The 46,801-nt window shown below is 59.6% G+C and carries 45 protein-coding genes; 14 read left to right on the forward strand and 31 right to left on the reverse strand.

What is annotated here, in order from left to right; translation table 11 throughout:
- Positions 1-101: 101 nt before the first annotated feature.
- The 19 genes from glmU to rpmH all read right to left on the reverse strand — a co-directional run bounded on the left by glmU (position 102) and on the right by rpmH (position 17,571).
- A complete protein-coding gene (gene glmU / locus QMX91_RS06805; RefSeq protein ID WP_098966415.1) occupies positions 102-1,469 on the reverse strand; it encodes a bifunctional UDP-N-acetylglucosamine diphosphorylase/glucosamine-1-phosphate N-acetyltransferase GlmU in 1,368 nt (455 codons plus the stop codon).
- A gap of 117 nt (positions 1,470-1,586) precedes the next feature.
- Positions 1,587-2,012, reverse strand: coding sequence for a F0F1 ATP synthase subunit epsilon (locus tag QMX91_RS06810; protein WP_007954164.1), 426 nt, complete (start codon positions 2,010-2,012; stop codon positions 1,587-1,589).
- Between the two features lie 45 nt (positions 2,013-2,057).
- Positions 2,058-3,437 (reverse strand): F0F1 ATP synthase subunit beta, encoded by a 1,380-nt coding sequence (gene atpD / locus QMX91_RS06815; protein WP_027610292.1) that lies wholly within the window; start codon positions 3,435-3,437, stop codon positions 2,058-2,060.
- Between the two features lie 27 nt (positions 3,438-3,464).
- Positions 3,465-4,325 (reverse strand): F0F1 ATP synthase subunit gamma, encoded by an 861-nt coding sequence (atpG, locus tag QMX91_RS06820; RefSeq protein ID WP_010565870.1) that lies wholly within the window; start codon positions 4,323-4,325, stop codon positions 3,465-3,467.
- A gap of 50 nt (positions 4,326-4,375) precedes the next feature.
- Complete coding sequence (atpA, locus tag QMX91_RS06825) at positions 4,376-5,920, reverse strand: F0F1 ATP synthase subunit alpha (RefSeq protein ID WP_047596971.1); 1,545 nt, start codon at positions 5,918-5,920, stop codon at positions 4,376-4,378.
- Between the two features lie 21 nt (positions 5,921-5,941).
- Positions 5,942-6,478, reverse strand: a complete 537-nt coding sequence (locus QMX91_RS06830) for a F0F1 ATP synthase subunit delta (RefSeq protein WP_007911956.1) — start codon at positions 6,476-6,478, stop codon at positions 5,942-5,944.
- A 12-nt stretch (positions 6,479-6,490) separates the two neighbouring features.
- Complete coding sequence (locus QMX91_RS06835; protein ID WP_011336718.1) at positions 6,491-6,961, reverse strand: F0F1 ATP synthase subunit B; 471 nt, start codon at positions 6,959-6,961, stop codon at positions 6,491-6,493.
- 59 nt (positions 6,962-7,020) lie between these two features.
- Positions 7,021-7,278 carry a F0F1 ATP synthase subunit C gene (atpE, locus tag QMX91_RS06840; protein ID WP_003097235.1) on the reverse strand — a complete coding sequence of 86 codons (258 nt, stop codon included), beginning with the start codon at positions 7,276-7,278 and terminating at the stop codon, positions 7,021-7,023.
- Positions 7,279-7,411: 133 nt separating this feature from the next.
- Positions 7,412-8,281 carry a F0F1 ATP synthase subunit A gene (gene atpB, locus QMX91_RS06845; protein WP_007960779.1) on the reverse strand — a complete coding sequence of 290 codons (870 nt, stop codon included), beginning with the start codon at positions 8,279-8,281 and terminating at the stop codon, positions 7,412-7,414.
- Between the two features lie 16 nt (positions 8,282-8,297).
- Complete coding sequence (locus QMX91_RS06850) at positions 8,298-8,705, reverse strand: F0F1 ATP synthase subunit I (protein ID WP_003229783.1); 408 nt, start codon at positions 8,703-8,705, stop codon at positions 8,298-8,300.
- Between the two features lie 148 nt (positions 8,706-8,853).
- On the reverse strand, positions 8,854-9,726 hold the full coding sequence (locus QMX91_RS06855; RefSeq protein WP_007960777.1) for a ParB/RepB/Spo0J family partition protein: 873 nt from the start codon (positions 9,724-9,726) through the stop codon (positions 8,854-8,856).
- Positions 9,727-9,735: 9 nt separating this feature from the next.
- Positions 9,736-10,533, reverse strand: a complete 798-nt coding sequence (locus tag QMX91_RS06860; RefSeq protein ID WP_003229787.1) for a ParA family protein — start codon at positions 10,531-10,533, stop codon at positions 9,736-9,738.
- 18 nt (positions 10,534-10,551) lie between these two features.
- A complete protein-coding gene (gene rsmG, locus QMX91_RS06865) occupies positions 10,552-11,196 on the reverse strand; it encodes a 16S rRNA (guanine(527)-N(7))-methyltransferase RsmG (protein WP_003229789.1) in 645 nt (214 codons plus the stop codon).
- Positions 11,193-13,091, reverse strand: coding sequence for a tRNA uridine-5-carboxymethylaminomethyl(34) synthesis enzyme MnmG (gene mnmG / locus QMX91_RS06870; protein ID WP_210556217.1), 1,899 nt, complete (start codon positions 13,089-13,091; stop codon positions 11,193-11,195). Before mnmG ends, rsmG begins: the two co-directional genes overlap by 4 nt.
- A 552-nt stretch (positions 13,092-13,643) precedes the next feature.
- Positions 13,644-15,014, reverse strand: coding sequence for a tRNA uridine-5-carboxymethylaminomethyl(34) synthesis GTPase MnmE (gene mnmE, locus QMX91_RS06875; protein ID WP_134785065.1), 1,371 nt, complete (start codon positions 15,012-15,014; stop codon positions 13,644-13,646).
- Between the two features lie 81 nt (positions 15,015-15,095).
- Positions 15,096-16,778 carry a membrane protein insertase YidC gene (gene yidC / locus QMX91_RS06880; RefSeq protein WP_134785066.1) on the reverse strand — a complete coding sequence of 561 codons (1,683 nt, stop codon included), beginning with the start codon at positions 16,776-16,778 and terminating at the stop codon, positions 15,096-15,098.
- Positions 16,779-16,780: 2 nt separating this feature from the next.
- Positions 16,781-17,026, reverse strand: coding sequence for a membrane protein insertion efficiency factor YidD (yidD, locus tag QMX91_RS06885; RefSeq protein WP_080761984.1), 246 nt, complete (start codon positions 17,024-17,026; stop codon positions 16,781-16,783).
- On the reverse strand, positions 17,019-17,420 hold the full coding sequence (gene rnpA / locus QMX91_RS06890; protein ID WP_011336726.1) for a ribonuclease P protein component: 402 nt from the start codon (positions 17,418-17,420) through the stop codon (positions 17,019-17,021). Before rnpA ends, yidD begins: the two co-directional genes overlap by 8 nt.
- Before the next feature lie 16 nt (positions 17,421-17,436).
- Positions 17,437-17,571 carry a 50S ribosomal protein L34 gene (gene rpmH, locus QMX91_RS06895; RefSeq protein ID WP_003213577.1) on the reverse strand — a complete coding sequence of 45 codons (135 nt, stop codon included), beginning with the start codon at positions 17,569-17,571 and terminating at the stop codon, positions 17,437-17,439.
- 566 nt (positions 17,572-18,137) lie between these two features.
- Here rpmH and dnaA point away from each other — a divergent pair.
- The 4 genes from dnaA to gyrB are packed head-to-tail and all read left to right on the forward strand — an operon-like array spanning position 18,138 to position 24,345.
- Positions 18,138-19,661 carry a chromosomal replication initiator protein DnaA gene (gene dnaA / locus QMX91_RS06900; protein WP_282412447.1) on the forward strand — a complete coding sequence of 508 codons (1,524 nt, stop codon included), beginning with the start codon at positions 18,138-18,140 and terminating at the stop codon, positions 19,659-19,661.
- Positions 19,662-19,700: 39 nt separating this feature from the next.
- Positions 19,701-20,804, forward strand: coding sequence for a DNA polymerase III subunit beta (dnaN, locus tag QMX91_RS06905; RefSeq protein WP_003220202.1), 1,104 nt, complete (start codon positions 19,701-19,703; stop codon positions 20,802-20,804).
- A gap of 14 nt (positions 20,805-20,818) precedes the next feature.
- On the forward strand, positions 20,819-21,922 hold the full coding sequence (gene recF / locus QMX91_RS06910; RefSeq protein WP_003220208.1) for a DNA replication/repair protein RecF: 1,104 nt from the start codon (positions 20,819-20,821) through the stop codon (positions 21,920-21,922).
- Positions 21,923-21,927: 5 nt separating this feature from the next.
- Entirely contained in the window at positions 21,928-24,345 is a 2,418-nt protein-coding gene (gene gyrB, locus QMX91_RS06915) for a DNA topoisomerase (ATP-hydrolyzing) subunit B (protein WP_007960764.1), read from the forward strand.
- Positions 24,346-24,479: 134 nt separating this feature from the next.
- Here the strand turns inward: gyrB and QMX91_RS06920 are convergent, their stop codons facing one another.
- The gene (locus QMX91_RS06920; RefSeq protein ID WP_134785067.1) at positions 24,480-25,199 is read right to left on the reverse strand and encodes a response regulator transcription factor; all 720 of its coding nucleotides are present in this window, start codon (positions 25,197-25,199) and stop codon (positions 24,480-24,482) included.
- 168 nt (positions 25,200-25,367) lie between these two features.
- Between QMX91_RS06920 and QMX91_RS06925 the strand changes: the two genes are divergently transcribed.
- On the forward strand, positions 25,368-26,900 hold the full coding sequence (locus tag QMX91_RS06925; RefSeq protein ID WP_098966423.1) for a HAMP domain-containing sensor histidine kinase: 1,533 nt from the start codon (positions 25,368-25,370) through the stop codon (positions 26,898-26,900).
- A 168-nt stretch (positions 26,901-27,068) separates the two neighbouring features.
- On the opposite strand, the gene QMX91_RS06930 is transcribed toward QMX91_RS06925, so the two are convergent.
- The 4 genes from QMX91_RS06930 to glyQ form a co-directional block, all read right to left on the reverse strand.
- Complete coding sequence (locus QMX91_RS06930) at positions 27,069-27,848, reverse strand: lysophospholipid acyltransferase family protein (RefSeq protein ID WP_098966425.1); 780 nt, start codon at positions 27,846-27,848, stop codon at positions 27,069-27,071.
- Between the two features lie 82 nt (positions 27,849-27,930).
- A complete protein-coding gene (gmhB, locus tag QMX91_RS06935; RefSeq protein ID WP_177325594.1) occupies positions 27,931-28,470 on the reverse strand; it encodes a D-glycero-beta-D-manno-heptose 1,7-bisphosphate 7-phosphatase in 540 nt (179 codons plus the stop codon).
- A 4-nt stretch (positions 28,471-28,474) separates the two neighbouring features.
- Complete coding sequence (glyS, locus tag QMX91_RS06940; RefSeq protein ID WP_282412448.1) at positions 28,475-30,529, reverse strand: glycine--tRNA ligase subunit beta; 2,055 nt, start codon at positions 30,527-30,529, stop codon at positions 28,475-28,477.
- Entirely contained in the window at positions 30,526-31,479 is a 954-nt protein-coding gene (gene glyQ, locus QMX91_RS06945) for a glycine--tRNA ligase subunit alpha (RefSeq protein WP_003187265.1), read from the reverse strand. Before glyQ ends, glyS begins: the two co-directional genes overlap by 4 nt.
- A gap of 81 nt (positions 31,480-31,560) precedes the next feature.
- Here glyQ and QMX91_RS06950 point away from each other — a divergent pair, with 81 nt between their 5' ends.
- The 3 genes from QMX91_RS06950 to QMX91_RS06960 all read left to right on the forward strand — a co-directional run bounded on the left by QMX91_RS06950 (position 31,561) and on the right by QMX91_RS06960 (position 33,391).
- Positions 31,561-32,118: a DNA-3-methyladenine glycosylase I gene (locus QMX91_RS06950; RefSeq protein ID WP_098966431.1), complete on the forward strand. Its 558-nt coding sequence runs from the start codon at positions 31,561-31,563 to the stop codon at positions 32,116-32,118.
- Between the two features lie 40 nt (positions 32,119-32,158).
- Positions 32,159-33,046 (forward strand): lysophospholipid acyltransferase, encoded by an 888-nt coding sequence (locus QMX91_RS06955; protein WP_003220227.1) that lies wholly within the window; start codon positions 32,159-32,161, stop codon positions 33,044-33,046.
- A 105-nt stretch (positions 33,047-33,151) separates the two neighbouring features.
- Positions 33,152-33,391 (forward strand): PilZ domain-containing protein, encoded by a 240-nt coding sequence (locus QMX91_RS06960; protein ID WP_134785070.1) that lies wholly within the window; start codon positions 33,152-33,154, stop codon positions 33,389-33,391.
- A 1-nt stretch (position 33,392) separates the two neighbouring features.
- On the opposite strand, the gene QMX91_RS06965 is transcribed toward QMX91_RS06960, so the two are convergent.
- The 5 genes from QMX91_RS06965 to def form a co-directional block, all read right to left on the reverse strand.
- Positions 33,393-33,707, reverse strand: coding sequence for a tetratricopeptide repeat protein (locus tag QMX91_RS06965; protein ID WP_027610275.1), 315 nt, complete (start codon positions 33,705-33,707; stop codon positions 33,393-33,395).
- Positions 33,708-33,858: 151 nt separating this feature from the next.
- Positions 33,859-35,235 (reverse strand): Trk system potassium transporter TrkA, encoded by a 1,377-nt coding sequence (trkA, locus tag QMX91_RS06970; RefSeq protein WP_003220233.1) that lies wholly within the window; start codon positions 35,233-35,235, stop codon positions 33,859-33,861.
- 22 nt (positions 35,236-35,257) lie between these two features.
- Positions 35,258-36,568, reverse strand: coding sequence for a 16S rRNA (cytosine(967)-C(5))-methyltransferase RsmB (rsmB, locus tag QMX91_RS06975; RefSeq protein ID WP_282412449.1), 1,311 nt, complete (start codon positions 36,566-36,568; stop codon positions 35,258-35,260).
- Positions 36,565-37,524, reverse strand: a complete 960-nt coding sequence (fmt, locus tag QMX91_RS06980) for a methionyl-tRNA formyltransferase (protein ID WP_282412450.1) — start codon at positions 37,522-37,524, stop codon at positions 36,565-36,567. The genes rsmB and fmt overlap by 4 nt, the downstream gene beginning before the upstream one ends.
- A 57-nt stretch (positions 37,525-37,581) precedes the next feature.
- On the reverse strand, positions 37,582-38,088 hold the full coding sequence (def, locus tag QMX91_RS06985) for a peptide deformylase (protein ID WP_027610272.1): 507 nt from the start codon (positions 38,086-38,088) through the stop codon (positions 37,582-37,584).
- A 159-nt stretch (positions 38,089-38,247) separates the two neighbouring features.
- On the opposite strand from def, the gene QMX91_RS06990 reads away from it, so the two are divergent.
- The 4 genes from QMX91_RS06990 (at position 38,248) to QMX91_RS07005 (ending at position 41,978) form a co-directional block, all read left to right on the forward strand.
- Positions 38,248-39,273, forward strand: a complete 1,026-nt coding sequence (locus tag QMX91_RS06990) for a LysM domain-containing protein (protein WP_135294654.1) — start codon at positions 38,248-38,250, stop codon at positions 39,271-39,273.
- 82 nt (positions 39,274-39,355) lie between these two features.
- The gene (dprA, locus tag QMX91_RS06995; protein WP_134785073.1) at positions 39,356-40,453 is read left to right on the forward strand and encodes a DNA-processing protein DprA; all 1,098 of its coding nucleotides are present in this window, start codon (positions 39,356-39,358) and stop codon (positions 40,451-40,453) included.
- Between the two features lie 55 nt (positions 40,454-40,508).
- Positions 40,509-41,066 carry an L-threonylcarbamoyladenylate synthase gene (locus tag QMX91_RS07000; protein WP_003220243.1) on the forward strand — a complete coding sequence of 186 codons (558 nt, stop codon included), beginning with the start codon at positions 40,509-40,511 and terminating at the stop codon, positions 41,064-41,066.
- A gap of 240 nt (positions 41,067-41,306) precedes the next feature.
- Entirely contained in the window at positions 41,307-41,978 is a 672-nt protein-coding gene (locus tag QMX91_RS07005; protein ID WP_210556206.1) for a hypothetical protein, read from the forward strand.
- A gap of 65 nt (positions 41,979-42,043) precedes the next feature.
- Here QMX91_RS07005 and QMX91_RS07010 read toward each other — a convergent pair whose 3' ends face one another.
- Positions 42,044-43,021 carry a quinone oxidoreductase gene (locus QMX91_RS07010; RefSeq protein ID WP_027610268.1) on the reverse strand — a complete coding sequence of 326 codons (978 nt, stop codon included), beginning with the start codon at positions 43,019-43,021 and terminating at the stop codon, positions 42,044-42,046.
- 163 nt (positions 43,022-43,184) lie between these two features.
- Between QMX91_RS07010 and hemF the strand changes: the two genes are divergently transcribed.
- Complete coding sequence (gene hemF, locus QMX91_RS07015) at positions 43,185-44,099, forward strand: oxygen-dependent coproporphyrinogen oxidase (RefSeq protein WP_139055028.1); 915 nt, start codon at positions 43,185-43,187, stop codon at positions 44,097-44,099.
- Between the two features lie 9 nt (positions 44,100-44,108).
- Positions 44,109-44,930 carry a shikimate dehydrogenase gene (gene aroE / locus QMX91_RS07020; RefSeq protein WP_098966439.1) on the forward strand — a complete coding sequence of 274 codons (822 nt, stop codon included), beginning with the start codon at positions 44,109-44,111 and terminating at the stop codon, positions 44,928-44,930.
- Between the two features lie 90 nt (positions 44,931-45,020).
- On the opposite strand, the gene QMX91_RS07025 is transcribed toward aroE, so the two are convergent.
- Positions 45,021-46,589 carry a SulP family inorganic anion transporter gene (locus QMX91_RS07025; RefSeq protein ID WP_135294655.1) on the reverse strand — a complete coding sequence of 523 codons (1,569 nt, stop codon included), beginning with the start codon at positions 46,587-46,589 and terminating at the stop codon, positions 45,021-45,023.
- Between the last annotated feature and the right edge of the window lie 212 nt (positions 46,590-46,801).

The raw sequence follows: 46,801 nt of genomic DNA on the forward strand, positions 1-46,801 counted from the left end.
TGCGGAGGGTCAGTCACTGAAATGTGAAACTGAAACACCGCATTCGCGAGCAAGCCCGCTCCCACATTTGGATTCAAGCAATAAGTGCAGCTGTGGATAACTCAGCTTTTCTTGATCTTCTCAGGGCGCTTCCAGCCATCGATATTCTTTTGCCGCGCCCGACCAACGGCCAACTGGGCGTTATCCACATTCTGGGTGATGGTCGAACCAGCCGCGGTGGTTGCCCCGGAAGAGATATCCACAGGTGCCACCAACGAGTTATTGGAGCCGATGAACACATCTTCGCCCAACACGGTTTTCCACTTGTTGGCGCCATCGTAGTTGCAGGTAATGGTGCCCGCGCCAATGTTGGTGCGGGCGCCGATTTCCGCGTCGCCCAGATAGGTCAGATGCCCGGCCTTGGCGCCCTCACCCATGCGCGCGTTTTTCAGTTCGACAAAGTTACCCACATGCGCGCGTGCTTCGAGCACCGTGCCCGGACGCAGACGGGCGAACGGACCGGCATCGCTGCCTTCACCCAGCACCGCACCTTCGATGTGGCTGTTGGCTTTGATCACCACGCCTTTGCGCAGGGTGCTGTCCTTGATCACGCAGTTTGGGCCGATCACCACGTCGTCCTCGATGACAACATTACCTTCGAGAATCACGTTGATGTCGATCAGCACATCGCGACCGACGGTGACTTCGCCACGCACATCGAAACGCGCCGGGTCACGCAGGGTCACGCCTTGCGCCATCAGCCGGCGGCCGGCGCGCAGCTGGTAATGCCGCTCCAGTTCCGCCAGTTGCTTACGATCATTGGCGCCCTGCACTTCCATCGGGTCGTGCGGTTGTTCAGTGGCCACCACCAAACCATCGCTGACCGCCATTTCGATCACGTCGGTCAAGTAGTACTCGCCCTGGGCATTGTTGTTCGACAGGCGGCTCATCCAGTCGGCCAGGCGATTGGCCGGGACGGCGAGAATGCCGGTATTGCCTTCGGTGATTGCGCGCTGGGCTTCGCTGGCATCTTTGTGCTCAACGATGGCTGCGACCTTGCCGTCAGCATCACGCACGATGCGGCCGTAACCGGTCGGATCTTCCAGCTCGACGGTCAACAGGCCCATCTGCCCCGGTACGACGTGTTTAAGCAGGCGCTGCAGGGTTTCGACCTCGATCAATGGCACGTCACCGTAGAGGATCAACACGGTGTCGGCGCTGATGAACGGCACAGCCTGAGCCGTTGCATGACCAGTGCCCAATTGCTTGTCCTGCAGCACGAAATTCAAATCGTCAGCCGCCAGACGCTCACGCACCACATCGGCACCGTGGCCGATCACCACATGAATGCGCTGTGGATCGAGCTGCCGTGCGCTGTGGATAACATGCCCAAGCATGGAATTGCCGGCTACCGGGTGCAGCACTTTCGGCAACGCCGAACGCATACGGGTGCCTTGACCGGCCGCGAGGATAACGATTTCGAGAGACATGACTGGCTACCAATCCTGGGTGGTCAGCAACTGCGACCGGGTTGTAAAAATCGGAAAAGAAAAAAGGGTAGCCGAGGCTACCCTTTTTTATCAATCGCACAACAAGTGGCTGACGGATTAACCGCCAAACTTCTTGCGGATCTGCTGGACGGTGCGCAGCTGAGCTGCAGCCTCGGCCAGACGTGCGGACGCAGCTCCGTAGTCGAAATCTGCGCTCTTCTCGTGCAGAGCAGCTTCGGCAGCCTTGAGAGCTGCCTGGGCTTGAGCTTCATCCAGGTCGGCGGCACGTTGCACGGTATCGGCAAGCACCTTGACCATGTTCGGCTGAACCTCGAGGAAACCACCGGAGATGTAGAACACCTCGGCTTCCCCGCCTTGCTTGATCAGGCGGATCGGACCTGGCTTCAGATTAGTGATCAGCGGCGCGTGACCCAGAGCGATACCAAGATCACCCAGTGCACCGTGCGCAATCACCATCTCGACCAGGCCGGAAAAGATTTCCCCTTCCGCGCTGACGATATCGCAATGGACTGTCATAGCCATCTGATTGCCTCAACCTAAATTAGCGCCCGTTGCCGGGCGCCGGGATTACAGTTTCTTGGCTTTCTCGATCGCTTCTTCGATGCCGCCAACCATGTAGAACGCTTGTTCTGGCAGGTGGTCGTAGTCACCGTTGAGGATGCCTTTGAAGCCAGCAATGGTGTCTTTCAGGGAAACGTATTTACCCGAAGCACCGGTGAAGACTTCAGCCACGAAGAACGGCTGCGACAAGAAGCGCTGGATCTTACGAGCACGGTTAACCAACTGTTTGTCGGCTTCCGACAGCTCGTCCATACCCAGGATCGCGATGATGTCTTTCAGCTCTTTGTAACGTTGCAGAACGTACTGAACGCCGCGAGCGGTGTCGTAGTGGTCCTGACCGATTACGTTCGGATCCAGCTGGCGCGAAGTCGAATCCAGTGGATCTACCGCTGGGTAGATACCCAGGGAAGCGATGTCACGGGACAGAACGACGGTGGCGTCCAAGTGGGCGAAGGTGGTCGCTGGCGACGGGTCGGTCAAGTCATCCGCAGGTACGTATACCGCCTGGATCGAGGTGATCGAACCTTCTTTGGTCGAAGTGATACGTTCTTGCAGAACGCCCATCTCTTCAGCCAGGGTCGGCTGGTAACCTACTGCCGAAGGCATACGGCCCAGCAGTGCGGATACTTCAGTACCGGCCAGGGTGTAACGGTAGATGTTGTCGACGAACAGCAGAACGTCGTTACCTTCGTCACGGAACTTCTCGGCCATGGTCAGGCCGGTCAGGGCTACGCGCAGACGGTTTCCCGGCGGCTCGTTCATCTGACCGTAAACCAGTGCCACTTTGTCCAGAACGTTGGAGTCCTTCATCTCGTGGTAGAAGTCGTTACCCTCACGAGTACGCTCACCCACACCGGCGAACACGGAATAACCGCTGTGCTCGATGGCGATGTTACGGATCAGTTCCATCATGTTTACGGTTTTGCCTACACCGGCACCACCGAACAGACCGACTTTACCGCCTTTGGCGAACGGGCAAACCAGGTCGATAACCTTGATGCCGGTTTCCAGCAGGTCGTTGCCGCCTGCTTGCTCAGCGAACGAAGGTGCTGCGCGGTGAATGCCCCAGCGCTCTTCGGTGTCGATTGGACCGGCTTCGTCGATCGGGTTACCCAGAACGTCCATGATCCGGCCCAGAGTCGCTTTACCGACCGGTACGGAGATGGCTGCGCCGGAATCGGTAACTTCCAGACCGCGCTTCAAGCCCTCGGTGGAACCCATCGCAATGGTACGAACCACGCCGTCGCCCAGCTGTTGCTGAACTTCCAGAGTGGTTTCGGCCGCGCTGACTACTTTCAGCGCGTTGTAGATGCTCGGTACGCTGTCGCGTGGAAATTCCACGTCGATAACGGCGCCGATGATTTGAACGATACGTCCGCTACTCATAGCTGGATCCTCTGAATATTTGAACCGTTAAACCGCGGCAGCGCCGCCGACGATTTCCGAGATCTCTTGGGTGATCGCAGCCTGACGCGCCTTGTTGTAGATCAGCTGCAAATCGCTGATCAAATCACCGGCGTTGTCGGTAGCGTTCTTCATCGCGATCATCCGCGCAGCTTGTTCAGCTGCGTTGTTCTCGACCACCGCCTGGTACACCTGCGACTCCACGTAGCGCACCATCAAGCCGTCAAGCAGCTCTTTGGCGTCTGGTTCGTAGAGGTAGTCCCAGTGGTGCTTGAGTTCTTGATCCGGGGTTGCCACCAGTGGAATCAACTGCTCCACGGTAGGCTGTTGTGTCATGGTGTTGATGAACTTGTTGGATACCACGGACAGGCGATCGATACGGCCCTCCAGGTAGGCATCCAGCATCACCTTGACGCTGCCGATCAAATCATTGATCGACGGCTCTTCACCCAGGTGGCTGATAGCTGCAACGACGTTACCGCCGAAGTTGCGGAAAAAGGCCGCACCCTTGCTACCGACTACACACAGATCAATCTCGACGCCGTTTTCGCGGTTTACCGCCATGTCCTTGACCAGGGCCTTGAACAGGTTGGTGTTCAAGCCGCCGCACAAACCACGGTCACTGCTCACGACGACATAACCGACGCGCTTTACTTCACGGTCGATCATGAACGGGTGGCGGTATTCCGGGTTGGCGTTGGCCAGATGCCCAATTACCTGGCGGATACGCTCCGCATAAGGACGGCTGGCTGCCATGCGCATTTGTGCCTTGCGCATTTTGCTCACCGCCACTTTTTCCATGGCGCTGGTAATTTTTTGCGTGCTTTTGATGCTCGCAATCTTACTGCGAATCTCTTTTGCGCCTGCCATGTAACACCTATCAGGTTAGCAAGCGGGAGCCTTGCGGCTCCCGCTGCGGCTTACCAGGTTTGGGTGGCCTTGAACTTCTCGATACCGGCTTTCATGCCAGCGTCGATTTCGTCATTGAAGTCACCTTTAACGTTGATCTTAGCCATCAAATCGGCGTGATCGCGGTTGAAGAAAGCAATCAGCGCTTGTTCGAAGCTGCCGATCTTGGCGATTTCAATGTCAGTCAGGAACCCACGCTCAGCGGCATACAGCGACAGCGCCATGTCAGCGATCGACATTGGTGCGTATTGCTTCTGCTTCATCAGCTCGGTAACGCGCTGACCATGCTCAAGTTGCTTACGGGTCGCTTCGTCCAGGTCAGAAGCGAACTGGGCGAATGCCGCCAGTTCACGGTACTGAGCCAGAGCGGTACGGATACCACCGGACAGCTTCTTGATGATCTTGGTCTGAGCGGCACCACCCACACGGGATACCGAAACACCGGCGTTCACTGCAGGGCGGATGCCCGAGTTGAACATGGCCGATTCCAGGAAGATCTGACCGTCGGTGATGGAAATCACGTTGGTCGGAACGAACGCGGAAACGTCGCCAGCCTGGGTTTCGATGATTGGCAGTGCGGTCAGGGAACCGGTTTTGCCGGTCACTGCGCCGTTGGTGAACTTCTCTACGTATTCTTCCGAAACGCGGGATGCGCGCTCCAGCAGACGGGAGTGGAGATAGAACACGTCGCCTGGGTAAGCTTCACGGCCTGGTGGACGGCGCAGCAGCAGGGAAATCTGGCGGTAAGCCACTGCTTGCTTGGACAGATCGTCATAAACGATCAGCGCGTCTTCACCGCGGTCGCGGAAGAATTCACCCATGGTGCAACCGGAGTACGGTGCCAGGAATTGCAGCGCAGGAGATTCCGAAGCACTGGCAGCCACGATGATCGTGTTGGCCAGGGCGCCGTTTTCTTCCAGCTTGCGAACCACGTTGGCGATGGTCGATTGCTTCTGACCGATCGCTACGTAGACGCAGAAAATGCCGCTGTCTTTCTGGTTGATGATCGCGTCGATCGCCAGAGCGGTTTTACCGATCTGACGGTCACCGATGATCAGCTCACGCTGGCCACGGCCGACAGGGATCATGGCATCGACAGCCTTGTAGCCAGTCTGTACAGGCTGGTCTACCGACTTACGCCAGATCACGCCCGGTGCAACTTTCTCGACCGCGTCGGTCAAGGTGTTGCCCAGTGGACCTTTGCCGTCAACAGGGTTACCCAGTGCATCGACTACGCGACCCAGCAGTTCCTTACCCACCGGAACTTCGAGGATGCGGCCGGTGCACTTGGCGCTCATGCCTTCAGCCAGACTGGTGTATGCGCCCAGTACAACGGCACCTACGGAGTCTTGCTCCAGGTTGAGGGCCATACCGTAGACGCCGCCCGGAAACTCGATCATCTCGCCGTACATGACGTCGGCCAGACCGTGAATCCGCACGATGCCGTCAGATACGCTGACGACAGTGCCTTCGTTACGGGCTTGGGAGGTCACATCGAGCTTGTCGATGCGGCCCTTGATAATTTCACTTATTTCGGAAGGATTGAGTTGCTGCATTGCTCTGCTGCCCCTTCAAACTCAAGATTTCAATGCTTCGGCAAGTTTCGCGATTTTGCCGCGAATCGAGCCATCGATAACCAGGTCGCCGGCGCGGATAACGACACCCCCTATAAGGGCAGCATCCTCCGCAACTTGCAGGCGCACTTCCCGGTTGAGTCGTGCACTGAGAACCTTGGCGAGTTTGTCTTGCTGTTCTTGGTTCAATGCGAAAGCACTGGTCACTTCAACGTCTACCGACTTCTCTTGTTCGGCCTTGTACAGGTCGAACAGAGCGGCGATCTCCGGCAGAAGCGGGAGACGGTCGTTTTCGGCAACGACATTGATGAAGTTCTGTGCCTTGGCATCAAACTTGTCGCCGCACACGTCAATGAACGTGGCGGCCTTTTCTGCGCTCGTCAGTCGCGGGGCCTTGAGCACGCGCTGCATGGTGTCATCTTGTGACACCGCTGCAGCCAGGCCGAGCATGGCTGACCAATTGGCCAGTTGCTGGTGGGCCTGAGCGTGCTCGAAGGCCGCCTTAGCGTAAGGTCGGGCCAACGTGGTCAGTTCTGCCATGATCGCCCTCGCTTAGATTTCAGCAGCCAGTTGGTTAACCAGCTCTGCGTGCGCGTTTTGATCGATTGTGGCACCCAGGATCTTCTCGGCGCCGCCGACAGCCAGCAAGCCCACTTGGGCGCGCAGCTTGTCTTTGACACTGTTCAGTTCCTGTTCGATCTCGGCTTGAGCCTGAACCTTCACACGGTCAGCGTCGATACGGGCTTTTTCAACAGCCTCTTCAACGATCTGGTTACCGCGTTTCTTGGCTTGCTCGATGATTTCAGCTGCCTGAGCTTTCGCTTCGCGCAGTTGCTGACCCGCTTTCTCTTGGGCCAACTCCAGGTCGCGAGCTGCACGGCTGGCAGCGTCCAGACCATCAGCGATCTTCTTTTGACGTTCGTGCAGAGCAGCGATGACCGGAGGCCATACGAACTTCATGCAGAACAGTACAAAAATCAGGAACGCAACGGACTGGCCAATCAGGGTCGCATTAATGTTCACGCCAACACCTCGCAGTTACGTTGTCCATCACACCAAATTACTCGGAAGAATCCGGGTAATTAGCCAGCGATCTGACCAACGAACGGGTTCGCAAAGGTGAAGAACAGAGCGATACCAACACCGATCATGGTTACGGCGTCGAGCAGACCGGCAACGATGAACATTTTAACTTGCAGCATTGGAACCATTTCTGGCTGACGCGCTGCGCCTTCCAGGAACTTGCCGCCCAGCAGGCCGAAACCAATTGCGGTACCCAGTGCGCCCAGGCCGATCAACAGTGCAACAGCGATAGCGGTTAGACCAACTACAGTTTCCATCTTTCCTCCCGACTTTTACGTCGTATGGTTTAGGTTTTTTAGATTAAAGCGGTAAAACAAATCGTTTCAGAGGCCCGGTTAAGAGCCCCCTCCCGTTTGACCGGGAGGGACATCAGATCAGCCGAGGCTGCTCTTAATGGTTTTCTTCGTGCGCCATCGACAGGTAGACGATGGTCAGCATCATGAAGATGAACGCCTGCAGGGTGATGATCAGGATGTGGAACACAGCCCACGCCCACTGCAGAACAACGCCCAGGCCACTCAGCCAGAGCAGGCCGCTGCCGAACATCACAGCGATCAGAATGAACACCAGCTCGCCGGCATACATGTTGCCGAACAGACGCAGGGCCAGAGAGATCGGCTTGGCGATCAGGGTCACGAATTCCAGCAGGAAGTTCACCGGGATCAGCAGGGCCTGAACGAAGATGTTCTTGCTGCCGAACGGGTGCAGGGTCAGTTCGCCGATGAAGCCGCCGATGCCCTTGACCTTGATGCTATAGAAAATGATCAGTGCGAAAACCGAGAACGCCATGCCCAGGGTCGCGTTCGGGTCGGTGGTCGACACGGCACGGAACGGGATGTGGTGGTCGCCGGTGATCAGGATGGCCAGCTGAGGAATCCAGTCGACCGGTACCAGGTCGACGGCGTTCATCAGGAACACCCAGACGAAGATGGTCAGTGCCAGCGGTGCGATCACCGGGCTACGGCCATGGAAGCTGTCTTTCACGCTGCCATCGACGAATTCGACCAATACTTCAACGAAGTTCTGCAAAGCACCTGGCTGACCCGATGTTGCTTTCTTTGCCGCCATGCGGAAAAGGAAAACGAAGATCAGACCCAGCGCGACCGACCAGCCGAGGGTATCGACGTGGAAAGCCCAGAAGCCCATTTCCTTGGCTTCTGCTGCGGTATGGGCAAAGCCCCAGCCGCCGTTAGGTAGCTGACCGAAGGTCAGGTTCTGCAAGTGGTGCTGGATATAGCCCGAAGCGGTTGTTTCTGCCATGGTTGCCTCAAACGCCCTAAGGTCTCGAAAGTCTTGTTCTCATCAGCAGGGGAGCGAACCAGCTGACCGACTGAGTCAGCACGAAAGCGCCGAATACTGCGATCGGCGCCAATGGCTTCACACCTGCAAACACCAGTGCAAACAGCACTGCCGTCAAAATCAGTTTGCCTGCCTCGCCGGCATAAAATGACCGGACGATGGACTGGGCTGCTCGGGCGCCGGAAAACCGAAATGCCTTGTGAGCGAAATAAACATTGGGCAGCAAGGCTATCAGGCCTCCGCAAAGTCCCGAGTATCCGGCAACGACTCCGTGCCATTGCCAGAGCGCCAAAGCGGCAATGAGCAAAATGACAAATTGAGCCATCAACACCGGAAAAACCGCCAGGCGATGGAACGGCAGGCGGTTTGGCTTGCGGGTTTCCATCACGTTTGCTCTCCAATGGTCGGCTGCCAGAATTCAATAACTTGGCATAATTTGTGCCGACAAAATGCGCGCAGAGTATAGGGGCGGTTCTGCCCCTATTCAACTGTCAGGTAGTGATTTCCGACTGCGCGCTACATGAGGAAATGTTTCAGCGGATGTGTGCGAGCACACCTTGAAGCTCATCGAGGGAGTTGTAACCGATCACCAGCTGACCTTTTCCCTTCTTGCCGTGGCGAATCTGCACCGCAGAGCCTAGGCGCTCGGCCAGACGCTGTTCGAGCCGGGCGATATCCGGGTCGGGTTTGGCCGCTTCCACAGGCTCCGGTTTGCCACTCAACCACTGACGAACCAGTGCCTCGGTTTGGCGCACAGTCAGGCCGCGTGCGACAACATGTCGCGCCCCTTCCACCTGCTGATTGTCCGGCAGACCGAGCAAAGCACGGGCATGACCCATTTCCAGGTCACCGTGGGACAGCATGGTCTTGATGACTTCCGGCAGTGCAATAAGTCGCAACAGGTTAGCCACAGTCACGCGGGACTTACCCACAGCCTCGGCCACCTGCTGTTGAGTGAGCTGGAATTCCTGCTGCAGACGCTGCAAGGCGACGGCTTCCTCAATCGGGTTCAGGTCTTCACGCTGGATGTTCTCGATCAGCGCAATGGCGATCGCGGTCTCATCCGGCACATCACGAACCATCGCCGGGATGGTTTCCTGGCCGGCCTGCTGGCTGGCGCGCCAGCGGCGTTCGCCGGCGATGATTTCGAAACGGCCACCGCCAATCGGGCGCACCACGATCGGCTGCATCACGCCTTGCGCCTTGATCGACTGCGCCAGCTCTTCCAGCGCCTGCGGGTCCATGTCGCGGCGTGGCTGGTATTTGCCACGCTGCAGCAGATCCAGCGGCAGGTGTTGCAGCTCACGGGTATCGGCCTGCGCCGCCTGTTCTTCCAGCGCGCTGACGGTCGGACCACTCAGCAGTGCATCCAGTCCACGTCCGAGACCTCGTTTCTTGACGGCCATGGGGATTCCTTAAGTTGGCTGGGCAGCGGCGATGCGTGAATTTTTGCGCTGACGGCGAACCATCTCGCCCGCCAGGGCCAAATAGGCCAGCGCGCCGCGCGATTGCTTGTCGTAGGCCAGTGCCGGCATACCGTAGCTCGGTGCTTCGGCCAGGCGGATGTTGCGCGGGATCACTGTGTCGTATAGCTGCTCGCCAAAGTGTTCCTTGAGCTGCGCCGAAACATCGTTCATCAGGCTCAGCCGCGGGTCGTACATGGTGCGCAGCAGACCTTCGACCTTGAGGTTGGGGTTCAGCAGTTCGGCGATGCGCTTGATGTTATCCACAAGGTCGCTCAAGCCTTCGAGCGCAAAGTATTCGCACTGCATGGGGATAATCACCCCGTCAGCGGCGACCAGTGCGTTCAATGTGAGCATCGACAGCGACGGCGGGCAGTCGATCAAAATGTAATCGTAGTTTTCACGGATCGGCGCCAGCGCGCTGCGCAGACGGCTTTCCTTCATCTGCATTTCCAGCAGAACCACTTCGGCCGCGGTCAGGTCGCGGTTGGCCGGCAGCAGTTGATAACCGCCGTGCTCGGAGTAGTGCATGGCCTGGGCCAGATCGCATTCGCCGATCAGCAGGTCGTAGACCGAGTTTTCCAGGCCATGTTTATCCACACCGCTACCCATGGTGGCGTTGCCCTGTGGATCGAGATCGATCAACAGCACCCGGCGCTTGGTCGCGACCAGGGATGCTGCGAGGTTGATGCAGGTGGTGGTCTTGCCCACACCACCCTTCTGGTTCGCTATCGCGAATACCTTAGCCATTCTTGCTTGTGTTCCCAATCATGCCGTGCGGCGCAGTATCAGCAGATGGCGTTGGCCTTGGCAACCGGGTACGGCCAGGGCGTGTTCGCTATCGAGTTTGAAGTCTGCCGGCAATGCTACCAGCTCATCGGCCGGATGAACGCCCTTCATTGCCAGCCAGCGCGTGTCGGCATCGCCGAGGTGGCGAGTCCAGTTGGTGAAGTTCTCCATACTGCTGAAAGCCCGGGAAATGATCCCGTTGAATGGCTGGGCAGGCTGGAAGGCTTCGACGCGACTGTGGATAACTTGCAGGTTATCCAGTTTGAGTTCGAGTTTGACCTGAGTCAGGAAGCGGGTTTTCTTGCCGTTGCTGTCCAGACAGGTGACTTGCGAGTCCGGATACAGGATCGCCAGCGGAATGCCGGGCATGCCGCCGCCACTGCCAACATCGAGCCAACGGCCGTTTTCGATGAACGACATCACGCTCAAGCTATCGAGCAGATGCCGCGAAACCATTTCATCAGGATCGCGCACTGCAGTCAGGTTGTAGGCCTGGTTCCATTTGATCAACAGGGCCAGGTAACCCAGCAGCAATTCGTGCTGGGCTGCGCTGAGATTGACACCGAGCTCGCGGGCTCCTGTGGATAACTCTTCGGCGTGTTGCGAAGTGACCTTAGAACTCAAGCGCTTTGCTCCAACTGACGGCCCGCGCCGCGTTTTTTCAAATGAATCATCAACAGCGAAATCGCTGCCGGGGTCACGCCCGGGATCCGCGAAGCCTGGCCGAGCGTCTCCGGACGCGTCGCACCGAGCTTGCTCTGAATCTCCTTGGAGAGACCGGAAATGTTGGTGTAATCGATATCCACAGGCAATTTCGTGTCTTCACTGGCGCGCAGACGGGCGATTTCGTCCTGTTGACGGTCGATGTAACCGGCGTATTTGGTCTTGATTTCAACCTGTTCGGCGACCTGTGGATCTTCGGCGCCCTGCCCGGTCACTTCGACCAGACCAGCGTAGTCGATTTCCGGACGGCTCAAGAGGTTGAGCAAGTTGTATTCGTGAGTCAGCGGCGTGCCGAATTTTTCCGCAATCGCATCGCCCTGCTGGGTGCCCGGGCGAACCCAGGTGCTCTTCAGGCGCTGCTCTTCGAGTTCGATGCTTTCGCGTTTCTTGCAGAAGGCCGCCCAACGCGCGTCATCGACCAGACCCAGTTCGCGACCTTTTTCGGTCAGGCGCAGGTCGGCGTTGTCCTCGCGCAGAATCAGGCGGTACTCGGCACGGGAAGTGAACATGCGGTACGGCTCTTGGGTACCGAGGGTGATCAGGTCGTCGACCAGCACGCCGATGTACGCCTCATCGCGACGCGGACACCAGGCTTCTTTGCCCTTCGCGCGCAGCGCAGCGTTGGCCCCGGCGAGCAAACCTTGCGCACCGGCTTCTTCGTAACCAGTGGTGCCGTTGATCTGGCCAGCAAAGAACAGGCCGCCGATAACTTTGGTTTCCAGGCTGTATTTCAGGTCACGCGGGTCGAAGTAGTCGTACTCGATCGCATAACCCGGACGCACGATGTGCGCGTTTTCCATGCCGCGGATCGATTGCACGATCTGCAATTGCACGTCGAACGGCAAGCTTGTGGATATCCCGTTCGGGTACAGCTCATGGGTGGTCAGGCCTTCCGGCTCGATGAACACCTGATGGCTTTCCTTGTCGGCAAAGCGATGAATCTTGTCTTCGATCGACGGGCAGTAGCGCGGACCGATGCCCTCGATTTCGCCGGCAGCGGAATACATCGGCGAACGATCGAGGTTCGCCGCGATGATTTCGTGGGTGCGCGCGTTGGTATGGGTAATCCAGCAACTGACCTGGCGCGGATGCTGTTCTTTTTTGCCCATGAACGACATGACGGGGATCGGCGTATCGCCCGGTTGCTCGGTCATGACCGAGAAATCCACAGATTTGCCATCGATGCGCGGTGGCGTACCGGTTTTCAGGCGACCGACACGCAGCGGCAGTTCACGCAGACGATGTGCCAGGGCGATCGATGGCGGGTCACCGGCACGACCGCCGGAGAAATTCTGCAAACCGATGTGGATAAGTCCACCGAGGAACGTACCAGTGGTCAACACCACGGAATCGGCGAAGAACCGCAGACCCATTTGCGTGACAACACCGCGAACCTGGTCCTGCTCGACGATCAGGTCGTCAGCGGCCTGTTGAAATATCCACAGGTTCGGTTGGTTTTCCAGAATTTCGCGGACAGCGGCCTTGTACAAAATACGGTCGGCTTGCGCACGAGTCGCTCGTACGGCCGGACCTTTGCGGCTGTTCAATACGCGAAACTGGATGCCGCCCAGATCGGTAGCCATGGCCATCGCGCCGCCGAGGGCGTCGATTTCCTTGACCAGATGGCTTTTGCCAATGCCACCGATGGCCGGGTTGCAGCTCATGGCACCGAGGGTTTCCACGTTATGCGTCAGCAACAGGGTTTTTGCCCCCATACGTGCTGAGGCCAGTGCTGCCTCGGTACCGGCATGACCGCCGCCGATGACGATCACTTCAAAACGGGAAGGGAAATCCACCACGCACCTCGTGCCTGCTTAAGTAGGTATTCAGGAATAGTTTGAGATCAGGTTTCTGGACCTGGTCGACAAGTATAGGGACTTCGCCCTTCCTAAAGAACCCTTTGCACAAAATTTAACCAGCTGTGGAGAACTCGAGGTTAAAAGAATAAAAAAGAGAGAAATTTATAAAACCTTTGTTTTAATGCTTATTCTTACTGACCGACCTTTCTGTGGATAGATTGCTACAGGCCTTATTATTCAATGTGTACAGGGTTTCAAAACCCTGTTATCAGGTCCTCGGGAGGCCCTTGGATAACCGGTTTAAGCCTGTGGATGAATGGGGTGGTTATCCACAGAGGCAGTTATATCCAGTTTTCACGCCCTGTTATCAACTGACCTCATTGGCAGTTATTCACAGGGCTTAATCCACAGAAATCAGCTGAATGATTGGTTGGCGGGCAAGGGAAATCCACCCAGGGCGAGAGAGTCTGCCCGGCACTGGAGAAAGGAATTGAGAAATGAGGAGTGCAGACAGGCCGCGAACGGGCCTGTCTGTGAACAGCAGAAGGGTTATTTACCGATGCAGAAGCTGGAAAAGATCCGGCCAAGCAGGTCATCGGAACTGAATGCCCCGGTGATTTCTCCCAGAGAGTGCTGGGCCTGACGTAAATCCTCGGCAAGCAGTTCACCGGCACCGGCCAACGTCAGCTGTGCGCGACCATGTTCCAGCGCTGCACTGGCATGGCGCAGAGCCTCCAGATGACGGCGACGGGCACTGAAGCTGCTTTCCGAGGTTTGCTCATAGCCCATGCAGGCCTTGAGGTGTTCGCGCAGCAACTCCAGACCATCGCCGGCGGATTTGGCGCTGAGGCTGATGGTCACGTGGCCATCGTCGCTGACTTCCAGGGCAATCGCTTCACCCGTCAGGTCAGCCTTGTTGCGAATCAAGGTGACTTTGGCCGGATCCGGACGGGTTTCGAGAAATTCCGGCCAAAGGGCAAACGGGTCTGCAGCTTCCGGCGCGGTGGCATCGACTACCAGCAGCACCCGATCCGCTTCAGTGATCGCTTTCAACGCACGCTCGACGCCGATCTTTTCCACCTGATCATCGGTATCACGCAGACCTGCCGTATCGACAACATGCAGCGGCATGCCGTCGATGTGGATATGTTCGCGCAGGATATCGCGGGTGGTGCCGGCAATTTCAGTCACGATCGCGGCTTCGCGGCCGGCCAGGGCATTCAACAGACTGGACTTGCCGGCATTCGGCCGACCGGCGATCACCACGGTCATGCCGTCACGCAACAAAGCCCCCTGCCCGGCCTCGCGAAGCACTGTGGACAGTTCATCGCGCACCTTGTCGAGCATGCTCAGCACGTGGCCATCGGCGAGGAAGTCGATTTCCTCTTCCGGGAAGTCGATGGCGGCTTCGACGTAGATGCGCAGGCCGATCAGTTGTTCGGTGAGGTTATGCACACGCTGGGAAAACGCCCCCTGCAGGGAGCGCAAGGCATTGCGTGCAGCCTGTGCAGAACTGGCTTCGATCAGGTCGGCAATGGCCTCGGCCTGAGCCAGGTCCAGTTTGTCGTTGAGGAACGCGCGCTCGCTGAATTCACCCGGACGGGCCAAACGGCAACCCAGTTCCAGGCAACGCTTGAGCAACATGTCGAGAACGATCGGGCCACCGTGTCCCTGCAGTTCCAGCACGTCTTCGCCGGTGAACGAGTTGGGGCCCGGGAAATATAGCGCCAGACCTTCGTCCAGCACCTGCCGGTCATCACTGAAAAACGGCCCGTAATGCGCGTAACGCGGTTTCAGTTCACGGCCGCTGATGGCTTTGGCTGCAACGCTGGCCAACGGCCCGGAAATACGGACGATGCCGACACCGCCGCGACCTTGAGCGGTGGCGACAGCAGCGATGGTTTCACGAGGTACGCTCATAAACCGGAATCCAGACAAAAGTGGCAGATAGCAAAACGCCCCACTAGGGGGCGTTTTGAGTGGTGTTATCCACAGAGTAAGTTACGCCTCGGCTTTTTTCGTCGCCGCTTCGATCTTACGCGTGATGTACCACTGTTGGGCAATCGACAGGCAGTTGTTCACAACCCAGTACAGCACCAGACCAGCCGGGAACCACAGGAAGAAGAAGGTGAAGATGATTGGCATCATTTTCATGACCTTCGCCTGCATCGGATCCGGTGGAGTCGGGTTCAGACGCTGCTGGATGAACATGGTCGCGCCCATGATGATCGGCAGGATGAAGAACGGATCCTTGATCGACAGGTCAGTGATCCACAGCATGAATGGCGCTTGGCGCATTTCCACGCTTTCCAGCAGAACCCAGTACAGCGAAAGGAAAACCGGCATCTGCACGAGGATCGGCAAGCAGCCGCCCAGCGGATTGATCTTCTCTTTCTTGTACAGCTCCATCATGGCTTGCGACATTTTCTGCCGGTCATCGCCATGTTGCTCTTTCAGTGCAGCCAGTTTCGGTGCTACGGCACGCATGCGCGCCATGGATTTGTAGCTGGCAGCCGACAGCGGGAAGAAGATGCCCTTGATCAGCATGGTCAGGAAGATAATCGACCAGCCCCAGTTACCCACGATCGCGTGGATGTGTTGCAGCAACCAGAAGATCGGCTGAGCGATGAACCACAGAATGCCGTAGTCGACTGTCAGTTCCAGACCTGGGGATAACTGTTTCAGTACGGCCTGGCTTTTCGGCCCGGCGTAAAGAATGGCGCTGGTTTCAACTTTGGCACCCGGTGCAGCGGTCAGCGAAGGACCGGTGTAACCGATGATGTAGTTGCCTTTGCTGTCCTTACGCGTCTGAACAATGTTGTTTTCGCCCTTCGGCGCAACCCATGCAGTCACGAAGTAGTGTTGCAGCCAGGCTACCCAGCCACCGGTGACGGTTTCCTTGAGCTGACCTTTGTCCATGTCTTTCATGGACACTTTCTTGTACGGCTCGGAACTTGTCCACAGGGCGGCGCCCAGGTAAGTCGCGGTGCCGGTGGCAGTGGTCGACGAAGGGTCGGCACTGGCGTCGCGCTTCAGTTGGGCGAACATCGAACCCGACCAAGGCTGAGCGCTCTGGTTATCCACAAGGTAGGTCACGGTAACGTCATACAGGCCGCGTTTCAGGGTGAAACGCTTGATGTAGTTGACGCCGTCCTTGCTGAACTTCAGGTCGACGACCAATTGGTCCTGACCGTCAGTCAGTTGATAACTTTTCTTCTCCGAGGCGTAAACCGGACGACCGGCCGGGCTTGCGTCCGGACCGTTGGTGCCGATCAGGCCGCTTTGTGCCAGATAAGTACGTTCGCCGCCGTTGTCGAACAGCTGGAACGGTACATCAGGACGATCCTGACGACGTGGATACAGTGGCAAAGTCAGTTGAGCAACGTCACCGCCCTGGGGATCGATCGCCAGATCGAGCACGTCGGTTTTGACCTGGATCAGATCCTTGCTGGCAGCGACCGGGGTTTCCACAGGTGCGCTGGTGTCGCTTGCGGCACGCGGAATATCGTCACTGGCGGAAGCGTTATTGCCAGGAACGGTGTCCGGCAAACCGGATGCAGTCGTACTGGAAGCAACATTCTGAGTCGGCAGGGCAGCCTGGCCATAGTCCTGGTTCCATTTAAGAACCATAACGTAGGACACGATTGCCAGGGCGACGATCAGGATCGTGCGTTTGATATCCATGATTACTCGGCCATCGAAGAAGAACGGGAGGTAGGGATAGGTGGAACCGGGTCATAACCACCGGGATTCCACGGATGACAGCGACCTAAACGACGAAAGGCCAGCCAGCCACCGCGCAGAAGGCCATGATTTTCGATGGCTTCATACGCGTAGCAAGAACAACTGGGGTAGAAACGACAGTGACTGGCCATCAAAGGACTAATGGCGTAGCGATAAAACTGGATCGGAACGAGTGCCAGTTTACGCATCTGGACTGTCTACCCCTACAGTTTCGGTTTTGACTGCTGGAACTGGCTTGTTACGGGCCAGACGCTTCCAGAGTTTGCCGAAATGCTGAATCAATTCGGGGTTTTCTACGTCGCCCAAACCTTTGCGCGCGACGATAACGATATCCCAGCCGACCAGAGAATCCTGGTGCAGACGGAACGATTCGCGCATCAGACGTTTGAGGCGATTGCGCTCAACGGAGAGCTTTACGCTCTTTTTCCCGATAACCAGCCCGAGACGGGGGTGATCAAGATCGTTGTTGCGCGCAAGGAGCAGGAGATTTTTCCCCGGAACCTTGCCGGTAGGGGAGTCAAAGACTGCCTTGAAATGCCGGGGGGTAAGCAGACGCTTTTCCCGACTGAAGTCCTGACTCACCTCCAGTACCGGATTATCAAACTGCCAGACGCGCACGACCTTTGGCGCGACGACGCGACAGGACAGCGCGACCGTTCTTGGTAGCCATGCGAGCACGGAAACCGTGGGTACGAGCGCGTTTGATAGTGCTTGGTTGGAAAGTACGTTTCATGTCGTGTTACCTGGTTCGTCCACAACGGGCCGGAATGGCCCCCGTTTTAAGAGACCGGGGATTCTAGAGAAAGCAAGCCCTCAGGTCAATTTCCAACCAACGTTTCCTTATAAATAGATCTCTGGAGCTTGCGGAAGCGAAATCCTGTTTGCCAGACATAAAAATAAAGAAGGGAATTATTTAAAGCTTTTCTGTAAAGCTTGTAAAAGCTAGGGCAGCCATCTTCTGTGGATAACCACCTTCAGCCCTTGTAGAGCGTGATGTACAGAGAATGACAACTACAGTGGAAAACCGTGTTCAGCCTGTGCTGCGCTGTCGGATAACCTGTGTGTGGAATGGCCTGTTATCCACAGGCTGGTTATCCACCGAGTTCAACCCCCAGTTGTCCAGTGCCCTCAGAGGCGGTTATCCACAGAGCTTATGCACACACCGTTGGTCGCCTTTTTACCGGTTAACGCATTGATTAATCATGGTCACCACACAACCTGCATGTGGATAAGTGGACGGCTCGCCGCTACAATGGCCGCTTGTTTTTGCCTCACCGGCTTTCAACTTAGGGGATATCCGTGTCAGTGGAACTTTGGCAGCAGTGCGTGGAGCTTTTGCGCGAGGAGCTGCCTGCCCAACAATTCAACACCTGGATCCGTCCACTACAGGTCGAAGCCGAAGGCGACGAGTTGCGCGTCTACGCACCGAACCGTTTTGTGCTGGACTGGGTCAACGAAAAGTACCTCGGTCGCGTCCTTGAACTGCTGGATGAGCACGGCAACGGCATGGCGCCAGCGCTTTCCTTATTAATAGGCAGCAAACGCAGCTCGGCACCGCGTGCCGCGCCGAACGCGCCGTTGGCCGCTGCGCAGGTGTCCCAGGCTCAGGCCAATACCGTGCCGGCCAGTGCGCCAGCGCCCGCTCCAAGTGCAGCTCCGGCCAAGCGCTCGACGCAGAAAACCCAGGAAATCAGTGAAGAGCCGTCCCGCGACAGCTTTGACCCGATGGCCGGTGCGGCCTCGCAACAGGCCCCGGTTCGCGCCGAACAGCGCACCGTTCAGGTCGAAGGCGCGCTCAAGCACACCAGTTACCTGAACCGCACCTTCACCTTCGAGAATTTCGTCGAAGGCAAGTCCAACCAGCTCGCCCGCGCGGCAGCCTGGCAGGTGGCGGACAATCCCAAGCACGGTTACAACCCGCTGTTCCTTTATGGCGGCGTCGGCCTGGGTAAAACTCACTTGATGCACGCAGTGGGTAACCATTTATTAAAGAAGAACCCGAATGCCAAGGTGGTGTACCTGCATTCCGAGCGCTTCGTGGCCGACATGGTCAAGGCGCTGCAACTGAACGCGATCAACGAGTTCAAGCGTTTCTACCGTTCGGTGGACGCTCTGCTGATCGACGATATTCAGTTCTTCGCCCGTAAAGAGCGTTCCCAGGAAGAGTTTTTCCACACCTTCAACGCCCTGCTTGAAGGTGGCCAGCAGGTCATTCTTACCAGTGACCGCTACCCGAAAGAAATCGAAGGCCTTGAAGAGCGCCTCAAATCCCGCTTCGGTTGGGGCCTGACGGTTGCCGTCGAGCCGCCGGAGCTGGAAACCCGTGTGGCGATCTTGATGAAGAAGGCCGACCAGGCCAAAGTCGAGTTGCCTCACGATGCGGCGTTCTTTATCGCCCAGCGAATTCGTTCCAACGTCCGTGAGCTGGAAGGTGCGCTGAAACGCGTGATCGCCCACTCGCACTTCATGGGCCGCGACATCACCATCGAGTTGATCCGCGAATCCCTGAAAGACTTGTTGGCACTGCAGGACAAACTGGTCTCTGTGGATAACATTCAGCGCACTGTCGCCGAGTACTACAAGATCAAGATTTCCGACCTGCTGTCCAAGCGCCGTTCGCGCTCGGTGGCACGTCCGCGTCAGGTGGCCATGGCGCTGTCCAAGGAGCTGACCAACCACAGCCTGCCGGAAATCGGCGATGTGTTTGGTGGTCGCGACCACACGACGGTGTTGCACGCCTGCCGCAAGATCAACGAACTTAAGGAATCCGACGCGGACATCCGCGAGGACTACAAGAACCTGCTGCGTACACTGACCACTTGATGAACTCCAGCGCAGCTTATTAAGGCAAGGGACTAGACCATGCATTTCACCATTCAACGCGAAGCCCTGTTGAAACCCCTGCAACTGGTCGCAGGCGTCGTCGAGCGCCGACAGACCTTGCCGGTACTGTCCAACGTGCTGTTGGTCGTCGATGGCCAGCAACTGTCGCTGACCGGTACCGATCTGGAAGTCGAGCTGGTCGGTCGGGTGCAACTCGAAGAGCCGGCTGAAACCGGCTCCATCACCGTGCCTGCGCGCAAGCTGATGGACATCTGCAAGAGCCTGCCCAACGACGCGCTGATCGACATCAAGGTCGACGAGCAGAAGCTGGTCGTGAAGGCCGGCCGTAGCCGTTTCACCCTGTCGACCCTGCCCGCCAATGATTTCCCGACGGTTGAGGAAGGCCCGGGTTCGCTGACCTGCAGCCTGGAGCAGAGCAAACTGCGTCGCCTGATCGAACGCACCAGCTTCGCCATGGCCCAGCAGGACGTGCGCTACTACCTCAACGGCATGCTGCTGGAAGTCTCGGCCGGTGTGATCCGCGCCGTGGCAACCGACGGTCACCGTCTGGCCATGTGCTCGATGCAGGCCGATATCGGTCAGCCGGATCGTCACCAGGTGATCGTGCCACGCAAAGGCATTCTGGAACTGGCGCGTCTGCTCACCGAGCCGGATGGCAACGTCAGCATCGTTCTGGGTCAGCACCACATCCGCGCCACCACCGGCGAATTCACCTTCACCTCGAAGTTGGTCGACGGCAAGTTCCCGGACTATGAGCGCGTTCTGCCGAAGGGTGGCGACAAGCTGGTACTGGGCGATCGTCAGGCCCTGCGTGAAGCGTTCAGCCGTACCGCGATTCTGTCCAACGAGAAGTACCGCGGCATCCGTCTGCAACTGGCCAATGGTCAGTTGAAGATCCAGGCCAACAACCCGGAGCAGGAAGAAGCGGAAGAAGAAGTGGGCGTTGAATACAACGGCGGTTCGCTGGAAATCGGCTTCAACGTGAGCTACCTGCTCGACGTGCTGGGCGTGATGACCACCGAACAGGTTCGCCTGATCCTGTCCGACTCCAACAGCAGTGCGCTGGTGCAAGAGTCCGACAATGACGACTCGGCTTATGTTGTCATGCCGATGCGTCTGTAATCAGCTGATTCTGGATGTCCTTAAGTCGTGTTTCGGTCACCGCGGTGCGTAATCTGCACCCGGTGACCTTCTCCCCCTCCCCCCGCATCAACATTCTTTACGGCGCCAACGGCAGCGGCAAAACCAGTGTTCTGGAAGCCATTCATCTGCTGGGGCTTGCCCGTTCGTTTCGTAGCACGCGGCTGTTGCCGGTCATCCAGTACGAGCAACTCGCCTGCACCGTGTTCGGTCAGGTCGAATTGGCCGAGGGTGGCCACAGTGCGTTGGGGATATCTCGCGACCGTCAGGGCGAGTTCCAGATCCGCATCGACGGGCAGAACGCTCGCAGTGCCGCGCAACTGGCCGAGATCCTGCCATTGCAACTGATCAACCCTGACAGCTTCCGCCTGCTGGAAGGTGCGCCGAAGATTCGCCGGCAGTTTCTCGATTGGGGCGTGTTCCACGTCGAGCCGCGTTTCATGGCGACCTGGCAGCGTTTGCAGAAGGCCTTGCGCCAGAGAAACTCCTGGCTGCGGCATGGTACACTTGACGCCGTTTCGCAAGCGGTTTGGGACAGGGAACTGTGCCAGGCCAGCGCTGAAATCGATGAATACCGCCGCGCTTACATCAAAGCCTTGAAACCAGTCTTTGAACAAACCTTGAGCGAACTGGTTGAGCTTGAAGGTTTGACGCTCAGCTATTACCGAGGCTGGGACAAGGACCGGGAATTGAGTGCCGTACTGGCTGGCTCCGTGCAACGGGACCAGCAAATGGGTCATACCCAGGCCGGACCGCAACGGGCTGATTTGCGCCTTAGATTGGGCGCACACAATGCCGCGGACATCTTGTCCCGGGGTCAGCAGAAGCTGGTGGTTTGTGCCTTGCGAATTGCCCAAGGGCATCTGGTGAGCCAGGCCCGACGCGGCCAGTGTATTTATCTGGTGGATGACTTGCCGTCCGAGCTGGACGAGAGCCACCGTCGCGCGCTGTGCCGCTTGCTGGAAGACTTACGCTGCCAGGTTTTCATCACCTGTGTAGATCACGAATTATTGAGGGAAGGCTGGCAGACGGAAACGCCAGTCGCTCTGTTCCACGTGGAACAGGGCCGTATCACCCAGACCCACGACCATCGGGAGTGAAGGCATTGAGCGAAGAAAATACGTACGACTCAACGAGCATTAAAGTGCTGAAAGGCCTGGATGCCGTACGCAAACGTCCCGGTATGTACATTGGTGACACCGACGATGGCAGCGGTCTGCACCACATGGTGTTCGAGGTGGTCGACAACTCGATCGACGAAGCCCTCGCCGGCCACTGCGACGACATCAGCATCATCATCCACCCGGATGAGTCCATCACCGTCAAAGACAACGGCCGTGGCATCCCGGTAGACGTGCACAAAGAGGAAGGCGTTTCCGCCGCCGAGGTCATCATGACCGTCCTCCACGCTGGCGGTAAGTTCGACGATAACTCCTACAAGGTATCCGGCGGTCTGCACGGTGTAGGTGTGTCGGTCGTGAACGCCCTGTCCGAAGAGCTGGTACTGACCGTACGCCGCAGCGGCAAGATCTGGGAACAGACCTACGTCCACGGTGTACCTCAGGCGCCGATGGCGATCGTTGGCGACAGCGAAACCACCGGCACCCAGATCCACTTCAAGGCTTCCAGCGAAACCTTCAAGAACATTCACTTTAGCTGGGACATCCTGGCCAAACGCATTCGTGAACTGTCCTTCCTCAACTCCGGTGTCGGCATCGTCCTCAAGGATGAGCGCAGCGGCAAGGAAGAGCTGTTCAAGTACGAAGGCGGCCTGCGTGCATTCGTAGAATACCTGAACACCAACAAGACTGCGGTCAACCAGGTGTTCCACTTCAACATCCAGCGTGAAGATGGCATTGGCGTGGAAATCGCCCTGCAGTGGAACGACAGCTTCAACGAGAACCTGTTGTGCTTCACCAACAACATTCCGCAGCGCGACGGCGGTACTCACCTGGTGGGCTTCCGTTCCGCACTGACGCGTAACCTGAACAACTACATCGAGCAGGAAGGTCTGGCGAAGAAGCACAAAGTCGCGACCACCGGTGACGATGCCCGTGAAGGCCTGACCGCGATCATCTCGGTAAAAGTGCCGGATCCGAAGTTCAGCTCGCAGACCAAAGACAAGCTGGTGTCTTCCGAAGTGAAGACCGCGGTCGAGCAGGAGATGGGCAAGTACTTCTCCGACTTCCTGCTGGAAAACCCGAACGAAGCCAAACTGGTCGTCGGCAAGATGATTGACGCGGCGCGTGCCCGTGAAGCGGCGCGCAAGGCCCGTGAGATGACCCGCCGCAAAGGCGCGCTGGACATCGCCGGCCTGCCGGGCAAGCTCGCTGACTGCCAGGAAAAAGATCCTGCGCTGTCCGAACTGTACCTCGTGGAAGGTGACTCCGCGGGCGGCTCTGCCAAGCAGGGACGTAACCGCAAGACTCAGGCGATCCTGCCGCTGAAGGGCAAGATCCTCAACGTCGAGAAAGCACGCTTCGACAAGATGATCTCGTCCCAGGAAGTGGGCACGCTGATCACTGCACTCGGCTGCGGTATCGGTCGCGAAGAGTACAACATCGACAAGCTGCGCTATCACAACATCATCATCATGACCGATGCTGACGTCGACGGTTCGCACATCCGTACCCTGCTGCTGACCTTCTTCTTCCGTCAGTTGCCGGAGCTGATCGAGCGCGGCTACATCTACATCGCCCAGCCGCCGCTGTACAAGGTCAAGAAAGGCAAGCAAGAGCAATACATCAAAGACGACGACGCCATGGAAGAGTACATGACGCAGTCGGCTCTGGAAGATGCGAGCCTGCACCTGAACGAAGAGGCTCCTGGCATTTCCGGTGAAGCGCTCGAGCGTCTGGTGAACGACTTCCGCATGGTGATGAAGACACTCAAGCGTCTGTCGCGCCTGTACCCGCAGGAACTGACCGAACACTTCATCTACCTGCCGGCCGTGAGCCTGGAAATGCTCGGCGACCACGCCAAGATGCAGGACTGGCTGGCTCAGTACGAAGTGCGTCTGCGCACCGTCGAAAAGTCGGGCCTGGTCTACAAGGCAAGCCTGCGTGAAGACCGTGAACGTGGCGTTTGGCTGCCAGAGGTCGAGCTGATCTCCCACGGCCTGTCGAACTACGTCACCTTCAACCGCGACTTCTTCGGCAGCAACGACTACAAGACCGTCGTCACCCTCGGCGCTCAACTGAGCACCCTGCTCGACGAAGGCGCGTACATCCAGCGTGGCGAGCGCAAGAAAGCGGTCACCGAGTTCAAGGAAGCCCTCGACTGGCTGATGGCCGAAAGCACCAAGCGCCACACCATCCAGCGCTACAAAGGTCTGGGTGAAATGAACCCGGATCAGCTGTGGGAAACCACCATGGACCCAAGCGTGCGCCGCATGCTGAAAGTCACCATCGAAGACGCCATTGGCGCAGACCAGATCTTCAACACCCTGATGGGTGATGCGGTCGAACCTCGCCGTGACTTCATCGAGAGCAATGCTCTGGCGGTTTCCAACCTGGATTTCTGATCCTGGTCGGCGGCAAACAAAAAGGCCAACGCTCATGCGTTGGCCTTTTTATTGGCAGATCAAAAGATCGCAGCCTACGGCAGCTCCACATGGATTACCGGTAGGAGCTGCCGCAGGCCGCGATCTTTTGATTTTTACTCGGATGCAACCGTCACACTCTCCAACCGATACCCATACCCATAAATCGTCAGCAACTGCCAACCCCGATCCGCCGTCAGCCCCAGCTTGTTGCGCAGGCGATAGATGTGCGTATCCAGCGGCCGTGACGACGCCACTTCTTCGTGGGGCCAGAAGCGTTCGTACAGGTACTCCCGCGACAATGGCCGACCCAAGTTACTGAACAGGCAGCGCGCCAAGCGGTATTCACGCTCCGTCATGACCACTGCCTTGCCCTCGCGGGTGACGCTCAGTTCGGCGTCGTCGAAGGTCAGGTCATTGAAACTCAGGACTTCAGCAGCGCTGCTACGTTGCTGGCTGTGCCGGCGCAGTACGGCGGCGACTCGGGCTTTCAGCTCGTTGGGGCGGAACGGTTTGCTGACGTAATCGTCGGCACCGGCGTTCAGCGCCTGGACGATATCGCTCTCGCCGTCGCGGCTGGTCAGCATGATTGCGGCGGGCGGCGCCTCCATGTGTTCGCGGGTCCAGCGCAGGAGTGCCAGGCCGGACAGGTCCGGCAGTTGCCAGTCGAGGATCAGCAGGTCGAAGGTGTCCCGGCGCAATTGGCGCAACAGGTCCTCGCCCCGTTCAAAGCTGTGCAACGACCAAGGCTGGTCTCCCTCCGCAGCCATCTGCTGCAGGGTTTGCTCGACCCGACGCAGTTCGGCGGGTTCATCGTCCAGTATCGCAACGCGCATACGCGTGGGTTCCTTGTTGCTTGAGCAGTGGCCGGCAACCCTGAAGGCTCGGCCTGTGCGGTAAAAGTAAGCAGTCCACCATCGGTCGACGTCCGCTATGATTCTTCGGATCTACATCCTCAGACCTGTGGCCCATGAAACCATTCACTGTCCCCTGCCCTGTTTGTCATGAATAGCCCGCGTCGGCGTGAAAGCCGCGAGCCAAGTCAGGTCCAGCGTCTGTTTCGACGGCTGGTACGTGAGTGGTTGTGGATAAGTCTAGTGCTGTTGCCGCTGACTGCCTTGTTGTCGTATCGCGCGCAGATCAATCTGCACGACGTGGTACCGATGTGGAGCGCGTTGCTTTCGGTAGGGCTGGTAGCCTGCGTACTCGGATTGCTGCTGTGGCGCCCGCGCTGGGCGATCTGGGTGACATCGTGCGGTGTGGCTTGTGTGCTGCTGGCTAGCGCCGGGCTGGCGGAGGTTCGACACTGGTGGTCACCGACTCCAGCGGCGCTGGGCATGTTGTTCGGCTACCTGATCTGGAACTGGCGGCGCCTGAGTGTGGTGCTGACGTATTTTGGCTGGGAGCTGGCCCGACTGGACCGCGAGCCGAAAGTATTTCCCGAGCGGCGCCGTGCGCAATTCACCAGCGCTGATCAGCTGCAGGGCCAGATCATGGCACTGGAGCAAGCCATGAGCCGCACCCGCGATACCCGGCGTTTCATTGCCGACGGTCTGGAATACCTGCCGGTGGCGACGCTGATCAGCGATCCCAAGGGGCAGATTCTGCTGGGAAACCGCAAGGCCCGGGTATTGTTCGATGACCCGCTGGTCGGTGACTATGTTCTCGAGCAACTGGCCCGCCTCGGTTATCCGGAATTGTCCACAGAACCACGCCCGGCGCTGTCGGACCTGACGCTGCTGGAGTTTCGCGATCACAAGGAACGCAGTTTGCGTCTGGAACGGGCGGCTTTGCTGCCGGTGGATGGCGATACTCCCATCGGCTGGCTGCTGAGCCTCACCGATCTGAGCGCCGAACGCGCCGCAGAAGAACAGCGTGGGGTCTTGCTGCGGTTCCTTTCCCACGATCTGCGCGCCCCGCATTCGGCGATTTTGGCCCTGCTCGATGTACATCGCCATCAAGCCGGCGCGGATTCACCGCTGTTCGAGCAGATCGAGCGCCAGGTACGCCGGGCGCTCGATCTGACTGACGGTTTTGTTCTGCTGGCGCGAGCCGAGTCCGAGGCTTATCAGTTCCAGCCCAGTCTGTTCGCGATGCTGGTGCTGGACGTACTGGATCAGGCGCTGCCCATTGCTCAGCAGAAAAGCATCAAACTGCTGCACACGATGGACGAACAATCCCAGGAGCGTCTGATCAACGCTGACCAGGGCCTGCTGACCCGCGCCTTGTTCAACCTGCTGGAGAACGCCATCAAGTACAGCCCGGTCGGTACCACGATCAAGTTGAACGTCAGTTGCCAGGGTGAGTGGCTATGCTGTGAATTGACCGATCAGGGCAAAGGCATTGCCGCCGAGGAGCTGCCGGATCTGTTCACCCAGTACCGGCGCTTTTCGTCGGCGCAGGGGATTGATGGCGTCGGGTTGGGGCTGTCGATGGTCAAGGCAGTAGTCGACCATCATGGCGGTAACATCGAGTGCCACAGTATCGTCGATCAAGGCACCACGTTCCGGCTGCAGTTACCGCTTATCTGCGAGTGAACAGGCACAAAAAAACCGGCTATATCAGCCGGTTTTTTTACTTCCGAAAAAAACTTATGCACCTTTTACGGTGTTTTATGAGCTTGAGAAATATATAAGTAAATCAATTGGTTACTTTCAATATTCAGGCTTTTTCAACAAAACCGTACACAGGTTATCCACAAAATCTCAGACAGCCACCTGATCATTCGCGGCAGGCGCCTGCGGTGCTGGTGGCAGCGAACCCATTTCGCGCTGGGTCTGTTCGTTCCAGGCCTGTACCCGGTCGTTCAGCTCGGCGATGGCGCGCGGACCAGTGCCTTCGGCATACATCGGCTCGCCGATGACCACGGTGATCACACCCGACGTCTTGCCCCAGCCGATTTTCGGCCAGAACTTGCCGGCATTGTGTGCAATCGGTAGCACCGGAAGCGCCGCATTTACCGCCAACGCGCTGCCACTGCGCGAGAACTTGCCGACAGTGCCGTAGGGAACCCGGGTGCCTTCAGGGAAGATCAAGACCCAGACGTTGTCCTTGAGCAGTTCATCGCCCTTGGCCGCGACTTGTTTGAGCGCCGCTTTCGGGTTGTCGCGGTCAATCGCGATCGGCCGCAGCATGGCCATGGCCCAACCGAAGAACGGTACGTAGAGCAATTCACGCTTGAGCACCTGGCTCAAGGGCGAGAAATAAGCAGAGAGAAAGAACGTCTCCCAGGTGCTCTGGTGGTTCGACTGAATCACGCAGGGCCGATCCGGCACGTTTTCCGCACCTTTGATCTCGTAACGAATGCCGAGAAACACCTTGGTCAACCACAAGGCGCAACGGCACCAGTACACGTTGATGAAACGATAACGCGCCTTGAACGGCAGAAAGGGCGCGATAAAAAAGCTCAGGCTGCACCACAGCAAGGCAGTAGTGCCCAGCAGCAGGTAAAAGAGAAAAATTCTGATGGCCTGCAGTATCGACATGGCGACGTTTACCGTTACGGGCGATGCCCGACTGTTCAAGCGCACTCCCGATCAATCCCTGGTCAGGAACTTCAGAAGCACTCTAGTTGTGGATAAGTTCTGCGGCAATCGCCGCCAGATCGTCAAAAATCAGGGTGCCGACCGGAAGGGTCTTGCCCAGAGTTTTTTCGCCTTTCCCGGTCTTTACCAAAACGGGCTGTGAATCGACGGCTTTGGCGGCCTCCAGGTCACCAAGGCTGTCGCCGACGAACCAGACATTCGTCAGCGCCACGTTGTAATGCGCCGCGATGGTTTGCAACATCCCCGGCTTCGGCTTGCGGCAATCGCAACCCTCGTCCGGACCATGCGGGCAGTACACGATCAGCCCGACTTCACCGCCCTGCTCTGCCACGAGCGTGCGCAGGCGCGCGTGCATGGCGTCGAGGGTGGCAAGGTCGTAATAGCCGCGAGCAATGCCCGACTGGTTGGTGGCGACCGCCACCGTCCAGCCGGCCTTGCTCAACTGCGCAATCGCCTCGATCGAGCCGGGCAGTGGAATCCACTCCTCCACCGACTTGATGTAAGCGTCGGAGTCGTAATTGATCACTCCATCCCGATCGAGAATCAGCAGTTTCAACAGCAATCCCTCAACCCAACAGCGAAATGTCGGCAACCCCGAGGAACAGACCACGCAGACGCGCGAGCAGCGCGTAGCGGTTGGCCCGGACCTTGGCGTCTTCGGCATTGACCATCACCGCGTCGAAGAACGCATCCACCGGCTCGCGCAATGCCGCCAGACGCGCCAGCGATTCGTTGTACTGACGCGCTGCGGCCATTGGCTGCACCGCCTGATCCGCTTGCTGAATCGCCGAGTACAGCGAGAACTCGTTGGCGTTGTCGAAGTACTTGGCCTCGACCACGGTCGGCACCGAGCCTTCAACCTTGCTCAACAGGTTCGATACACGCTTGTTGACCGCCGCCAGCGCTGCCGCTTCCGGCAGTTTGCGGAAGGCCTGAACCGCTTGCACACGCTGGTCGAAGTCCAGCGCCGAACCCGGCTTCAGGGCACGTACCGACAGGTAAGTGGCGACATCGACGCCCTCGTCTTCGTAACGCGCACGCAGACGGTCGAAGATGAATTCCAGCACCGCGTCGTTCAGACCGGCAGCCTTGACCTTGGTACCGAAAGCAGCCACAGCGAAAGCCACGGCGTCGTTCAGGTCCAGATCCAGTTGTTTCTCGATCAGGATGCGCAGCACGCCGAGGGCAGCACGGCGCAGGGCATACGGGTCTTTGCTGCCGGTCGGCAGCATGCCGATACCGAAGATGCCGACCAGGGTGTCGAGCTTGTCGGCGATCGCGACAGCGGCACCGGTCAAGGTCGCCGGCAGTTCAGCACCGGCACCGCGTGGCATGTACTGCTCGTTCAGCGCCAGCGCGACGTCTTGCGGCTCGCCGTCATTGAGCGCGTAGTAGTAACCGGCGACACCTTGCATCTCCGGGAACTCGCCGACCATTTCGGTGGCCAGGTCGCACTTCGACAGCAGGCCGGCACGGGCCGCCCAGGAAGCGTTGCCGCCGATCCGCGCGGCGATGTAGGCCGCGAGTTTCGAAACGCGCTCGGCCTTGTCGTAGACGCTGCCGAGTTTTTCCTGGAACACCACGTTCTTCAGGCGATCATTGAAGGCTTCGAGTTTCTGCTTCTTGTCTTGCTTGAAGAAGAACTCGGCGTCGGTCAGGCGTGGGCGAACCACTTTCTCGTTACCGGCGATGATCTGCTGTGGATCTTTGCTTTCGATGTTGGCGACGGTGATGAACCGTGGCAGCAACTTGCCGTCGGCATCCAGCAGGCAGAAGTACTTCTGGTTGTCCTGCATGGTGGTGATCAGTGCTTCCTGCGGCACATCGAGGAAGCGTTCCTCGAACGAGCACACCAGCGGCACCGGCCATTCGACCAGCGCGGTCACTTCATCGAGCAGCGCCGGCGGCACGATCGCGGTGCCTTCCTGACGGGTCGCCAGTTCTTCGGTGCGCTTGCTGATGATCTCGCGACGCTCGTTGGCATCGGCCAGCACGTAGGCGGCACGCAGGTCGGCCAGGTAGCTCGACGGCGAACCGATGCGCACGCTTTCCGGGTGGTGGAAACGGTGACCACGGGAGTCGCGGCCAGCCTTCTGCGCGAGGATGGTGCAGTCGATGACCTGGTCACCGAGCAGCATCACCAGCCACTGGGTCGGACGCACGAACTCTTCCTTGCGCGCACCCCAACGCATGCGTTTCGGGATCGGCAGGTCGTTCAGCGAATCTTCGACGATGGTCGGCAGCAGGCTTGCGGTTGGCTTGCCGGCGATGTTCTGGCTGTAACGCAGTTTCGGGCCGCTCTGGTCGATTTCGCTCAGCTCGACGCCGCACTTCTTGGCGAAGCCCAGGGCTGCCTGAGTCGGGTTGCCTTCAGCGTCGAAGGCGGCCTGACGTGGCGGGCCATCCAGGTTGATGCTGCGATCCGGTTGCTGGGTCGCCAGCGCCGTGATCAGCACCGCCAGACGACGCGGTGCGGCGTAGACGGTTTTGCTTTCGTAGCTCAGGCCGGCAGCTTGCAGGCCCTTGTCGATACCGGCGAGGAACGCTTCAGCCAGGGTGTTCAGGGCTTTTGGCGGCAGTTCTTCGGTGCCCAGTTCAACCAGAAAATCTTGCGCACTCATTGTGCAGCCTCCAGCTTGGCCAGTACTTCATCACGCAGGTCCGGGGTCGCCATCGGGAAGCCCAGCTTGGCGCGAGCCAGCAGGTAGGCTTGCGCAACGGAACGCGCCAGGGTGCGTACGCGCAGGATGTATTGCTGACGCGCGGTCACCGAGATCGCCCGGCGCGCGTCCAGCAGGTTGAAGGTGTGCGAGGCCTTCAGGACCATTTCGTAGCTTGGCAACGGCAGCGGCTGGTCGAGCTCGATCAGGCGCTTGGCTTCGCTTTCATAGAAGTCGAACAGTTCGAACAGTTTGTCGACGTTGGCGTGTTCGAAGTTGTAGGTGGACTGCTCCACTTCGTTCTGGTGGAACACGTCGCCGTAGGTCACCTTGCCGAACGGACCGTCAGCCCAGACCAGGTCGTAGACCGAATCCACGCCTTGCAGGTACATGGCCAGACGCTCCAGACCGTAGGTGATTTCACCGGTGACCGGGTAGCACTCGATGCCGCCAGCCTGCTGGAAGTAGGTGAACTGAGTCACTTCCATGCCGTTGAGCCAGACTTCCCAGCCCAGACCCCAGGCGCCGAGGGTCGGCGATTCCCAGTTGTCTTCGACGAAGCGGATGTCGTGGACCAGCGGGTCCAGGCCGACATGCTTGAGCGAGCCCAGGTACAGTTCCTGGAAGTTGTCCGGGTTCGGCTTCAGCACGACCTGGAACTGATAGTAGTGCTGCAGACGGTTCGGGTTTTCCCCGTAGCGGCCGTCAGTCGGACGGCGGCTTGGCTGCACGTACGCGGCGTTCCAGGTTTCCGGGCCGATGGCGCGCAGGAAGGTCGCGGTGTGGAAAGTGCCGGCGCCTACTTCCATATCGTAGGGCTGAAGTACCACACAACCTTGCTCGGCCCAGTATTGCTGGAGCGCGAGGATCAAGTCTTGGAAGGTACGCACGGCTGGCGTAGGCTGGCTCACGAAATTCACCTGTTTCTTGGGCTGCGATTTAAAGAGCGGGAGTATACCCGATTCAGTCGCACCTCCACCCCCTGGAGCCTTATGCCACGCTGCTTTTGGTGTACCGAAGATCCGCTGTACATGGCTTATCACGATCAGGAGTGGGGCACGCCGCTACGCGATGCGCAGGGTTTGTTCGAGTTGCTTTTGCTCGAAGGGTTCCAGGCCGGGCTGTCGTGGATCACAGTGCTGCGTAAACGCGAGCGCTACCGCGAGGTGTTGTACGGCTTCGACGTGCAGCGTGTGGCGCAGATGAGCGACGCCGAGATCGATGAACTGATGCTCGATCCGGGGATCATCCGCAACCGCCTCAAACTCAATGCCGCCCGACGCAATGCCCAGGCCTGGCTGGCGCTGGAGGACCCGGTGGCCTTCCTCTGGTCGTTCGTCGGCGGCCGACCAATCATCAATCATTTCAAGGATCGCAGCGAAGTCCCGGCGATCACCCCCGAAGCGCTGGCGATGAGCAAAGCCCTGAAAAAGGCCGGCTTCACCTTCGTTGGCCCAACCATTTGCTACGCACTGATGCAGGCTTCGGGCATGGTCATGGATCACACTCAGGACTGCGACCGCTACGCGCAGCTGGTCAACGGCGGTTAGAATGGCCGCCTCGCGCACAGCACAAAATCAGGAGTGACCTGTGGAAAAGTTTAAAGGCGCCTTGCTGGTAGGCGCTCTGCGGCTGTTTGCCCTGCTGCCATGGCGGGCCGTGCAGGCCGTGGGTTCGGCGATCGGCTGGATCATGTGGAAAACCCCCAACCGTTCCCGCGACGTGGTGCGGATCAACCTCGCCAAATGTTTTCCACAGATGGACCCGGCCGAGCGCGAGCGTCTGGTCGGCCAGAGCCTCAAAGACATCGGCAAGTCCCTGACCGAAAGCGCCTGCGCCTGGATCTGGCCGGCCCAGCGTTCCATCGATCTGGTGCGCGAAGTCGAAGGCCTCGACATCCTCAAGGAGGCGCTGGCCTCGGGCAAAGGCGTGGTCGGCATCACCAGCCACCTGGGCAACTGGGAAGTGCTGAACCACTTCTATTGCAGCCAGTGCAAACCGATCATTTTCTACCGCCCGCCAAAGCTCAAGGCTGTGGATGAATTACTGCGCAAGCAACGCGTGCAGCTGGGCAACAAGGTCGCTGCCTCCACCAAGGAAGGCATCCTCAGCGTCATCAAGGAAGTGCGCAAAGGTGGTGCAGTGGGTATTCCCGCTGACCCGGAACCGGCCGAATCCGCAGGGATCTTCGTGCCGTTCTTCGCCACCCAGGCATTGACCAGCAAATTCGTGCCGAACATGCTCGCCGGCGGCAAAGCGGTCGGCGTGTTCCTGCACGCCCTGCGCCTGCCGGACGGTTCCGGCTACAAAGTGATCCTCGAAGCGGCGCCCGAGGCCATGTACAGCACCGATACCGAGGAATCCTGCGCGGCCATGAGCAAAGTGGTCGAGCGTTACGTCGCGGCGTATCCGAGTCAGTACATGTGGAGCATGAAGCGCTTCAAGAAACGTCCGCCGGGCGAAGCGCGCTGGTACTGAGCAAGTTGGCACACTCTGTGGATAACCTGTAGGAACGCCGAAGGCTGTGATCTTTTGATCTTGCTTGAGGTTATCCACAACCCGTTCATTCAAGGGCGCATAAAGATGTCCGAACAACGCAAATCCTTCCGCATCAAGATCACCCACGACAGCTTTGGCGAATGCCTGGGCCAGACGCGCAATCTGTCGGCCACCGGGGTGTATGTCGAGCATCCGCGCCTGGCTTCGCTGCCCAAGGGCGCGGTGGTTTATGGTCAGGTGCAGGGTTTACCCACAGGCGCGCCGCGGGTGCGAATGGAAGTGGTGACGGTGGATGCCGAGGGCATCGGCCTGCGTTATCTCTAACTTATTGCGCCTGGCGGTCGAGCTTCTTCAGAAACACCGTCATTTCCTTCTCGGCCTGCTTGTCGCCATGGGCGCGGGCGGCTTCCAGACCTTGTTCCCACGCCTGCCGCGCGGCCGCGTGATCGCCGAGTGCGAGTTGCGCTTTGCCCAATAGCTTCCACGCCGCCGAGTACTTCGGGTCGAAACCGACACAGCGCTGGAAATGCTCGGCGGCTTTGGCGTTCTCCCCCAGATCCAGATAACCCTTGCCCAGGCCGAAGCGCAGCAATGAGTTATCCACACCCTTGGCGAGCATTTTTTCCAGGGATTCGAGCATGGGCGGAGTCCTTTTCTGTGGAGTGTCAGGTGTTGATCGGTGTCAGTTACACCGCTTTCGCGAGCAAGCCCGCTCCCACAGGGGAATGCATTCCAAATGTGGGAGCGGGCTTGCTCGCGAAGAGGCCATTACAACCGACGATATTTCTGGATCAGAAGAAGCTGAGCCCCACATGAAACAGCTTCTCCACATCGCGAATATGCTTTTTATCCACAAGGAACAGAATCACATGGTCGCCGGTTTCGATCACCGTGTCGTCGTGGGCGATGATCACTTCTTCGTTGCGGATGATCGCGCCAATCGTGCTGCCCGGTGGCAGGCCGATTTTCTCGATCGGCCGGCCGATGACCTTGCTCGACTTCGCATCGCCGTGGGCAATCGCCTCGATGGCCTCCGCCGCGCCCCGGCGCAATGAGTGCACGCTGACGATATCGCCACGGCGTACGTGGGCCAGCAAGGTGCCGATGGTCGCCAGTTGCGGGCTGATGGCGATGTCGATGTCGCCGCCCTGGATCAGATCGACGTAAGCCGGGTTGTTGATGATCGTCATCACCTTCTTCGCCCCCAGCCGTTTGGCCAACAGCGACGACATGATGTTGGCTTCGTCATCGTTGGTCAGCGCGAGGAAGATGTCGGCGTCGGCGATGTTCTCTTCCAGCAGCAGATCACGGTCCGAGGCGCTGCCCTGCAGCACCACGGTGCTGTCGAGGGTGTCGGAGAGATAGCGGCAGCGCGCCGGGTTCATCTCGATAATCTTCACCTGATAACGGCTTTCGATGGCCTCGGCCAGGCGCTCGCCGATCTGCCCGCCACCGGCAATCACGATGCGCTTGTAGGTTTCGTCGAGACGGCGCATTTCGCTCATCACCGCGCGAATATTCTCACGGGCGGCGATGAAGAAGACTTCGTCATCGGCCTCGATCACCGTATCGCCCTGCGGCAGGATCGGCCGGTCGCGGCGGAAAATCGCCGCGACACGCGTCTCGACATTCGGCATGTGCTCGCGCAACTGGCGCAATTGCTGACCCACCAGCGGCCCGCCGTAATAGGCGCGCACCGCCACCAGTTGCGCCTGGCCTTCGGCGAAGTCGATCACTTGCAGCGCACCCGGATGCTGGATCAGACGCTTGATGTAGTTGGTCACCACCTGCTCGGGGCTGATCAGTACGTCGACCGGAATCGCTTCGTTCTGGAACAGCTGTTCTTCGCGATTGAGGTAGGACGCTTCGCGCACCCGGGCGATTTTGGTCGGGGTGTGGAACAGGGTGTGCGCGACCTGGCAGGCGACCATGTTGGTCTCGTCGCTGTTGGTCACCGCCACCAGCATATCGGCATCGTCGGCGCCGGCCTGACGCAGCACCGACGGCAGCGAGCCGCGGCCCTGAATGGTGCGGATGTCGAGACGGTCGCCGAGGTCGCGCAGGCGTTCGCCATCGGTGTCGACCACGGTGATGTCGTTGGCTTCGCTCGCCAGGTGTTCAGCCAGCGAACCGCCGACCTGTCCCGCACCGAGGATGATGATTTTCATCCAGTCACTCCGTTGAATCCGTTTAGCCGCGCGCGGCAGCGATCTTGATCAGCTTGGCGTAGTAGAACCCGTCATGCCCGCCCTGCTGGGCCAGCAATTGGCGACCGTGAGGCTGTTTGATCCCGGCGGTGGTTGCCAGATCCAGTTCGCGGGCACCGGGCGTGCGCTCAAGGAACGCAGCAATGACTTCGGTGTTCTCGGTCGGCAAGGTCGAGCACGTGGCGTAGAGCAGGATGCCGCCAACTTCGAGGGTCTTCCACATGGCGTCGAGCAGCTCGCCTTGAAGTTGCGCGAGGGCGGCGATGTCGTCGGCCTGACGGGTCAGCTTGATGTCCGGGTGACGGCGGATCACGCCGGTGGCCGAGCATGGCGCGTCGAGCAGGATGCGCTGGAACGGTTTGCCGTCCCACCACGCGGCGGTATCGCGGCCGTCGGCGGCGATCAGTTCGGCGCTCAGCCCCAGCCGCTCAAGGTTCTCCTTCACCCGCACCAGCCGCTTGGCTTCCAGATCCACCGCCACCACGCCGGCCAGCGCCGGTTCGGCTTCGAGGATGTGGCAGGTCTTGCCGCCCGGCGCGCAACACGCATCGAGCACGCGCTGGCCCGGGGCCAGATCGAGCAGATCGGCGGCCAGTTGCGCGGCTTCGTCCTGCACGCTGATCCAGCCTTCGGCAAAACCCGGCAGGCTGCGCACGTCGGCGGCGGCGTCGAGGACGATGCCGTCGCGGCTATAGACACACGGCGTGGCGGCGATGCCGGCGTCGCTGAGCAAGCCGACGTAGGCGTCGCGGCTGTGATAGCGGCGGTTGACCCGCAGAATCATCGGCGGGTGCGCGTTATTTGCCGCGCAGATCGCTTCCCATTGCTCCGGCCAGAAGGCTTTCAGGGATTTTTGCAGCCAGCGCGGGTGGGCGGTGCGTACCACTGGGTCGCGTTCCAGCTCGGCGAAAATCGTCTCGCTTTCGCGCTGGGCATTGCGCAGCACGGCGTTGAGCAGACCCTTGGCCCACGGCTTTTTCAGCTTGTCGGCGCAACCGACGGTTTCGCCGATGGCCGCGTGCGGCGGCACGCGGGTGTAGAGCAGTTGATAGAGACCGACCAGCAGCAATGCCTCGACATCGGCGTCGGCAGCCTTGAACGGCTTCTGTAGAAGTTTTTCCGCCAGCGCCGACAGCCGTGGCTGCCAGCGCGCGGTGCCGAACGCCAGATCCTGGGTGAAACCGCGATCACGGTCTTCGACCTTGTCCAGTTGCGTCGGCAGGGAGCTGTTCAGCGAAGCCTTGCCGCTGAGCACGGCTGCGAGTGCCTTGGCGGCAGCCAGACGCGGGTTCATTGCGCGTCCACCACGGCGCCGAGCACGGTGCCGACGGCAAATTTCTCGCGACGGCTGTTGAACAGGTCGCTGAAGTTCAGCGCCTTGCCGCCGGGCAGTTGCAGACGGGTCAGGCACAGCGCCTGTTCACCGCAGGCGACGATCAGGCCGTCCTTGCTGGCGCTGAGGATTTCACCCGGCGCGCCTTTGCCGTCAGCCAGGGTCGCGGCCAATACCTTCAGCGCTTCACCGCTGAGGGTGCTGTGGGTAATCGGCCATGGGTTGAAGGCACGCACCAGGCGCTCCAGCTCAACCGCCGGACGGCGCCAGTCGAGGCGCGCTTCGTCCTTGTTCAGTTTGTGGGCGTAGGTGGCGAGCTCTTCGTTCTGCACTTCGCCTTCGAGGGTTCCAGCGGCCAGGCCGGCAATTGCCTGAACCACGGCGGGCGGGCCCATTTCGGCAAGGCGGTCGTGCAGCGTGCCGCCCGTGTCGTCGGCACTGATCGGGGTCACGACCTTGAGCAGCATCGGCCCGGTGTCGAGGCCGGCTTCCATGCGCATCACAGTCACGCCGCTTTCGGCATCACCGTGTTCCACGGCGCGCTGGATCGGCGCCGCACCGCGCCAGCGTGGCAGCAGCGAGGCGTGGCTGTTGATGCAGCCCAGACGCGGAATATCCAGCACCGCTTGCGGCAGGATCAGGCCGTAGGCGACCACCACCATCAAGTCCGGTTTCAGCGCGGCGAGCTCGGCTTGAGCATCGGCGTTGCGCAGGGTCGGCGGCTGCAACACCTGGATATTATTTTCCAGGGCCAACTGTTTGACCGGGCTCGGCATCAGTTTCTGCCCGCGACCGGCCGGACGATCCGGTTGGGTATAGACCGCAACGATCTCGTAAGGGCTGTTCAGCAGGGCCTTGAGGTGTTCGGCGGCAAATTCCGGGGTACCGGCAAAAACGATGCGCAGTGGCTCAGTCATGAAGGGAATCTCATAAAAAGAAAAAGGCTTGCCGCAGCAAGCCTTTGAAGGAGGGCATCAAGCGTTCTGGCGATGCAGCTTTTCCAGTTTCTTCTTGATCCGGTCGCGTTTGAGCGTGGACAGGTAATCGACGAACAACTTGCCGTTGAGGTGGTCGCATTCGTGCTGGATGCACACCGCGAGCAGGCCTTCGGCGATCAGTTCGTAAGGCTGGCCGTCGCGGTCCAGCGCTTTGATTTTGACCTTCTGCGGGCGGTCGACGTTTTCGTAGAAACCCGGCACCGACAGGCAGCCTTCCTGGTACTGATCCATCTCGTCAGTCAGCGATTCGAACTCGGGGTTGATGAACACCCGGGGTTCGGTGCGGTCTTCGGAAAGGTCCATCACGACGATACGTTTGTGCACGTTGACCTGGGTCGCGGCGAGGCCGATGCCCGGCGCTTCATACATTGTTTCAAACATGTCATCGACCAACTGACGCACTTCGTCGTCCACTACAGCCACAGGCTTGGCGATAGTACGCAGACGCGGGTCCGGGAATTCGAGGATGTTTAAAATGGCCATAGGCTGATTGCTGCACGTATTGAGTAAAGTCGGGTCGATGGCCTGGCAGGTCCGAAGATGCAGGCTACCGTTGTGAAGCGTAGCTAATGCAATTTGCAGTAGCGAGCCACGGGGGCTCTGACGGTTCACGCGAACGCACATGATAAAGGGATTCGCTGCATGAGGAAAACACTACTCGCCCTGCTGCTTCTGGCTTCGGCCGCGGCTGCGCAAGGGCAAGTGCAACTCAGGGATGGTTTTCCACAGCAATACACGGTGGTTTCGGGAGACACCCTCTGGGACATTTCCGGCAAATACCTGCGCGAGCCCTGGCAATGGCCACAGCTGTGGCGGGCCAATCCGCAGATCGAAAACCCCAACCTGATCTACCCCGGCGACACGCTGACGCTCCGTTACGTCAACGGCCAGCCGCAGCTGACCCTCAATCGCGGCGAGTCACGGGGCACCATCAAGCTGTCGCCACGCATCCGCACCAGCCCGGTGGCCGAGGCGATTCCGAGCATTCCGCTGAAATCAATCAACAGTTTCCTGCTGAGCAACCGCATCGTCGACAAGGTCGAGGACTTCGACAAGGCGCCGTATATCGTCGCCGGCGATGCCGAGCGCGTGTTGAGTGGCACTGGCGACCGGATCTTCGCCCGGGGCCACTTCGATCCGAATCAACCGGTGTACGGCATCTTCCGCCAGGGCAAGGTCTACACCGACCCGCAGACCAAGGAGTTTCTCGGGATCAACGCCGACGATATCGGTGGCGGTGAAATCGTCGCCACCGAAGGCGACGTCGCCACCCTCGCCCTGCAACGCACCACCCAGGAAGTACGTCTGGGCGATCGTCTGTTCAGCGGCGAAGAGCGCTCGATCAATTCGACTTTCATGCCCAGCGCCCCGAGCACCAACATCAACGGCCTGATCATCGACGTGCCGCGCGGCGTCACGCAGATCGGCGTGATGGACGTGGTCACCCTGAACAAAGGCAAGCGCGACGGTCTGGCCGAAGGCAATGTGCTGGTGGTGATGAAAACCGGGGAAACCGTGCGCGACCGGATCACCGGCCAGCCGCTGAAAATTCCCGATGAACGGGCCGGTCTGCTGATGGTGTTCCGTACCTACGACAAGCTCAGTTACGGCCTCGTACTCAACGCATCGCGCTCGCTGGCGGTGCTCGACAAGGTGCGAAATCCTTAGCAGGCTTAACAAGTTACCAACAGAGTTATCCACAGCTTGTTCCGAATGGTTCGGGACTTATAACGATCAAGGATGATCCACGATGCTGTCTGCCTGTACGCCGGTTTCCCCTGCGGAACTGGAAGCGCGTTTGCGCCTGCACCGCTTGCCGGAAATCGGTCCGAAACGTTTTGCCAAACTGCTTGAAGCCTTCGGCTCGGCGTCAAAAGCCCTGAGCGCGCCGGCCAGTGCCTGGCGAGCGCTGGGTCTGCCAGCGGCGTCGGCCGAGGCCCGGCGCAGCCCGCAAGTGCGCGACGGCGCCAGCCATGCATTGCGCTGGCTAGAGCGGCCCGGCCAGCATCTATTGATGTTGGACCAAGCGGATTATCCGGCGCTGCTGGCGCAGATCCCTGACCCGCCACCGCTGTTGTTCGTCGCCGGTGATCCGCTGATTCTGGAAAAACCGCAACTGGCGATGGTCGGCAGTCGCAGCGCGTCGCGCCCGGGAATGGATACCGCCGCCGCGTTTTCCCGCAGCCTCGCCGGGGCCGGTTTCGTCATCACCAGTGGTCTGGCGTTGGGTATCGATGCGGCTGCCCATCAAGCGGCGCTGGACGTCGGCGGGCAAACCGTCGGCGTACTCGGCACGGGTCTGGAAAAGTTTTATCCACAGCGCAATCGCCGACTCGCCGACGCGATGATTGCCTCGGGCAGCGCAGTGGTTTCTGAGTTTCCACTGGACGCCGGGCCAACGGCGAGCAACTTCCCTAGGCGCAACCGGATCATCAGCGGTTTGTCCCTCGGTGTGCTGGTGGTCGAGGCGAGTGTCGCCAGCGGTTCGCTGATCACTGCCCGGCTGGCGGCGGAACAGGGCCGCGAGGTGTATGCGATTCCCGGCTCGATCCATCACCCCGGTGCGCGCGGCTGCCATCAGTTGATCCGCGACGGCGCGGTGCTGGTGGAAACCATCGAACACATTCTCGAAGCACTGCGCGGCTGGCAGCATTTGCCGTTATCCACAGACCCGCCGGATTCCGCGCATCCCTTGCTTGATCTGCTGCACGCCGCGCCGCACACCAGCGAAGCCTTGGTCGAAAGCAGCGGCTGGGCGTTGCCCAAAGTCCTCGCGGCGCTCACCGAGCTGGAAATGGACGGCCGCGCAGTGTGTGAAAACGGTCGCTGGCTGGCGAGGACACGCTAGGTTTTACAGGGAAGATCGGTAAACTGCGCAAAACCTGTTTTCGGAGAGTTTTTTCATGGTCAACAGTTGGCGTGTGCAACAAGCCGCACGAGAGATTCGCGCCGGGGCGGTGATTGCCTATCCAACCGAAGCCGTCTGGGGGCTGGGTTGCGACCCGTGGAACGAAGAGGCAGTGGATCGTCTGTTGGCGATCAAGAACCGTTCGGTGGACAAGGGCCTGATCCTGGTCGCCGACAACATCCGCCAGTTCGACTTCCTGTTCGAAGACTTCCCGCAAGAGTGGCTCGACCGCATGGCCAGCACCTGGCCGGGGCCGAACACCTGGCTGGTGCCGCATCAGAACCTGTTGCCGGAATGGGTGACGGGCGTGCATGACACGGTGGCGCTGCGGGTCAGCGATCACCCGCAGGTGCGGGATCTGTGCTCGATGGTCGGGCCGCTGATTTCCACCTCAGCCAATCCGCAGGGGCGGCCGGCGGCGCGCACGCGGTTGCGCGTCGAGCAGTATTTCCGTGGGCAGATCGACCTGATCCTTGGCGGGCAACTGGGCGGGCGCAAGAACCCCAGCGTGATTCGCGATCTGGCAACCGGCAAGGTCATTCGTCCCGACTGATCCTGCGTCGAAAACCTTTACCGTGAGTCTTCCTCGCCTTGATGGCGAGGAAGACTACGCCTGCCTGCGAATTATCCTGCAATGACGCCGGTTTCCCTGTCGGAAAAGTCGCCAAATCCCCGGATTCATTGGCTTTTCCCACTTGATTATCAGACTTTCTGGTGTGGCGGAATCGGCAAAAGCAACCATCCTTTCCCTGCACTCGAAACACTTCGATAAGTTAAGGTCTGCGGAGAAAGAATGGACACTACCAATTTGCAGCTCACGGATTACCTGCAGGCGCTTCAGGTGACGTTGAAGAGTCACCATGAGGGTTGTCGCATCGTGATGCTTGAGGCTGGGGCGGATACTCAGGAGTTCGACCGGTTTATCGATCGGCAATTTCGGCTTCGGTTGCAGCATTACATGCTGACTTCACGGGCGCGGATGCTCGAAACCAGACTGGCGATAAAGTCGCGCAGTACCCATTTCCTGCTGTATCGGCACGATCAACTGTTGGCGGTATTGAGAGCGACTCCGGCACCGTTCGAGTGGGTATCGCTGGCGCAGCAACACGTTTCTCCCACGGTGGCGCTGTCGCGCCATGTCGAATTCAGTCGATTGATGTCGTACACGCCCAATCAGTTGCCCATCGCGGTCAACGGTCTGCTGGCGGCCGCTACCGAGTGGGCCATTAAATGCGGTTATAACGGGGTAACCGCGTTGTGCAGATCGCAACAACTGCGCTTCTACCAGCGTTTCGGCCTGATGCCGATCGCCTCCAATGCCCTGCATATCGACCAGCGCGCACGCGGCGATTACTGGGTGCTGTCAGCCGAGTGGCGGCAAATTCTCGCGGCGGTCCAACCGCCTGATCCGGCGGTTGGCCACGTGGTGCAAAAACCGTTGGAGTGTCATCTGTCGAGGTGTTGAACGCGTTCGAACTGACTTGCCAGCCGTGGGTTTGCAACCCTGACTGGCAAGACGCCGAAGGTTTGTCAGGGCAGCAGGATGGTCGAACCGGTGGTGCGCCGTGCCGACAATTCGGTCTGCGCCTTCGCCGCATCAGCCAGTGGATAGCGCTGGCTGATGCTCACCTTGAGCTTGCCGCTGATGATCATCTCGAACAACTCGTCGGCCATGCGCTGCAGGTTCTCGGCGTTGTTGGCGTAGGTCGCCAGGGTCGGGCGGGTCACGTACAGCGAGCCCTTGGCCGAAAGAATCCCCAGATTCACCCCGTCCACCGCACCGGAGGCGTTGCCGAAACTCACCACCAGCCCACGCGGCGACACACTGTCGAGCGAGGTCAGCCAGGTGTCTTTGCCGACGCCGTCGTACACCACCGGGACTTTCTTGCCATCGGTCAGCTCCAGCACCCGCTGTGCCACGTTTTCGTGGCTGTAATCGATGGTTGCCCAGGCACCGTTGGCCTTGGCCAGTTCGGCTTTTTCCTTCGAGCTGACCGTACCGATCAGCTTCACGCCCAGTGCCTTGGCCCATTGGCAGGCCAATGAACCGACACCCCCGGCAGCGGCGTGGAACAGAATGGTTTCGCCACCCTTGAGTTCATAGGTCTGGCGCAGCAGGTACTGCACGGTGAGGCCCTTGAGCATGACCCCGGCTGCGGTCTCGAAGCTGATTTCGTCCGGCAGCTTCACCAGATTGGCTTCGGGCAGGGTGTGCAACTGGCTGTAGGCACCCAGCGGGCCGCTGCCATATGCCACGCGATCACCGACCTTGAACCGGGTGACGTCGCTGCCCACCGCATCGACGATGCCGGCGCCTTCAGCGCCGAGGCCGGACGGCAAGGCTGGCGGGGCATACAGACCGCTGCGGAAATAGGTATCGATGAAGTTCAGGCCGATCGCCTTGTTCGCCACCCGCACCTGATTCGGGCCGGGCGCGGCGGGTTCGTAGTCAACAAACTCGAGCACTTCGGGACCGCCGTGGGCGCGGAACTGGATACGCTTTGCCATCTGCCTGCTCTCCTTGGGTCGTCTGTAAGCCCCCTATCCAACTCCCCTGCTTGATCTTCGTCAACTGCGGCGCGCAGGTTTGCGGTGTTATGCTACGCGCCCATTTGCGCCGCCCCCTGCCTGCGGGGCGCCCGCGTAGTTATGCCCGATTCAAGGTGAAGCCATGACGACCCGCACCGACGCCGTAAAGGCCTATCTGCTCGATTTGCAAGACCGCATCTGTGCCGCGCTGGAAACCGAGGACGGCGGCACGCGCTTCGTCGAAGACGCCTGGAACCGGCCTGCCGGTGGTGGCGGCCGTACCCGCGTGATCGAAAACGGTACGGTGATCGAAAAGGGCGGCGTCAACTTTTCCCACGTGTTCGGCAGCGGCCTGCCACCGTCGGCCAGCGCCCATCGCCCGGAACTGGCCGGTCGCGGTTTCGAAGCCCTCGGCGTGTCGCTGGTGATTCACCCGCACAACCCGCATGTGCCGACGTCCCACGCCAACGTGCGCTTTTTCATCGCCGAGAAGGAAGGTGAAGAGCCGGTCTGGTGGTTCGGCGGCGGCTTCGACCTGACCCCGTATTACGGCAACGAAGAAGACTGCATCCACTGGCACCGCGTCGCCGAGCAGGCCTGCGCGCCGTTCGGGCCGGACGTCTATCCGCGTTACAAGGCCTGGTGCGACACCTATTTCCACATCAAGCATCGCCATGAACCGCGTGGCATCGGCGGCCTGTTTTTCGACGACCTGAACGAGTGGGATTTCGACACCAGTTTCGCCTTCATGCGCGCCATCGGTGATGCCTACATCGACGCTTACCTGCCCATCGTACAGCGCCGCAAGAACGATGCGTTCACCGCACAGCAGCGTGAATTCCAGGAATTCCGCCGTGGCCGCTACGTCGAGTTCAACCTGGTCTACGACCGAGGCACCCTGTTCGGCCTGCAATCGGGCGGGCGTACCGAGTCGATCCTCATGTCGTTGCCGCCGCAAGTGCGCTGGGCCTATGACTTCAAGGCCGAACCCGGCAGTGAAGAAGCGCGCCTGACCGACTACTTCCTGCAAGACCGCGACTGGCTGGCCGAGGCCTGAGGACTGCTGATGGATCGTTACGTCGTTTTCGGTAACCCGATCGGCCACAGCAAGTCGCCGATGATTCACAAACTGTTCGCCGAGCAGACCGGTCAGCGCCTCGACTACAGCACCCTGCTGGCGCCGCTTGACGACTTCAGTGCCTGCGCCATGGCGTTCTTCCAGGACGGTCGCGGCGCCAACGTCACGGTGCCGTTCAAGGAAGAGGCCTATCGCCTGGCGAACAGCCTGACCGCTCGCGCGCAGCGCGCTGGTGCAGTGAACACCTTGAGCAAACTGGTCGACGGTTCGCTGCTCGGCGACAACACCGACGGCGCCGGTCTGGTGCGCGACCTGACGGTGAATGCCGGTTTCAGCCTGACCGGCAAACGCATCCTGCTGCTCGGCGCTGGCGGCGCGGTGCGTGGCGCGCTGGAGCCGTTGCTGGCGGAGAAGCCGGCATCGGTGATCATCGCCAATCGTACGGTGGATAAAGCCGAGCTGCTGGCCGAGCTGTTCTGTGATCTGGGGCCGGTGTCGGCCAGTGGTTTCGACTGGTTGCAGGAGCCGGTGGACGTGATCATCAACGCCACTTCCGCCAGCCTCACCGGCGACGTGCCGCCGATTGCCGCGAGCCTGATCGAGCCGGGCCAGACCCTGTGCTACGACATGATGTACGGCAAAGAGCCGACTGCGTTCTGCCGTTGGGCCAGCGAGCATGGCGCGGCAGTGTCGATGGATGGTCTGGGAATGCTGGCTGAACAGGCGGCCGAGGCGTTTTTCCTGTGGCGCGGGGTACGCCCGGATACGGCGCCGGTACTGGCCGAACTACGCCGCCAGTTGGCCCTTTAAAAGCTTCGCGAGCAAGCCCGCTCCCACATTGGAATGCGATCAAATGTGGGAGCGGGCTTGCTCGCGAATGGCCGCACCGCCGATCCTGGATCAATCCTCAAACCGGATCGGACACTTTTCCGGCCCTTCGAGCTTCCGCAACTCCTCCACCACCTGCGGCCGCGCCCGGCGCAGGGTCAGGCTGCGATCCTGACGCAGCAGGCGCCGCGCCTCCTGATGCAGCATCTCCACCCCCGAATAATCGATGAAGTTGATCTGCTGCGCCTCGATCACCACCCGCGTACCGTGCAGCCGTTGCAGGCGCACTTGCAGGTAATGGCTGGCGCCGAAGAAGATCGAGCCGCCGACTCGCAGTACGTCCTCCTCACCCTCGCGCGAATGCTGCACTCGCGGTTGCGAGGTGCGCTTGAGGTAGAAGAACAGCGACGCCAGCACCCCGGCATAGATCGCGGTCTGCAGTTCCAGTAGCAGCGTGGCGAGGCAGGTCAGCGCCATGACCACGAACTCGGCACGGCTGACCCGCAGCAACGAACGAATCCCGCGATGATCCACCAGGCCCCAGGCGATCAACAGAATGCTCCCGGCCATCGCCGGAATCGGAATGTGTGAAATCAGCCCGGCGCCGAAAATCGCGAACAGCGCGACCCAGATCGCCGAAAACACCCCGGCCAGCGGCGAACAGGCGCCCGCCTCGTAACTCAGGCCTGAGCGGGTGAACGAACCGGCGGAGAGCGATCCGGAAAAGAATGCCCCGACAATATTCGACAAGCCCTGTGCGCGGACTTCCTGGTTGGCATCAAGCAACTGCTGCGAACGTGCAGCAATCGAACGGGCAATCGACAGGCTGGTGACCAGACCGAGCATGCCCACCGCCACCGCGCTCGGCAGCAAGCGCAGCACCAGATCGAGATCCAGCGGCAGCGCACTGAACGGTGGCAGGCGTCCGACAAAGGCGCTGACCAGATGCACGTGGCCGAACATCGCCGGCCATAACCACACCACTGCGCTGCCCAGCACCAGCGTTATCAACAGAGTCGGCCAGCGCGGCAGCAGTTGTCTGAGGACAAAACCGACCAGCACCGTGGCCACACCCAACACCAGTGATGGTTTATCCACAGCCCGCAGGTGTTGCAGCAGGTCCATCAGACTGGCCAGCGCCGTGGCTTTCGCCGGCAGATCCAGCCCCAGCAGATTCGGCAACTGGCCGATGGCAATCACCACCGCCGCGCCGAGGGTGAAACCGAGCACCACCGAGTGCGAGACGAAATTCACCAGTGCACCGAAGCGCAGCAGGCCGAGCAGCCACTGGAAAATCCCCGCCAGAAAGCTCAGCAGCAGGATCAGCGTGATGTAGTCCTGGGATGCGGGTACGGCCAAGGGACTGATGCTGGCATACAGCACAATCGAAATCGCTGCAGTCGGGCCGCAGATCAGATGCCACGACGAACCCCACAGACAGGCAATCAGCACCGGGATGATCGCGGCGTAAAGACCATACTCCGGCGGCAGGCCGGCGATCAGCGCGTACGCGATCGACTGCGGCAACGCGAGAATCGCACCGCTCAGGCCAACGACCAGATCCCGGCCGACGCTGGCGCGGGTTTGCCGGGGCAGCCAGGTCAGGAAGGGAAAGAGTGAATGGCGACTTGGCAGGGCCATGGGTCCTCGCGGGCGGGTTTTGTTCAAGGTTATCAGGGTGCCAGGGTAAAGGCCCTCACCCTAACCCTCTCCCGGAGGGAGAGGGGACTGATCGAGGTGAAAGAGGGAAGTACGCCGACCTGAGATATCCAGTCGAACTCAGGTTCTGAACAACATAAAGATCGGCTCCCTTCCCCCTCGCCCCCTCTGGGGGAGAGGGCTGGGGTGAGGGG

Origin of the sequence: Pseudomonas sp. PS01299 (assembly GCF_029960145.1) — a bacterium.
GTDB classification, from domain to species: Bacteria; Pseudomonadota; Gammaproteobacteria; order Pseudomonadales; family Pseudomonadaceae; genus Aquipseudomonas; species Aquipseudomonas putida_A.

Coding starts and splice junctions, on each gene's coding strand:
- QMX91_RS06855 (WP_007960777.1), bottom strand. CDS start 9,726: ATGGCCGTCAAGAAACGAGGTCTCGGACGTGGACTGGATGCACTGCTG.
- atpB (WP_007960779.1), bottom strand. CDS start 8,281: ATGGCAGAAACAACCGCTTCGGGCTATATCCAGCACCACTTGCAGAAC.
- QMX91_RS07000 (WP_003220243.1), top strand. CDS start 40,509: ATGGTCAACAGTTGGCGTGTGCAACAAGCCGCACGAGAGATTCGCGCC.
- QMX91_RS06830 (WP_007911956.1), bottom strand. CDS start 6,478: ATGGCAGAACTGACCACGTTGGCCCGACCTTACGCTAAGGCGGCCTTC.
- QMX91_RS06850 (WP_003229783.1), bottom strand. CDS start 8,705: ATGGAAACCCGCAAGCCAAACCGCCTGCCGTTCCATCGCCTGGCGGTT.
- recF (WP_003220208.1), top strand. CDS start 20,819: ATGTCCTTAAGTCGTGTTTCGGTCACCGCGGTGCGTAATCTGCACCCG.
- QMX91_RS06950 (WP_098966431.1), top strand. CDS start 31,561: ATGCCACGCTGCTTTTGGTGTACCGAAGATCCGCTGTACATGGCTTAT.
- QMX91_RS06930 (WP_098966425.1), bottom strand. CDS start 27,848: ATGTCGATACTGCAGGCCATCAGAATTTTTCTCTTTTACCTGCTGCTG.
- def (WP_027610272.1), bottom strand. CDS start 38,088: ATGGCCATTTTAAACATCCTCGAATTCCCGGACCCGCGTCTGCGTACT.
- QMX91_RS07010 (WP_027610268.1), bottom strand. CDS start 43,021: ATGGCAAAGCGTATCCAGTTCCGCGCCCACGGCGGTCCCGAAGTGCTC.
- QMX91_RS06920 (WP_134785067.1), bottom strand. CDS start 25,199: ATGCGCGTTGCGATACTGGACGATGAACCCGCCGAACTGCGTCGGGTC.
- QMX91_RS06960 (WP_134785070.1), top strand. CDS start 33,152: ATGTCCGAACAACGCAAATCCTTCCGCATCAAGATCACCCACGACAGC.
- QMX91_RS06860 (WP_003229787.1), bottom strand. CDS start 10,533: ATGGCTAAGGTATTCGCGATAGCGAACCAGAAGGGTGGTGTGGGCAAG.
- trkA (WP_003220233.1), bottom strand. CDS start 35,235: ATGAAAATCATCATCCTCGGTGCGGGACAGGTCGGCGGTTCGCTGGCT.
- QMX91_RS07005 (WP_210556206.1), top strand. CDS start 41,307: ATGGACACTACCAATTTGCAGCTCACGGATTACCTGCAGGCGCTTCAG.
- atpD (WP_027610292.1), bottom strand. CDS start 3,437: ATGAGTAGCGGACGTATCGTTCAAATCATCGGCGCCGTTATCGACGTG.
- glmU (WP_098966415.1), bottom strand. CDS start 1,469: ATGTCTCTCGAAATCGTTATCCTCGCGGCCGGTCAAGGCACCCGTATG.
- fmt (WP_282412450.1), bottom strand. CDS start 37,524: ATGACTGAGCCACTGCGCATCGTTTTTGCCGGTACCCCGGAATTTGCC.
- yidC (WP_134785066.1), bottom strand. CDS start 16,778: ATGGATATCAAACGCACGATCCTGATCGTCGCCCTGGCAATCGTGTCC.
- yidD (WP_080761984.1), bottom strand. CDS start 17,026: ATGCGTAAACTGGCACTCGTTCCGATCCAGTTTTATCGCTACGCCATT.
- glyS (WP_282412448.1), bottom strand. CDS start 30,529: ATGAGTGCGCAAGATTTTCTGGTTGAACTGGGCACCGAAGAACTGCCG.
- QMX91_RS06965 (WP_027610275.1), bottom strand. CDS start 33,707: ATGCTCGAATCCCTGGAAAAAATGCTCGCCAAGGGTGTGGATAACTCA.
- atpG (WP_010565870.1), bottom strand. CDS start 4,325: ATGGCAGGCGCAAAAGAGATTCGCAGTAAGATTGCGAGCATCAAAAGC.
- hemF (WP_139055028.1), top strand. CDS start 43,185: ATGACGACCCGCACCGACGCCGTAAAGGCCTATCTGCTCGATTTGCAA.
- mnmE (WP_134785065.1), bottom strand. CDS start 15,014: ATGAGCGTACCTCGTGAAACCATCGCTGCTGTCGCCACCGCTCAAGGT.
- atpA (WP_047596971.1), bottom strand. CDS start 5,920: ATGCAGCAACTCAATCCTTCCGAAATAAGTGAAATTATCAAGGGCCGC.
- QMX91_RS06990 (WP_135294654.1), top strand. CDS start 38,248: ATGAGGAAAACACTACTCGCCCTGCTGCTTCTGGCTTCGGCCGCGGCT.
- rsmB (WP_282412449.1), bottom strand. CDS start 36,568: ATGAACCCGCGTCTGGCTGCCGCCAAGGCACTCGCAGCCGTGCTCAGC.
- QMX91_RS07025 (WP_135294655.1), bottom strand. CDS start 46,589: ATGGCCCTGCCAAGTCGCCATTCACTCTTTCCCTTCCTGACCTGGCTG.
- atpE (WP_003097235.1), bottom strand. CDS start 7,278: ATGGAAACTGTAGTTGGTCTAACCGCTATCGCTGTTGCACTGTTGATC.
- QMX91_RS06810 (WP_007954164.1), bottom strand. CDS start 2,012: ATGGCTATGACAGTCCATTGCGATATCGTCAGCGCGGAAGGGGAAATC.
- rpmH (WP_003213577.1), bottom strand. CDS start 17,571: ATGAAACGTACTTTCCAACCAAGCACTATCAAACGCGCTCGTACCCAC.
- aroE (WP_098966439.1), top strand. CDS start 44,109: ATGGATCGTTACGTCGTTTTCGGTAACCCGATCGGCCACAGCAAGTCG.
- QMX91_RS06925 (WP_098966423.1), top strand. CDS start 25,368: ATGAATAGCCCGCGTCGGCGTGAAAGCCGCGAGCCAAGTCAGGTCCAG.
- dprA (WP_134785073.1), top strand. CDS start 39,356: ATGCTGTCTGCCTGTACGCCGGTTTCCCCTGCGGAACTGGAAGCGCGT.
- dnaN (WP_003220202.1), top strand. CDS start 19,701: ATGCATTTCACCATTCAACGCGAAGCCCTGTTGAAACCCCTGCAACTG.